Source organism: Anaerophaga thermohalophila DSM 12881, assembly GCF_000191885.1.
In the GTDB taxonomy this organism is placed as follows: domain Bacteria; phylum Bacteroidota; class Bacteroidia; order Bacteroidales; family Marinilabiliaceae; genus Anaerophaga; species Anaerophaga thermohalophila.
This window is the reverse complement of record NZ_AEWI01000046.1, coordinates 1-40,529: the sequence shown is the minus strand read 5'-3', so window position 1 is coordinate 40,529 and position 40,529 is coordinate 1. Positions and strand designations below refer to the sequence as shown.

34 protein-coding genes are annotated in these 40,529 nt (G+C 42.4%); 10 read left to right on the top strand and 24 right to left on the bottom strand.

From position 1 onward, the window contains the following. Window positions 1–208: 208 nt before the first annotated feature. The 4 genes from ATH1_RS0112950 to ATH1_RS0112935 form a co-directional block, all read right to left on the bottom strand. Entirely contained in the window at window positions 209–1,084 is an 876-nt protein-coding gene (locus ATH1_RS0112950; protein WP_010422527.1) for an aminotransferase class IV, read from the bottom strand. Window positions 1,085–1,090: 6 nt separating this feature from the next. Next, window positions 1,091–1,720 (bottom strand): rhomboid family intramembrane serine protease, encoded by a 630-nt coding sequence (locus tag ATH1_RS0112945; protein ID WP_010422526.1) that lies wholly within the window; start codon window positions 1,718–1,720, stop codon window positions 1,091–1,093. Between the two features lie 107 nt (window positions 1,721–1,827). Further along, window positions 1,828–2,835 (bottom strand): DNA polymerase III subunit delta, encoded by a 1,008-nt coding sequence (holA, locus tag ATH1_RS0112940; protein WP_010422525.1) that lies wholly within the window; start codon window positions 2,833–2,835, stop codon window positions 1,828–1,830. A 30-nt stretch (window positions 2,836–2,865) separates the two neighbouring features. Beyond that, window positions 2,866–3,642, bottom strand: a complete 777-nt coding sequence (locus ATH1_RS0112935; protein ID WP_010422524.1) for an AMP nucleosidase — start codon at window positions 3,640–3,642, stop codon at window positions 2,866–2,868. A gap of 69 nt (window positions 3,643–3,711) precedes the next feature. Between ATH1_RS0112935 and ATH1_RS0112930 the strand changes: the two genes are divergently transcribed. Next, window positions 3,712–4,164, top strand: a complete 453-nt coding sequence (locus ATH1_RS0112930; protein WP_010422523.1) for a type I restriction enzyme HsdR N-terminal domain-containing protein — start codon at window positions 3,712–3,714, stop codon at window positions 4,162–4,164. 3 nt (window positions 4,165–4,167) lie between these two features. Here the strand turns inward: ATH1_RS0112930 and ATH1_RS0112925 are convergent, their stop codons facing one another. The 6 genes from ATH1_RS0112925 to recR form a co-directional block, all read right to left on the bottom strand. Further along, entirely contained in the window at window positions 4,168–4,707 is a 540-nt protein-coding gene (locus tag ATH1_RS0112925) for a GNAT family N-acetyltransferase (RefSeq protein ID WP_010422522.1), read from the bottom strand. 116 nt (window positions 4,708–4,823) lie between these two features. Further along, window positions 4,824–6,416, bottom strand: a complete 1,593-nt coding sequence (locus tag ATH1_RS0112920) for a PD40 domain-containing protein (RefSeq protein ID WP_010422521.1) — start codon at window positions 6,414–6,416, stop codon at window positions 4,824–4,826. Between the two features lie 429 nt (window positions 6,417–6,845). Next, a complete protein-coding gene (locus ATH1_RS0112910) occupies window positions 6,846–8,006 on the bottom strand; it encodes a glycosyltransferase family 2 protein (protein WP_010422519.1) in 1,161 nt (386 codons plus the stop codon). A gap of 11 nt (window positions 8,007–8,017) precedes the next feature. After that, entirely contained in the window at window positions 8,018–8,455 is a 438-nt protein-coding gene (locus ATH1_RS0112905; RefSeq protein WP_010422518.1) for a BT0820 family HAD-type phosphatase, read from the bottom strand. Between the two features lie 5 nt (window positions 8,456–8,460). Further along, complete coding sequence (locus ATH1_RS0112900; RefSeq protein WP_044115274.1) at window positions 8,461–8,928, bottom strand: hypothetical protein; 468 nt, start codon at window positions 8,926–8,928, stop codon at window positions 8,461–8,463. A 10-nt stretch (window positions 8,929–8,938) separates the two neighbouring features. After that, window positions 8,939–9,562 (bottom strand): recombination mediator RecR, encoded by a 624-nt coding sequence (gene recR, locus ATH1_RS0112895; RefSeq protein WP_010422516.1) that lies wholly within the window; start codon window positions 9,560–9,562, stop codon window positions 8,939–8,941. Between the two features lie 584 nt (window positions 9,563–10,146). On the opposite strand from recR, the gene ATH1_RS0112890 reads away from it, so the two are divergent. The 4 genes from ATH1_RS0112890 to ATH1_RS0112875 all read left to right on the top strand — a co-directional run bounded on the left by ATH1_RS0112890 (window position 10,147) and on the right by ATH1_RS0112875 (window position 14,045). Beyond that, complete coding sequence (locus tag ATH1_RS0112890) at window positions 10,147–11,592, top strand: sodium:solute symporter (RefSeq protein ID WP_010422515.1); 1,446 nt, start codon at window positions 10,147–10,149, stop codon at window positions 11,590–11,592. A 163-nt stretch (window positions 11,593–11,755) separates the two neighbouring features. Further along, on the top strand, window positions 11,756–12,334 hold the full coding sequence (locus ATH1_RS0112885) for a LemA family protein (RefSeq protein WP_010422514.1): 579 nt from the start codon (window positions 11,756–11,758) through the stop codon (window positions 12,332–12,334). Window positions 12,335–12,393: 59 nt separating this feature from the next. Then, complete coding sequence (locus ATH1_RS0112880) at window positions 12,394–12,837, top strand: TPM domain-containing protein (protein ID WP_010422513.1); 444 nt, start codon at window positions 12,394–12,396, stop codon at window positions 12,835–12,837. A gap of 401 nt (window positions 12,838–13,238) precedes the next feature. Next, entirely contained in the window at window positions 13,239–14,045 is an 807-nt protein-coding gene (locus ATH1_RS0112875; RefSeq protein ID WP_010422512.1) for a TPM domain-containing protein, read from the top strand. 99 nt (window positions 14,046–14,144) lie between these two features. Here the strand turns inward: ATH1_RS0112875 and ATH1_RS0112870 are convergent, their stop codons facing one another. The 4 genes from ATH1_RS0112870 to ATH1_RS0112855 form a co-directional block, all read right to left on the bottom strand. Continuing rightward, complete coding sequence (locus ATH1_RS0112870; RefSeq protein ID WP_245531794.1) at window positions 14,145–14,888, bottom strand: zinc ribbon domain-containing protein; 744 nt, start codon at window positions 14,886–14,888, stop codon at window positions 14,145–14,147. 13 nt (window positions 14,889–14,901) lie between these two features. Then, window positions 14,902–15,999 carry a Nif3-like dinuclear metal center hexameric protein gene (locus tag ATH1_RS0112865; RefSeq protein ID WP_010422510.1) on the bottom strand — a complete coding sequence of 366 codons (1,098 nt, stop codon included), beginning with the start codon at window positions 15,997–15,999 and terminating at the stop codon, window positions 14,902–14,904. 13 nt (window positions 16,000–16,012) lie between these two features. After that, window positions 16,013–16,348, bottom strand: a complete 336-nt coding sequence (locus ATH1_RS0112860) for a MerR family transcriptional regulator (RefSeq protein ID WP_029164116.1) — start codon at window positions 16,346–16,348, stop codon at window positions 16,013–16,015. A 139-nt stretch (window positions 16,349–16,487) separates the two neighbouring features. After that, window positions 16,488–17,459, bottom strand: coding sequence for a M23 family metallopeptidase (locus ATH1_RS0112855; protein ID WP_010422508.1), 972 nt, complete (start codon window positions 17,457–17,459; stop codon window positions 16,488–16,490). A 296-nt stretch (window positions 17,460–17,755) separates the two neighbouring features. Here ATH1_RS0112855 and alaS point away from each other — a divergent pair, with 296 nt between their 5' ends. The 3 genes from alaS to ATH1_RS0112840 all read left to right on the top strand — a co-directional run bounded on the left by alaS (window position 17,756) and on the right by ATH1_RS0112840 (window position 22,587). Further along, window positions 17,756–20,398 carry an alanine--tRNA ligase gene (alaS, locus tag ATH1_RS0112850; protein WP_010422507.1) on the top strand — a complete coding sequence of 881 codons (2,643 nt, stop codon included), beginning with the start codon at window positions 17,756–17,758 and terminating at the stop codon, window positions 20,396–20,398. Window positions 20,399–20,534: 136 nt separating this feature from the next. Further along, window positions 20,535–20,912: a putative signal transducing protein gene (locus ATH1_RS0112845; protein ID WP_010422506.1), complete on the top strand. Its 378-nt coding sequence runs from the start codon at window positions 20,535–20,537 to the stop codon at window positions 20,910–20,912. Window positions 20,913–21,357: 445 nt separating this feature from the next. Further along, entirely contained in the window at window positions 21,358–22,587 is a 1,230-nt protein-coding gene (locus ATH1_RS0112840; RefSeq protein WP_010422505.1) for a urocanate hydratase, read from the top strand. Here ATH1_RS0112840 and ATH1_RS0112835 read toward each other — a convergent pair. From ATH1_RS0112835 to ATH1_RS22880, 5 genes are all read right to left on the bottom strand, one after another. Further along, window positions 22,584–22,916 carry a thioredoxin family protein gene (locus ATH1_RS0112835; protein ID WP_010422504.1) on the bottom strand — a complete coding sequence of 111 codons (333 nt, stop codon included), beginning with the start codon at window positions 22,914–22,916 and terminating at the stop codon, window positions 22,584–22,586. The genes ATH1_RS0112840 and ATH1_RS0112835 overlap by 4 nt on opposite strands. A gap of 92 nt (window positions 22,917–23,008) precedes the next feature. Beyond that, the gene (ispF, locus tag ATH1_RS0112830) at window positions 23,009–23,491 is read right to left on the bottom strand and encodes a 2-C-methyl-D-erythritol 2,4-cyclodiphosphate synthase (RefSeq protein ID WP_010422503.1); all 483 of its coding nucleotides are present in this window, start codon (window positions 23,489–23,491) and stop codon (window positions 23,009–23,011) included. Window positions 23,492–23,944: 453 nt separating this feature from the next. After that, a complete protein-coding gene (gene porV / locus ATH1_RS0112825; RefSeq protein ID WP_010422501.1) occupies window positions 23,945–25,123 on the bottom strand; it encodes a type IX secretion system outer membrane channel protein PorV in 1,179 nt (392 codons plus the stop codon). 170 nt (window positions 25,124–25,293) lie between these two features. Next, window positions 25,294–28,320 carry a type IX secretion system sortase PorU gene (porU, locus tag ATH1_RS19495; RefSeq protein ID WP_245531793.1) on the bottom strand — a complete coding sequence of 1,009 codons (3,027 nt, stop codon included), beginning with the start codon at window positions 28,318–28,320 and terminating at the stop codon, window positions 25,294–25,296. Further along, on the bottom strand, window positions 28,239–29,090 hold the full coding sequence (locus ATH1_RS22880; RefSeq protein WP_245531792.1) for a hypothetical protein: 852 nt from the start codon (window positions 29,088–29,090) through the stop codon (window positions 28,239–28,241). Before ATH1_RS22880 ends, porU begins: the two co-directional genes overlap by 82 nt. A 1,396-nt stretch (window positions 29,091–30,486) precedes the next feature. Between ATH1_RS22880 and ATH1_RS0112815 the strand changes: the two genes are divergently transcribed. Further along, window positions 30,487–31,980, top strand: a complete 1,494-nt coding sequence (locus tag ATH1_RS0112815; protein ID WP_010422498.1) for an SUMF1/EgtB/PvdO family nonheme iron enzyme — start codon at window positions 30,487–30,489, stop codon at window positions 31,978–31,980. A 321-nt stretch (window positions 31,981–32,301) separates the two neighbouring features. After that, window positions 32,302–33,600 (top strand): UDP-N-acetylmuramoyl-tripeptide--D-alanyl-D-alanine ligase, encoded by a 1,299-nt coding sequence (locus ATH1_RS0112810; RefSeq protein WP_010422496.1) that lies wholly within the window; start codon window positions 32,302–32,304, stop codon window positions 33,598–33,600. A 155-nt stretch (window positions 33,601–33,755) separates the two neighbouring features. On the opposite strand, the gene ATH1_RS0112800 is transcribed toward ATH1_RS0112810, so the two are convergent. From ATH1_RS0112800 to ATH1_RS0112780, 5 genes are all read right to left on the bottom strand, one after another. Then, on the bottom strand, window positions 33,756–34,802 hold the full coding sequence (locus ATH1_RS0112800; protein ID WP_010422494.1) for a glycosyltransferase family 2 protein: 1,047 nt from the start codon (window positions 34,800–34,802) through the stop codon (window positions 33,756–33,758). Window positions 34,803–35,221: 419 nt separating this feature from the next. Next, complete coding sequence (locus tag ATH1_RS0112795) at window positions 35,222–36,103, bottom strand: lysophospholipid acyltransferase family protein (RefSeq protein WP_010422492.1); 882 nt, start codon at window positions 36,101–36,103, stop codon at window positions 35,222–35,224. 354 nt (window positions 36,104–36,457) lie between these two features. Then, window positions 36,458–37,252: an inositol monophosphatase family protein gene (locus tag ATH1_RS0112790; protein WP_010422490.1), complete on the bottom strand. Its 795-nt coding sequence runs from the start codon at window positions 37,250–37,252 to the stop codon at window positions 36,458–36,460. A 69-nt stretch (window positions 37,253–37,321) separates the two neighbouring features. Further along, window positions 37,322–38,683: a tRNA (N(6)-L-threonylcarbamoyladenosine(37)-C(2))-methylthiotransferase MtaB gene (mtaB, locus tag ATH1_RS0112785; protein WP_010422485.1), complete on the bottom strand. Its 1,362-nt coding sequence runs from the start codon at window positions 38,681–38,683 to the stop codon at window positions 37,322–37,324. Window positions 38,684–38,993: 310 nt separating this feature from the next. After that, window positions 38,994–40,334, bottom strand: a complete 1,341-nt coding sequence (locus ATH1_RS0112780; protein WP_010422483.1) for a PhoH family protein — start codon at window positions 40,332–40,334, stop codon at window positions 38,994–38,996. Window positions 40,335–40,529: the final 195 nt, after the last annotated feature.

Genomic DNA, 40,529 nt, shown 5'->3' with positions numbered 1-40,529 from the left:
CAATTTTAAGAATTTTTTGTTTATGGACAGAGTTTACTTTACAGTCTCCCATTTTCAGATAACATTAGAACTTTTTTACCAAAAAAACGCAAATATTATGAGTCTAACACACTAACACACTGACAGTCTAACACACTAACATCTAACATCTAACATCTAACATCTAACATCTAACATCTAATTATCTAACATCTAATTATCTAATCATCTAACCTCCAGCCTCTATCCTGTCCAACCCTTCATTAAGCCAGTGTGCAATTGCTTTGGGCATCCGGTTATAATAACGTTTGGTTTCAAATGCTACAACCCATTTTACACCACTTACTGAATTGCTCAGAAATATTTCATCGGCTTCAAGGAGTTCTTTTGTTGTGGCTCCGATGGTTTCTTTTACCGGAACATCGTTTAAATTAGCAAATTTCAGAATTTGTTTTCGCATAATGCCGTTTATGCATCCGGCAGAGATTGCAGGCGTGAACAATACGTTATCTTTTGTCCAGAAAAGGTTGGAGCTTATGCTTTCTATCCACTTTTTATTCTGGTTCATTATCAGACAATCGTCGTAGTGGTTCTCCTTGTTGTATATGCCTGCAAGGATATAGGGGGTTGATGACAGCGTTTTAAAAGGGGCGGTCAGATTCCATACTTTAGGAAATCCGTCAAACGTGCCTATTTTAAGTCCTTCTTCATTCAATCTAAAGCCTTTATTTTCAAGGGGTGTGGCTTCTATGAGCCAGGCCGGGCTATTTGTTTCGGGTGTATACAGGCCACCGTCGCGTCGGAAAACAGTCAACCGAACCCTGGCATCGTTAAAAATACGATTACGCACAATAAGCTTCTCTATGTGTTCTTTGAGGATTTCGGGAGTAGGTAGTCCTGCAACCGTTATTTTCATAATCGACATTCCCTGTATCAAACGATTGTAATGGTCATCGAAAAAAAGTGGCTCGGTTTTGTGGCATCGAAAGGTTTCAAACAGTCCGTCGCCATATCTGAAAGCTCTGTTCTCTGAGGAAAAGAGAGCTCTTCCGCATTCGTACTGATGACCGTTCAGAACAAGATATTTTTTAGTTCCGGGAGGCATATCTCATTAAAAGTTAAAACTCAGTAACTGGTTGAAAAAATGAATCGCCAGTCTCGGCTCATACAGCAGCGGGAAAACAAGTCCGTACAAGGCGCCGTAATAGTGGGCGTCATGGCCGATGTTGTCAATGTTTTTGCCGGCCATATATTTGGAATAAATAATATACAAAACACCAAAAATAATTCCGGGAATAGGAATAATGCCAAACAATAATATGGGATTATAGGGGTCGAAAAGGATGGATGTAAAAACCACTGCCGAAACAGCTCCCGATGCACCCACCGCATTGTAATGCGGATTGTCCTTTTCTTTTCCGAGGGTAGCCAGCGTGGAGACTACAATGGCACTTAAAAACAGAATCAGATATCGAATGGTGGTTCCCCCGTCGAAAGCGGCTTCGAAATAGTACAAAACCACTCTGCCAAAGGAGTAAAGAACAAACATATTGATCAGCAGATGTATCCAGTTTCCGTGCACAAAACCATAGGAAAGAACGCGGTAATATTCCTTGCGGTGCACAATTTGCCAGGCATTAAACTGAAGTTTGCCCATCACATCGGGACGACTAAAGGCAAAAATACTGATGACAGAAATAACTATGATGATAATAAGATTAATATCCAGTCCTAAGCTCATAAGATATTGATTTTGTTTATATTAGCTGATGTATAAATGTGCTCAACTCCAAACCTCCAAAACTCTGAACCCCGAACTCCGAACTCTGAACCCCGAACTCCGAACCCCTAATGCATAATCTTAAACACCAGTTCCTGAAGCAGCTCTCCATCAGAGGCAGAATTGTTGTTGAAACCTTTCGATCGCATATCGTACTCTCGTAGCAGGGAGATCACCTGACGGCTCTTTTGCCAGTTGAAGCGTCTTGCCGCTGCCTTATAATCTTTTACAAAGAAGGGAGGTATTCCTAATACCGAAGCAATGTTCCGTTCACTCTTGTCCGAAGTTACTATGTAAACCAAAAGTTTTCTGAAAAAATTGAACAACACACCAATGGTAAGAACCATCGGATATTCGTTGGGGTTTTGTCCGAAAATCCGAACAATCTGATTGGCTTTAACCACATCGCCCCTGATGATGGCATTCTGAAGTTCAAAGTTGTTGAAATCCTTGCTGATACCGATGTAATCTTCTACGTGTTTGGGCGTGATGATTTTTACATCTTTCCCCACAGCCACTTTCAGTTTGTCGAGGGCTTTGACGATATTGCCGAGCTTTGTCCCCAGGTGGTCGACCAGCATAACATTGGCTTTCGGTTCGATGCTGAGCCCCAGTCTTTTCAGATATTCGTTAATCCATGGGCCCACCTGGTTGTCGTACAGTTTTTTTGTTTTAAGAATGATAAATTCTTTTTTGTTGAGAGCCTTCCAGGTCTTTGTACGCTGATCGAATTTATCGCGGTAGTTGATGACAAGTATGGTGGTGGGAGCCGGTGCTTCAAGATAGGTGGCAAGTGGATCAAAGTCTTTGATGTTTTGGGCTTCTTTAACGATGACCACCTGGCGGGGAGCCATCATAGGATAGCGCCGTGCTGCATGGACAATGTCCATGGCAGTTACGTCGCGCCCGTATAATATGGTCTGATTAAAAGCCTTCTCTTCTTCTTTTATGGCATGTTTGGCAATGTAATCCGTAATATAATCCGCAAACCAGGGCTCTTCACCCGTCATAAAATACACCTGGGCGAAATTTCCTTGTTTGAGTTGTGAATCTATGTCCTCAAATTTAAGCTCCATAAATTGGTCTTTGAAACGACAAAGTTATAATTAACTGTCAAATTTAAGATGTTTCACCGATTTTCCGTTGTTGATGATCTCCTTGAGTGAGTCGATGCCAATCTGCAAATGTTGTTCAACGAATTCGCGCGTGACTTTCTGGTCACTTTCGGCGGTTTTAATACCGGTTGAGATCATTGGCTGATCAGATACAAGATGGAGCGCACCGGAAGGGATGGAGTTGGCAAAACCCACTGTAAATATGGTCGCCGATTCCATATCGATGGCCATAGCTCTTGTTTTGGCAAGATATTTTTTAAACCGGTCGTCGTATTCCCACACCCTTTTGTTGGTGGTGAACACTGTTCCTGTGTAATAGTCTCTTCCATAATCTCTTATGGTTGTTGAGACTGCACGCTGAAGGCTGAAGGCCGGCAGGGCTGGTATTTCGGGTGGAAGGTAATCGTTGGAAGTACCGTCGCTGCGAATGGCGGCTATGGGAAGTATTAAATCTCCCAGTGTGTTTTTTTTCTTTAGTCCGCCGCACTTGCCCAGAAATAAAACTGCCTTTGGATTTATGGCACTTAGAAGGTCCATGATGGTAGCTGCGTTCGGACTTCCCATCCCAAAATTGATGATGGTGATACCTTCGGCACTGCAGTTGGGCATATTGTGGTTCACACCCAATATGGGCTGGTTGTGCCATTTGGAAAAGAGTTCAACATAATGTTGAAAATTGGTCAAAAGAATGTGTTTGGTAAAATCTTTCAGTGGGCGACCGGTATAACGCGGAAGCCAGTTTTCTACAATTTCCTGTTTGGTCTTCATCTTTTCGGTTTTTTACGAATATAGTTTAATTTTTGTATGCGCAAAGTGTAATGTTCTTAATTTTGCGATATGCAACAGTTGAATTTGCCCGTGTATTCATTCCGGTATAAGGAAGAAAACGGCAAAAAGTTTATTTTTGATGAGGTTCGCAAAAAATTTGTGGCGCTTACACCCGAAGAATGGGTGCGTCAGAACTTTTTACAATTCATGAACTGGCATTTAAAATATCCACAAAATCTGACCGGCGTGGAGAAAACGATCAAAGTTCACGGATTGTCGCAGCGGTGTGATATTGTTTTATACAACCGTTGGGGGGAACCTGCAATGATAGTGGAGTGTAAGGCACCTTCGGTTAAAGTTGATGAATCCACACTATCCCAGGCCGCCCGGTACAATACGGCTCTTAAGGTGCCTTATCTGGTGTTGACCAATGGTTTAAAGCACTATTGTGTTTATATTGATTTAAAGGACGGAAATCATTCCGTGAAAAACCGGTTTCCTGCTTTTGAAGAGCTTCAGTAGTCATCAGACCGAGCGGTGCGATGCCGCAATTTTTTGATACATTAATTCATCTTTATACCCGGTTGGCGTTTTGAGCCATTCTTTTTTCCGGCCTGCAAATTCAAAGCCGAGGCTTTCGAAGAGCCTGATGCTGGCCTCGTTATCTGCCGAAATATCACAAAAAACCTGATGGAGTCCCAGATGGTTGAAGGCATATTCGGTAAACAGGGCCACAGCTTCTTTTGCATGCCCTTTTCCACGCTCGGGTTTATAAATCATCACACCAATGCCGCCACGGTTGTGGTAGGGGTCAAAGTCGAAAAGGTCAATCATACCTATGCTTTCCTGCTTTCCCTTGCCGGGGACATCTATCATTAACCGCAATTGTTTGGTTTGATAAATATCAAGAGAGATTTGATTGATGTAAGTAAGTATCTGATGTCTGCTGAAGGGTGTAAGGGTATTGCTTACCTGCCACAGTTCCATCTGGTTTTCCCACTGGTATAGCAGGTCGGCATCTGCCGGTTCAAGGGCCCTGAGAACTATCTTGTTGTTTTTGATCATGTGCGAATTTTTTCCCGGGCAAAAATAATTCATGCTTACAAGACCTCAAAAGTTGCCGGCAGCGTTCTTCTGAAAAAATCAGGTTTTTTGAGATGTAGCTGTGTTACAGGGCAATCTCATTCCTGACCGGTTCCTTTTTCTTCCGGTTCCAGTGTGACAGGAGGCAAATATATGGCTCTTTCTTTTGATTTGTAGTCGTCTTTCAACCCCAGTTCAAAGGTTTGTGAATAAGGCTTATACCCTTTACATTTGATGGTTAACTCATATTTCTCGTAGGCCGGAATAATGGCCACAAACTTACCGGTGGCAGGATTAACTCTGTATGTTCCAGTTATTTCTTTTGTTGTTTTATTGGTCACAGAGATGGTCGCATTCCCGGCAGGTTGATTTTCACTGTTAAAAACATGCGAGGCGACAACAGCCAGGGATTGTTGGCTGTTTTTGGGGAAATGGATGAGGAATAGGTCCGACTGTCCCAGCGTTTCTTCCTTGCGGGATGAAAAATAAACCCTTTGGCCGTTGGGCGTGGGAACATAGAATACGTCATCGGCCGCCGAGTTAACCGGGTAACCGATGTTTTCGGCTTTTGTCCAGCCATCTTCTGTTTTGGTACTTTTAAAGATGTCGTATCCTCCCATTGAGTTATGTCCTGATGACGAAAAGTAGAGCGTTTTGTTATCGGGATGAATAAACGGGCCTTCTTCGTCCCATTCGGTGTTAATGTTTTTCCCGGCGTTAATTGGTTCCCCCCATGTTCCGTCAGGTAAACGGTTTGCATAATAAATGTCTTTGCCGCCATAGCCACCCGGTCGTTCGCTGGAGAAATAGATGGTATTCTCATCGGGAGCGAAAGAAGCATGTGTTTCATTATACCCTGAGTTGACAGGTGCCGGTAATGGTTGCGGCTCGCTCCATCCGTCAAATGTTTTGCTGGAGATGAAGAGAGAACCGGTCAGTCGGTCATTCTGATAAAATATGAGGCTCCGGCCGTCGGGAGTAAGGCCAACTGTAGCTCTGTTTACCCCTTTGTAGCCGGGGATTTCAAGAAGGGTTGGTTCGGTCCATTTGTTATCTCTCCAATGGCTGACGTAAATATTTTCGAAATAGGGACCTTCACTATCTATACTGTCTACCGGTCTTGTTGAGGTAAAATATATAGTGGATTCATCGTACAGAGTAACGGGACTATGGTCTTCGTATTTGCTGTTAAGGGTTGCACCCAGATGTTCAATTTCAATAGCTATCGGGTTAGCCATTAGTTCTTTCATGTTTTTACAGAACTGAATTTCCCTTTCGATATCGGCTAATAATTCTTCATCTTTTACATGGGGTTTCAGATTGTTGAATACCTCAAGCGAATTATCGGGTTTCTCATTGAGTCTGTAACTACGGGCAAGGTAGTAATGTGCTTCGATGGCCTCTTCGTTGTTCCGTTTGTCCAGAGGATAATGCGAAGCGGCTGTTTTGAGTACTTCGACGGCCTGCGGATAGTTTTCCTGTGCCATTAACGCAAAACCTTTAAGAAGCAAGGCTTCCGGATGTTCTTCCCGGGTAAGGGGATTAAGCATCGAAACGGCGTCATCGTATAATTCCAGATCGATGAGCCTTTCGGCTTCCCGGATTATTTTTCGTGGAGATTGAGCGGTTAGTGACTGCGAAAACGAAACAGTCAATGCAACTATTAATGAAAGAAGTGTAAAAGTTCTCATTGCAAATGGAAATTATTTGTGACCGGTAACGGTTGTTCTTAATTATTACAAAAATGTTAGTCTTAATTTATGAGCCCGGTCTAAAAAGCATCTTTGTTGCCAAACTCGTTGTTGTTTTAAATTTTTGCATCCTCATTAACAATGAGGTAACTCCGGTACAAAAATTTAAAGCGCCTGGATTTTGACAAAAATATGCTTTTTATACTGCGCTCATTTGTTGATTTGTAGTTAGTCATCCGTATAAAATTAGTCTAAGTTATTGGTCTGATGGAACTCGCTTGGTTGAGTTTTATACATGGTCTTTTGTGACAAAACTTTGCCATGCTCGTTTCATTGAACCGTACAAGTTACAAAAAAATAGTTAAAGGATTTGTTATTGAAAGTCGTGGTTTTTTTGAATGGCTCAATTTTGGTGTTGAAGCTGCTGTTTTACTTGATTTTTGTATTTATAACAGGGCTTGATTTCCCGTTTTTTCCGTCGAAATGGAAAAGCCATCCGCTGGATTTGTGCCAGAATAAAATTCTGGTTTTTTTGTTGTTAACTTGTTTGATCAGCTCATCCGGATTGGTTTCGACCTCGGAGAGCAACAGATGAGTCGGTTCGATCTTTTTGTGATTGTTAGTAGTGCTGATAAATTTGTATTTTCCAAGAGTTTGCAGTTCATAAATTGCACTGGTGGTGCAGTACTTCGAATCGATATAAAAGGTAGAGGGCAGACGGGGGTGAATTTGTCTTTTAAAAAAATGCCGGAGTGAAGAAAGAAAGGCCATTGTCCGGATAAAGGTTGTGATGGTCCATTTTTGAAAACAGGTGTGCGATTGTTCAAAATATTTCAGATAAAAGAGTTTCATTGAATCGTAAAAATAGGAGGCATATTTTTTCGATTGTCTGGTTGAATGACCTTTAAAGTGAATGATTTCGATGTCGGGATTGTACCAGAGTTGGCAGCCTGCTTTTGATATCCGGATAGAAATATCAATATCTTCGGCAAAAAGAAAAAAACGTGGATCGAATCCACCGGTTTTTTCCATGGCTTCTCTTGTAACAACCAGGAACGCACCCGAGAGAACATCCACTTTTGCTGTTGCGTCATCAGCAACGTGTCTGGCATAATAGTTAAGTTTTAAATTTTGGGGAGAAATGAGCTTTTGAAGGCCCGAAATTTTGAGAAATGAGGCAAGCGGATACGGGAAATTTCTTTTCGATTCCGGCAAAAAACAGCCTGTGCCATCTGTCATTCTTACCCCCATGGCCCCTGTTCCCGGGTGATCTTTGAAAAATGAAAATATTTTTTTTTCTATATTTAGGGGGACAATAGTATCCGGATTCAGAAACAGTATGTATTCACCTTGTGCAATATTGTATCCTTTGTTACAGGCTCTGCCGAAGCCTTCGTTAAAGTTGTTTCTGATTATTTTTACAAAGGGATAGGTTTGAGCCAGCTGTTCGAGATAAAGATCGTGACCGGTGTTGTCAACAATAATTACTTCCGACTCTTTAAGATTGTTTTGTTCCAACGCCCATAAACATAAAATATTGAGAGGAGTGGCATGGTAAGAAACGATAATGACAGATAATTTGGGCGTCATATATGATGATTTCAAAAGTCTTTGCAGAAAAGTGATTTAATAAAACCACAGAAAGTGCTTTTTTCAGCTTTTTTGTATTGTGAAAGAAACAGTTCTCTTTCGTTTCCGGGAACATCCTGGCTAAGCATCTGATAAATCTCTCCCCATCCCGGAAAACCGCCGATGTTTCTGTCATCAATATATACATCTGCATTTATCTTGCGGCTGACTGTTTCGTCAAATTCTTCTTCAGGAAAATTTTTGTTGACAGCATAAAATTCTATCCCGTGTTTGGCGCAGAATTCGACGGCTTCGTCAAGTTCTTTTCCGGTCCTGAATGTCCAAAGAATTAAGAGATGTCCCTGCTTTTGCAAGGCCTTCAAAGTTTCGAATGCAAACAGCTTTTCTTTCCCGATTTTTGGATACCTGTGCTCTACAATAGTGCCGTCGAAATCAACTGCTATAACCATTTGTTTTATTCTGAATTATCGGTTTCATCGAAATTTTCCGGTTCAATTTCGTTGCTGATATTATGGAGGGTTGGGCGGTTGATCAGATAGGCTAAAAATAATAACGCAAAAACATAAATAAAAGTGTTGTCAGCGGTAAGCATATACCCGATTAATCCCAGAACCGCCAGAGCTTCAAGCGTTACGATTTTAATGAAAAAGCTGCTTTTAAATTGCATCAGCTTTTCGTCGAATGAAAGTTCCTGATTTAGATGTTTTATTTTTTTTGTATGGAAAAAATAACTGGCAGGAATACCGCCCAATGATAATATCAGTATCATAGCTTTGAAGTTTTCTTTTTGGGATATTGTCCACTCAACAACGGGCCCCATCTGCCTTACCACCAGCAGGGCAATTATCATCATTACCAGCATGGCGGCAAGGATGGTCCAAAAAAGAAGCTTGATCTGTCTTAAAATTTTGTTTGTGTTCATCAAAAACGTTTTAAAGTGCATTTTTATCAAAGGGAAGGCGGTCTATCAGTGATCGTCCCAGGGTCACCTCGTCGGCATATTCCAGTTCGTCGCCAATAGCAACCCCACGTGCTATCGTAGTGAATTTTACAGGATAGGATTGAAATTTTCTATAGAGATAGAAGTTGGTTGTATCACCTTCCATTGTAGTACTTAAGGCAAAAATGATTTCTTTGATCTCACCTTTTCTGAGCTTTTCTTCCAGGGGAGCAATGGTAAGGTCGTCAGGGCCCGTTCCGTCCATCGGGGAAATTAATCCCCCCAAAACATGATAAATGCCCTGGTACTGGTGTGTGTTTTCTATGGCCATCACATCCCTTACATTCTCTACTAAACACACCAATGAATGGTCTCGCCTGGGATTAGAGCAAATAGAACAGGTATCGCTATCGGAAAGGTTGTAACAATTCTTACAATATTTTATTTCTTCGCGAAGTGTGGTAATGGCATTGGCAAAGCTATCGACCGACTCTTTGTCCTGTTTCAGAATATGAAGTGCCAGCCTCAGGGCGGTTTTTCTTCCTATACCCGGTAGCCTTGAGAATTCATTAACAGCGTTTTCAAGTATCTTGGAGGGGAATTGTAATTCTGACATCGACTTTGTTTTTACGAGTCAAAGTTAATAAAAAAACGGGGCAGGAGAGAAAGCCGCCCGCTCTGCTTTCCATTGGACAATTTTAGGTTATTACGTTAAAAAAAACCTAAATGCAGAGACGCAAACACGCAAAATTTTTGTTATGAGAGAGTTGTGGTTAATTCGTTGTTCCTCCTCAGAATGACACGCGGCTATCTGTCATTCTGAGCGAAGCGAAGAATCTAACCTCAGCCTCAGCCTCAACCTCAACCTCAGCCTTAATAGGTGTCTGAAAAGATTCTTCGTCGTACCTCCTCAGAATGACACTTAGCTGTTTGTCATTCTGAACGAAGTGAAGAATCTAAACTTATCCTCAACCTCAATCTCTAATTGGTTCACTCGTCCGAATAATTCTCTTTGTTTGCAGAAATTGATAAACTACCATAAATTAAAATCAGTGTAAATCTGTGATATCTGTGGTAAATTCTCAACCTCAACCTCAACCTCAACCTCAACCTCAACCTTAACCTCAACCTCTGCTCTTTTCTCAGATAAAATTGTTTTTTTTGTAGCGCCTTTGTAGAATCGGATTTTTTAGGAATTATATGGAGCCTTTGTTAATACTTTCACTTCTGGGAATTTATTTTGTTATCCTCATCACCATTTCGGTTATTACAGCCCGGAAGGCTGATAATGAGAGCTTTTTTCTGGGTAATCGCCGGTCGCCCTGGGTAGTTGTTGCCATTGGAATGGTGGGCGCTTCCCTGTCCGGCGTGACCTTTGTATCGGTTCCGGGCTATGTGACCTCTGTCGGATTTACTTATATGCAGATGGTTGCCGGCTTTTTTGTCGGTTATATCGTCATTTCGTATGTTTTACTACCATTGTATTACCGCTTACAACTGACATCAATATACACTTATCTGGGTGATCGTTTTGGGGGTAATTCATACCGGTCGGGCGCAATACTTTTCATGGCCAGCAAAATTGCCGGTGCTTCGGCACGTCTCTATTTAATGGCTGTCGTTCTGCAGATTGCCTTGTTTGATCAACTCGGGGTATCGTTTGCTTTAACCGTGGCCGTGATGATCCTTCTGATCTGGTTCTATACTTTCAGAGGGGGCATAAAAACCATAATATGGACAGATGCGTTGCAAACCATTCTTTTTGTAGTGGCGGTAATCGTCACTATATATCATATCGGAAACGAAATGGGAGCCGGGCCTTCAACGCTTTTCAAATATATCAGGGAAAGTGAATTTTTTGATGTGTTCGAGTTCGACGACTGGCGATCTCCTCAACATTTTGTCAAGCAGTTTTTGTCGGGTGTTTTTATTACAATAGTGATGACAGGTCTTGATCAGGACATGATGCAAAAAAACCTGAGCTGTCCGACACTAAAAGAAGCCCGCAAGAATATGCTCTCTTATGGGTTTGCATTCATTCCGGTAAATTTTTTGTTTCTTTCGCTGGGGGTTTTGCTGGTTATTTTTATGAGGTTCAGAGGGATTGAAATGCCGGCCCGCGCCGATGATATTTTTCCTCTTGTTGCTACAGGTGGTTATCTGCCGGTAAGTGTGGGGGTTTTTTTCTTTCTCGGATTGATGGGGGCGGCAATGTCGAGTGCCGACTCTGCTCTGACATCGCTGACTACCTCTTTCACTATTGATATTCTGCATATTAATAATTTTTCTCCATCCGCTGCAAAAAACACAAGAATACTTGTACATTTGGGATTTGCAGTTATTATTGGTGTTGTAATTTTGGTTTTCAGAGCCATCGGGCAGGACAGCATAATTGACGTGATTTACACTCTTGCCGGTTATACTTACGGCCCGCTTTTAGGGCTATATGCTTTTGGTTTGTTTACCCGAAGGACTGTGCGTGACCGGGTTGTACCCTGGATTGCTGTATTGGCGCCTGTTTGTACAGGCATCATAGACTTTAATTCTTTTGAATGGTTTGGATTTCATTTGGGGTATGAAAAGTTGATGCTTAACGGTGCGATGACATTTGTGGGACTATGGGTATTTTCTTCGGGGAATAAATGACAGATTGGCATTGAATTGTGAATTGGTTCTGTTTTTGTTGATTGCGGAATGTGTCTTTTCCCGTAAGAGGTTTCTCTGGGCAGACTCCGGAAAAACCTCACCTGGTTACAGGCAGGCATCCTGTTGCTGACCTTCAATGTCTAATCTCTAACATATATTTTATATGAGAAATTTAAAACTATTTTTTCTGGCAATAATTGCAGTTCCTTTTCTTACCGGTTGCGGATATAACCGGATGGTGGAACTGGAAGAGAATATCGATGCTCAGTGGTCGCAGGTTGAAAATGTTTATCAGCGAAGAGCCGATCTTATTCCTAACCTGGTGAATACGGTGAAAGGCTATGCCGAACACGAACAGGAAACGCTTCAGGCAGTAGTTGAGGCTCGTTCCAAAGCCACGGGTATTAATTTGTCTGCCGATCAGCTCAACGAGCAGACACTTCAGAATTTTCAGAAAGCCCAGGAAGGATTGTCATCTGCTCTGTCAAGACTGATGGTGGTGGTTGAACGTTATCCTGATTTGAAGGCTAATCAGAATTTTCGTGACCTTCAGGCCCAGCTCGAGGGAACGGAAAACAGGATTGCTGTTGAACGAAGAAAATTTAATGAGGCTACAAGAGCTTACAACACGTATATCCGGAAATTTCCCCGAAATATAATGGCAGGGATTTTTAATTTCGAGCCACGACCCTATTTCGAGGCTGAAGAAGGTGCAAGTGAGGTTCCTGAAGTGCAGTTTTAACAATGAGTTTGGTAACATAGACGCTTTTTGGACCGGGCTCAACAAAAAATATCACTATCATGGACATTAATATGATGTTTACAGAAGAACAAAAAGCCGAGATCGTTAATGCCATAAAAGAGGCTGAGTTGAACACATCGGGTGAAATTCGCGTGCACATTGAAAAGAATTGCCCGGAGGATGTGTTGGACCGGGCTGCTTTTATTTTCGAAAAGTTGAAAATGCACAAAACAAAACTGCGAAACGGGGTGCTTTTTTATCTTGCTGTTCAAGACCGGAAATTTGCCATCCTTGGTGATGCCGGGATTAATGCCAAAGTCCCCGAAGGCTTTTGGGACAATATAAAGGAGACCATGCTCAACCATTTTAAAAACGGAGAATTTACCCGTGGCCTTTCGGAAGGCATCAAAATGACCGGTGAACAATTAAAAAAGCATTTTCCCTGGAAAAGCGATGATGTCAATGAATTGTCGGATGAAATCTCTTTTGGGAATAAAATCTAATAATCTGAAAACCATAACATTCTAATATCCAGATTAAGGCTAAGGTTGAGGTTGAGGTTGAGGTTAAGGTTGAGAATTTACCACAGATATCACAGATTTACACAGATTTTTTAATGACCAGTTATCAATTTACAAATTGAACGATGAACGAATTAACCAATAACCAATAACCAGCAACCAGCAGGTTAAGGTTGAGGTTGTGCAAACAGTAACTCAGGCAGGCATCTCCTGAGCCCATAAAGGAAAAACGATAGGCACGCAGCACCCAAACACCCTGACACCCCAAACACCCCTGACAAACTAACAACCCTAACAAACTAACAACCCTAACAATCTAACAACCCTAACAGTCTAACAGTCTAACAGTCTAACAGTCTAACAGTCTAACAATCTAACAATATATGACACGTTTATCCGCTATATTTATTTTTCTGGTTTTGGTCATTTCAGGAACATCAGGACAGGGATTTCCGGAACGACCCGAACCACCACGCCTTGTAAACGATCTGGCAGGAGTTCTTGATCCTGCTGTAGAAAGTACTCTTGAACAGGAACTGGTAAGTTTTGCCAACCAGACAAGCACTCAAATTGCTGTAGTCACCATCAGTGACCCGGGTGGTTATGATGTCGCCGCTTATGCTTTTCAGTTGGCCGAACAATGGGGGATTGGTCAGAGTGACAAAGACAACGGTATCCTGGTACTGGTGCAACCGAAAACGTCTGAGCAGCGAGGTCAGGCATTTATAGCCACGGGCTACGGACTGGAAGGCGTTGTGCCGGATGCTGTGGCAAACAGAATAGTAGACCAGGAAATGATTCCCCGTTTTAAGAATAATGATTATGCCGGAGGTATTGCAGCGGGTGTTTCTGTTTTAATGGAACTTACCCGGGGTGAATATACGGCTGATAAATATATGGAAAGAACAGGTAGCTCCGGAGGACTCTTCGGCGGACTGGGTATAATTGTTATCTTTTTTATCATTCTTTTAACTTCAATTGGGCGACAAAAAGCCAGGCACAGTTCCCTCGGACACGATCTGCCTTTTTGGGTATTGTTGTCTATGCTTGGTTCCGGACATCGAAGCCATTCGGGAAGCTGGGGTAGTTTTTCCTCCGGGACAGGCTCCTTTGGCGGTGGTTCCGGAGGCGGCTTTGGCGGCTTTGGCGGTGGCAGTTTTGGCGGCGGCGGCGCCGGTGGAAGCTGGTAGTGAGCAAACAAAAAGCCCGCCGAAGCGGGCTTAACTTAATCTTAGGTAACCAATTTTATCACCATGCCGAAGCATTGTGCTTATAGTCATGATATTCTTTTACAATTCACTGTCAACAAGAATTCTTCCGCAATATTCGCAAACAATCACTTTTTTGCGCGACTGTATATCTAACTGACGCTGGGGCGGTATCTTATTGAAACAACCCCCGCAGGCATCCCGTTCAACTGTAACCACTGCCAGCCCGTTTCGTGCATTTTTTCTGATTCGTTTAAAAGCTGTCAACAATCGATCGTCGATGTCCTTTTCAATTTCTTTAGCTTTTTTCTTTAGCTTTTCTTCATCTTCTTTTGTGTCGGACACGATATTGTCGAGTTCCTTTTTCTTGCTTTCAAGGTCCGATTTGCGTTCTTCAAGGAAGGCCTGTGAGTTGGCAACCGCCTCCTGTTTGGCTTTCATCTCGATCTCGAACTCACTAATGCGTTTTTTGCACAGCTCTTTTTCGAGGTTCTGATATTCAATCTCTTTGTTGAGAGATTCAAACTCCCTGTTATTACGAACACTTGACTGTTGAGATTCATATTTCTTGATCAGAAGATCGGCTTCCTTAATACCGTTCTTTTTTTCCTGAATGGCATTGTTGAGGTTTTTGATTTCTGCATTAAGATTATGAATCCGGGTTTCCAGTCCTTCAACTTCATCTTCCAGATCCTGTACCTCCAGCGGAAGTTCCCCACGAAGCGTCCGTATTTTGTCAATCTCGGTCATTACTTTCTGGAGGTTATACAGGGCGCGCAATTTCTCTTCCACGCTTATCTCTCCGGTATTTGTCTTTGTATCCATTTTTGCCATGCTGCTAAAAATATTTAATGGGATTGGTTGAAACTTTCGTCAAACGGACTGCAAAATTAGGGAATTTTTTTGTAAGTAACTCAAAAAAAACTTCTTTAGTAAACTGTTCACTTTCATAATGCCCGATATCAGCAATTACAATTTTCTTGTCCGCTTCCTGAAACTGATGGTATTTAAAATCCGAACTCACATAGATATCTGCTCCTTTTCTAATGGCCTCTTTTAAAAGAAAACTGCCGGAACCTCCGCAAACGGCTATTCTTTTTACCGGTTTACCGGTAAGTGCCGTATGTCTGATGCATTCGGTGCGGGTATTTATCTTGATTTTCTTTAAGGCCTCTTCTTCTGTGTGCGGTTCTTTTAAATCTCCAATGGCACCGAAACCAACCTGTGGCCATTGATTTTCAAGTGGGTAAAGATCGTATGCAACTTCTTCGTATGGGTGACTCTCAAAAAGAGCCTTTAGAACTTTGTGCTTAAGATGCGCCGGTAGAATCGTTTCAATACGTACTTCCTTTTCATAATGTATGATGCCTTTGTCCCCGACAAACGGGTTTGTATCTTCTCCGGCCCTGAAAGAGCCTCTGCCTTCCAGATTATAGCTGCAACTATCGTAATTGCCAATAACACCTGCTCCGGCATCAAAAATCGATGCGCGTACTTTTTCGGCATAGTCTGCCGGGACAAAGGTAACCAACTTTATCAGTAATCCCGGGCGGGGAGATAATACTTCAACGTTGGAAAGCCCGATTTTTTTGGCCAGAATTCCGCTTACTCCCTGTTGTACACTGTCTATGCTTGTGTGTGCCGAATAGATGGCAATGTTTTTTCGCACCGCTTCCATAAATATTCGTTCGGGGTGCGTTTTGCCGGTAAAAGTCTTAATTCCTTTCAGGGTGACAGGGTGGTGGGCAATGATGAGGTTATCGCCATGGGCAACCGCATCTTCTATAACCTCTTCGGTGACATCGAGCGTGATGAGTACACCGTTTATTTCCATTTCGGGGTCTCCGGTCTGAAGACCGGAATTGTCATAATCTTCCTGAAAAGCAGGGGGAGCAAATTGTTCTATCCCGGAAATGATGTGTTTCAGCAATACCATAAATGTCCGCAGACTAAATATTTTCTTTGATTTCTACCAGCAATTGTCTGATATCCTGAAGTCTTTTTACCACTTCAAAATTATTCTCGGTGCCTTCCTTGTTTTCTTTCAACTTTTTTTGAGCACCTTTCAGCGTCATTCCCCTCTCTTTTACCAGATGATAGATCAGGTGTAAATTATCAATGTCTTTTTGGGTGAACAAGCGGTTACCCTTTTTGTTTTTGTGTGGTTTAATGATGTCAAATTCTTTTTCCCAAAAGCGAATAAGCGAAGTGTTAACATCAAAAATTTTTGCCACTTCCCCAATCGAATAGTACAACTTTTCTATTTTAGGCTCTTTGTAAGGCATTATCGCTGAATTTGAGGTATACCGAAAAACAAGAATTGCTGCCTGAAAAATTACGGGCAGCAATTGCAATTATAATTCATTTTTTTGTGGACTGCAAGTTTATTGATGAACTAATTTAGCCAGGTTAAAATATTAAGGATTAGTCAAAAGTCTGATTGCTGTTGCTGGCAATATGAATCATCTTTTCATATTGGTCGGGCGTCAGATCATGGAAATAATAATGAGCAGGATTCACCGGTCTGCCTTTTACACGTACTTCGTAATGAAGATGGGGTGCGGTTGATTTACCTGTATTTCCGACATATCCGATAACATCGCCACGTTTGACTTTTTGTCCGCGTTTAACATTAAATTCGTGCATGTGGGCATAAACGGTTGAATAACCAAATCCGTGATCAATCTCTATGTGGTTTCCATAACCGCCGTGCGATCGGACAACTCTTTTAACAACGCCATCGCCGGTAGAATAAATTTCAGTCCCGGTAGGGGCAGAGAAGTCCATCCCTTCATGAAATTTCTTTACTTTGTATATGGGGTCTATCCTCCAGCCAAATCCAGAGGCGGTTCGTCGCAGGTCTTTGTTGGAAACGGGTTGAATGGCAGGCGTACAACGTAACATTTCTTCTTTTCGCAGCGTAAGGTCTATTATTTCGTCGAATGATTTGCTCTGAACGTAGAGCTGTTTCATAATAACATCCAGTTTTTCCGAGGTATTGATAACCAGGTCTGCATTGTCAAGATTTTCGAGATGTTTATACCTGTTTATACCACCAAATCCTGCACGTCTTACGGAGTTGGGGATAGAATCGGTCTGGTATATTACCCGGTAGATGTTTTCGTCACGTTGTTGTATGTCGTCAAGTACAGTCTGGATTTGTTGAAGTTTTCTGTCCATTATTTCATATTGCGACTGGAGGCGGGAATTTTCTCTTTCCAGTCTTTTTTCTTGTGGACTGTCGAAAACATAAGAATAACCAAGGAAGTAAAAAACACCGATTACGGCAGCAGATAAGGTGAAGGTGAAGAATCTTCGGAGCTTGTACCGGAAGCCGCGTTCTATTGGTTCGTACGTTAACGTTTCCGGATTATATTTATACTTTACTTTTGACATACGGTAATATTTTGTTGTCCAAAAATAGAAAAAAAAGTTTTCAATACCTATTTGTTAGATGTTTAATCTATTTTTGTGGCGTGGTATTACATTGGTTTGTTGTAATTCCGCTTTTATCAGGTTTGAATCATTGCTCCTTCTGAGCAATTATATACATTTGTTTTTTAGGAAATTATGGCCCATGAAAAAATCTAAAACGGCAATTATAGACGTATATTTTACGAACAAAGACTAAAAAGGTTTAATTTTTTTGGTAAAAAGTTATTATTTCCGAATATTTTATTAATTGACAGTTTATGAGAGCAACGGAGGTACGAAGGAGATTTTTTGATTTTTTCAGATCCAAGCAGCACATAATTGTAGCATCTGCTCCTATGGTTGTGAAGAATGATCCGACTCTTATGTTTACAAATGCCGGGATGAACCAGTTTAAGGACATCTTTCTGGGGAACCGTAAACCTGAGCATCCAAGGGTTGCAAATGCGCAAAAATGTTTGCGGGTTTCGGGTAAACATAATGATTTAGAGGAGGTGGGACATGATACATACCACCATACCATGTTTGAAATGTTGGGAAACTGGTCTTTTGGCGATTACTTTAAAGAAGAAGCCATTGACTGGGCATGGGAATTTTTGACCAAAGAACTGGGAATTGATAAAAACAGACTGTATGCAACCGTTTTTGAAGGTGATGAAAATGATAATGTAAAGCGTGATGAAGAAGCAGCACTGGCCTGGCAAAAATATTTGCCGGAAAAGCATATCATCGACGGAAACAAGAAGGATAATTTCTGGGAAATGGGAGATACCGGACCATGTGGCCCCTGTTCGGAAATTCACATAGACCTTCGTGACATTCATCAGAGAAAGAGCAAACCGGGTTATGAACTGGTCAATAAAGACCATCCGGAAGTCATTGAGATATGGAACCTGGTATTTATTCAGTATAACCGGCGGGCCAGCGGTGAATTGGTAGCTCTGCCTCAAAAACATGTGGATACCGGCATGGGGTTCGAACGGTTGTGCCGTGTCCTTCAGGGGAAGAGTTCAAACTATGATACCGATATTTTTCAACCGATAATACGGCAGATTGCCGCGTTTACCGGTATCGAATACGGGGCTTCGGAGGAGACGGATATTGCCATGCGCGTGATTGCCGACCATTTGCGTACCATTGCCTTTTCAATTACCGATGGTCAGTTGCCTTCGAACAACAAAGCCGGCTATGTTATCCGGCGAATTTTGAGACGCGCCGTGAGGTATGGATATACTTTTCTGAACGTGCGTCGTCCTTTTATGAGCGGACTTATTCCTGCATTAATTGAGGTGATGGGAGATGCTTATCCCGAATTAAAAGCCCAACACGAACTCATCGATAAGGTCATTTACGAGGAAGAAGAATCTTTTTTGAAAACCCTCGAAACAGGCATTACACTTCTCGATAACATTATTGAGCGTACCTTAAGTGATAACTACAAAGTGGTGAGCGGCAAAGTCGCCTTTGAGCTTTATGATACCTACGGTTTCCCACTTGACCTTACCGAACTGATTCTCTCAGAAAAGGGCCTTGTTGTCAATCGTCAGGAGTTTGACAAGGAAATGGAAGCTCAGAAAGCCCGTGCCCGCAATGCCGCTTCGGTAGAGACGGGCGATTGGGTGGTTCTGAAAGACGACAATGAGGAGGAGTTCGTGGGATACGATTTTCAGGAAACTGAAGTTTATATTACCCGTTATCGAAAAGTAAAAGTAAAGAATAAAGATCAATATCAGCTTGTGTTTAACATTACGCCATTTTATGCCGAAAGTGGCGGACAGGTTGGTGATTCCGGATTTATTCAGAACAGTAATGAAAAAATTGCCATTCTTGACACAAAGAAGGAAAACGATCTCATCGTTCATATTAGCAATGAACTTCCTTCCGCCATTGAAGATACTTTTCGGGCGGTTGTGAACATGGACAGACGGCGATCAACAGCCCGTAATCATACTGCCACCCACCTCTTGCACAAGGCTTTAAGAAAAGTGCTGGGTAATCATGTTGAGCAGAAAGGTTCATTGGTACACCCCGATTATCTGAGATTTGATTTTTCTCATTTTCAAAAGGTTTCTCCGGAAGATATCCGTCAAATTGAAAAATTGGTCAATGCTGATATTCGGGCAAATATAAACAGGGAAGAGCACCGTGAAGTTCCCATTGATAAGGCCCGGGAGATGGGTGCTATTGCCCTGTTTGGCGAGAAATACGGCGATGTGGTTCGTACCATAGGCTTTGGTGAGTGTGTGGAACTTTGCGGTGGAACCCATGTGGATGCTACCGGCGAAATAGGGTTTTTCAGAATTATTGGCGAATCGTCCGTTTCAGCTGGTATTCGCAGGATTGAAGCGGTATCAGGTATTAAAGCTGAAGAACTGGCCTATGAACACAACGATTTGATCGGTGAGATTGCCGCAATGGTAAAAAGTAAAGGGCAGCTTCGTAAAAACATCGAAAACCTGATCAATCAGAATTCCAGTCTGTCGAAGCAGCTGGAAAACATGATGCAAAATTTCCTGAAGATTGAAAAACAGGGGATCATTGATGGTGCCCGTGATTTGAATGGTGTCAAAGTGATCACCCAAATTGTGAGACCCGAGCTTGGTAGCAATCTTAAAGACCTGGCCTTTCAATTGAAGAATGAAATCAGTGGAAATATGATTGCTGTTTTGGGGGCAGAAGTAAAGGGGAAACCTCAGCTTGTAATCATTATTTCGGATGAATTGGTTGATGCCGGCAAATTAAATGCCGTAGATTTGGTAAGGGATATTTCCGGTGAGATAAACGGGGGAGGAGGCGGACAGCCATTCTTTGCCAGTGCCGGAGGGAAAAATGCGCAGGGGCTCTCATCCGCTGTTGAAAAGGCAGGACACCTGATTGAAGAAGAACTTAACAGGAGAGGATAACTTCCCTGAAGAATAAATTTTGTTGCGATGAAGTTACCCGGAACATTTTATGCCGCGCTCATTATTAAATTTAATGACATGTGGTACAGGTTGATCATATCCCGTATTTTATCTACCTTCCGGTAAAAATTAAATTATGAAAGAAGATAAACTTGTCACCGTTGCTACTTTTAGTTATGCTCCCGAAATGGGACTGGTACGCAGCAAGCTCGAGTCGGAAGGGATAGAATGCTTTGTGAAAGATGAGCTTGCATCGCAAACATATATTTATAATGCCATAGGGGGTATTAAACTTCAGGTCAGGGAAAGTGATGCCGAACGTGCCGCAAAAATAGTGAATGAAATGGGCGTTTTTCAGGAACCTGCGACTAAGGAGTCCCGCCTTAATGCCTTCGACAGGATATCCCGACGGGTTCCATTACTCGGAAGTCTTAATCTGGCCGTTCGTTTTTTTGCATTTCTCATTCTTATTGCTGTGGTTCTTGTCCTGATTTATATACTGGCGGTGTTATAATCCGGTCGATGCTGTAATATATAGAACAGAGACATTAAAATCGCGGGAAATTATCGTCAGTACTGACGTGATACTCTCGTCAACATTAGCGTGACACTCTCGCCAATGTGGGCGTGACACTCTCGCCAATGTTGGAAAGATTTGTTTGGTTCTGGCTATGACAGATTAGGTTTTTAGAAGTGGACTCATTGAATTCAAAACCCATAAATTTACAGGATGGCTTTCTCGTCGTTTTCGTCTGATAATTAATCGTTTACACAGTTAATAGTATAAACCAAAACTCACTCATAATAAAAATTTTGTGTCATTGCGTCTCTGCGTTTTAGGCTTTTTTAAACGGGCTATTGAATAATGCCTTAATCTTTTTATGCCGGATTCATTTACTGAAATGCAGTATATCAATATGATATGGATCATCTTATATCTAAAAATCTAATATTCTGTTTTGTTTGCTTTTTCTTTTCAACAATCCATTCTTCAGGGGATACCGGACAAGCTTCCGGAACCGCAACCATTCGATCCTGATGTCAATCATGTGCCCCGGCGTAAAGACATTCTTTCAGAGGAAGAGAAGAAACTCGCAGTCAAAAATGCTTTGCGTTATTTTCCGGTAGAATTTCACAAGGTTTTGGCACCTGAGTTTCTGAATGAACTCAATAGCTACGGCCGGATTTATATGTACAGATTCCGCCCGCGTTACGAAATGAAAGCCCGTCCGATAGATGAGTATCCTCACAGGAGTCAACAGGCCGCAGCCATTATGCTGATGATCAGCAACAATCTTGATCCTGCTGTGGCTCAGCACCCACACGAGCTGATCACCTACGGCGGCAACGGAGCAGTCTTTCAAAACTGGGCTCAGTACCTGTTAACCATGCAATATCTGGCCACTATGTCTGATGATCAGACGTTGGTTTTATACTCCGGTCATCCTCTGGGGATTTTCCCTTCATCGACTGAAGCTCCCAGGGTGGTAGTTACCAACGGGATGGTGGTGCCCAATTATTCTTCCCCCGATCACTGGGAACGCTTTAATGCACTGGGTGTATCCCAGTACGGGCAGATGACAGCAGGCTCCTTTATGTATATCGGCCCCCAGGGTATTGTTCACGGGACTACCATAACCATTATGAATGCCCTCCGGAGATTGCAGGAGAAAAGCGGGTCTAAAGGCCGGTTGTTTGTTACTGCCGGTCTTGGCGGTATGTCGGGCGCACAGCCCAAAGCCGCCGGAATTGCCGGTTGTGTGAGCGTAACGGCCGAGGTAAACCCCAAAGCCATTCAAACCCGGTACTCACAAGGATGGGTAGATGAGGTAATGGATGATCTTGACTTTTTAAAAGAGAGAGTCTTAAAGGCTGTCAAATCTGAGGAAACCGTCTCCAGTGATGCTTTCAGGGGTGCCACGTGGGTGAGTTTGCATAATGGCGGCGGAGTAGGATGGGGCGAAGTCATTAACGGTGGTTTTGGTATGGTACTGGATGGAACAGAAGAGGCATCCCGGCGGGTAGCCAATATGCTTTTCTGGGATGTGAACAATGGCATATCGCGCCGCAGCTGGGCCCGTAATAAGGGTGCCTTATTTGCTGCTCAACGCGCCATGCACAAAGAGCCTCGCCTGAAAATTACCATGCCCAACCTGGCTGATGATGATTTAATTGAATCTTTGTTTTAATCTTCAAACATCATACTATATGGTCTGGAAATAGACTGTTCCAGTTCGTTCAGACCGATATTCCTGCTGAAACGGTATGTTTCCCTGCTGTCGAAGAAGACCAATACCGTTGGAACTACAAATATCCTGTTTTGAGCAGCTACTTCCGGTTGTAACATGGTGTCGCAATAGTACATGGACATAAGCGGAAATTTCTTTTCCAGCATTTGTTTGACTTTTGGCTTCAGCACTTTGCAAACATTGCATTGTTCGTGCGAGAAATAAATCAGGACGGCGGATTCTTTTTGAACGACTTCGTTGAAGTGTTGCGGTGACTGGATTATGTTCATGTTTTGTTTAAATTATTGGTAGAAGCGTAAAAGGGCAGGATGGTTGGATGGGCCTTTGATAATGTTTTATAGAGGCGCGCGACCGCGCGTCTCTATAAAACATTATCAACCAGCACCATCGCATAAGCTGAAATGCCTTTTCCTTCGCCTACAAAACCCATTTTTTCAGTCGTTGTTGCTTTGATGGATATTCTGGAAACATCGACGCTCATAACTTCGGCAAGTGTTTCCTGCATTTTCGGGATATGAGGATTCAGTTTGGGATACTGAAGACATACTGTTGAGTCCAGGTTCCCCAGTTCATATCCTTTTTCCCGGATTATTTGAATGGTCTTTTTCAGTAATATTTTACTATCTATGCCTTTGAGTTCCGGATCGGTGTCGGGGAAATGAAACCCGATATCCCTTAAATTGAGAGCACCGAAGAGGGCATCGCAAATGGCATGGATCAAAACATCACCATCCGAATGGCCTACGGAACCTTTCTCTGAAGGAATTTTTATTCCGCCAATCCAAAGTTCATAGTTCTCTGCAAGTTGGTGGACATCGTAGCCCATCCCGATACGTAATGACATGTCTCTGTTTTTAGATTGCAAAGATATATAAAAGAGGCAGAAGTTTGACAGGTAGAAGGCAGAAGGCAGAAGGCAGAAGGCAGAAGGCAGAAGGCAGAAAGGTGAGAAGGCTGAGAAGGGCATGATGGTTTTAGTGGGCATGGAGAAGGGAGCATAGAGCGAAAATTCCCCTTCCAGTGGTCGGTCTTTGACCCTGGAAGTGGAAAAAAAGATTGATAAAAGCAACCGACAGGCAGAAGTTTAAAAAGCATGAGCAGAAGTTTGACGCTGCCTGTCAGATGCTATATATTGGTTGTTTATTCATTATTGAGCCCGGTCTAAAAAGCATCTTTGTTGCCAACCTCAATGTTGTTTTAAATTTTTGAATCCTCATTAACAATGAGTTAACTCCGGTACAAAAATTTAAAACGCCTTGATTTTGACAAAAATATGCTTTTTATACCGCACTCATTATTAATTATTAAACATCTGGTCGAGGTCGACGCCCAGGGTAAATCTTATCGTGTTGGCCAGCGGGTTGTTTTGAACAACCGGGATGATGTACGATGCATCGATGTTCAGCATATTGAATTTGATGCCTACACCCGCGGTGAAAAATTTACGGTTTCCTTTGTTTTCGTGTTCATGAAAATAGCCGGCCCGAATGGCAAACTGATTGGCGTAAAGATATTCGGCGCCAACGCTGATGTTGATTTCCTGAAGTTCTTCTTTCAAGCCGCCCGGTGCATCGGAAAATGATTTAAACATTCCTGAAATAACCGATTGATCATCACTCAGAAACAGGGTTTCTGTTGTTTCTGTTGTATCGGGAGTGGGGACGAGCAGTTTATTCAAATCAAGTGTAAATGTTAACTTGTTATAATCGTCAAGCTCACTACTCAAAGCCGCACCCAGTCTTAGGTTTGTGGGGATGAACTGTTCGTGGTAATCGTCATAGGAAATTTTACTGCCAATATTGGAAATATTCAAACCTGCTGACAGTTTACTGTCTCTTCCGCCCAATTCTATATCATTCTGATAATAAAAAGCAAGGTCGGCTGCAAAAGAGTTTCCCGCCTGGTACGTTTCACTCCCTGAAAATCCACCAAGGCCGAGTTGCAAATCGGAGCGGATATACCTGAATGCAACGGCTCCCGAGAAGTGTTCTGAGAGAATACGACTGTAAGCGACATCAATGGCAAATTCATTTGGTTTAACAGGATATCCCATTTCAGGATTGCTCTCCTGGGTAAAAATAACTTCTCCCATTGAAAAATATCTCAGAGAAGCACTGACGGTCTGCATGTTATCAAGCTTTTTGAAGGCGGCTAAATAATAGAGATTGATGTCGTTTACCAGTTTACGCAGCCATGGTGTATAAGAAATGGCAACTCCCATTTCCTTGTTAATAAAGGCATATTTTGCAGGGTTCCAGTGTTGTGAGTTTACATCGGGAGAGGTGGCCACTCCTGTATTCCCCATGCCGCCTCCTCTTGACTCTGGTGCAATATCCAGGAAGGGAACAGCTGTACTTATGATATTTTGGCGTCCACTTATATTACCGGGATCAATAACTTCCTGTGCTCGTGTTGTCATTCCCAAGCTTACCAAAGCAACTGCAAAGATGACTTTTTTCAGAATTTGATTTCTCATTATTGTTAATTAATAGTTTCAAAATTTTTATTACAATAGTCAGTGAAAACTTTTACCAAAGGTTTAAAATAAATTTTTATAGTTTCTGGTTTCTTCGGTTTAGAATCAGGATTCCGGGCATTATAGGATACAGCTAAAGTCTAATATCAAAAAATCTGACCATCTGATTTTTATAAGGCCGGCAACAGCTTGCCTGTTACCTGTGTTTCATCACCCCTCTGGGATTTTAAAATCAGTCTTACGAAACAAATGCCGGTATGGTTCCACCCCGATTGCCCGAGTGGTAATCTGTATGGCCCTATAAAGTTACCGGATGTGATCAGTTCGTCTTCTACTGTCCCTGTTACCTGACCAGCGGAGTTGATAAACTGTATGGTTACATCGAGCAGAATATTCGGTATATCTGTTGTCAAAGTAACATATACATCGTCTCCCGGCTTGACAGGATTGGGAAAGAGTCTTAAGTTCCGTATGTTAATCCCGTGATTTTGCGCAATCTTGAAATCTAACGTACTTGTGGATGAATTATTGTAATTATCCCATACTTTCAGGGTAAGCGTGTGTTTGCCTTCTTCCAGTTGCGGTAATTGATACTGTATTGTCCCGCTCTGAAAATCATCCATTTCGGCAGTATATGCGTCGTTCAATATGCGTGGGTTTGAGGTATCCTGGTCTATAATAAGGGTAATATTGTGTCCGATTCCTGTGCCTGATGTGTTTATCCCCGATTCGTCGAACAAATGGGCATAAAGCATCGGTCGGGGACCGGTTTCCCCTCCATTCCTGAATTCAGGATGATTCAGGTACATCTCAATTTCAGGGCCTTTGGTGTCGTTAAGTGTTTCGTCGCTGATTCCGCCTATAACAAGATCGCTGAAGGCTCCGAAAGCTTCACGGCCGTCGTCTGACAATGCATAATAACTGATTCTGCCATTGTCGAAATTGTAACGGATGTCCTGCGGAACGACAAAAGAAATTTCAAATTCCCCATTTTCCACCGTGGCTCTGCCGCTGAACAGGATGTTGGCAAACTCACTGTATGTAAAGGGTACACTGCCGTCATTACCTAAAGTCCGGAGGTCAACCGCTTTATCGTACACCGTAATATATGCAGTACCGTTAAAATCCCGAATGGTGTTGCCATCGGGATCAATTACCTGTGCTTTAAGCGTATTCCGTGACATGGCATTTATGGTATCCGTATTATTTTCCACCCCGATGCCGTTTAGTTCAAGTGTGTTTATCCGGTTGCGGGGAAATAGCAGTTGCAGGGCAGGGTCTCCCAATAATGTAAAATTCAGTTTATTGGTATTCGAACCCGATTCAAGTTTGGTACGACGCATCATTTCTCCCAGCCGAAGCGGGTTACCGTTCTCGTCATATTCGAAAGCGTGGTTGTAAAATGCGTTATTAAGCGTAAAATTGAGGCTGGAGTAAACAATTCTGGTGGTGGATAAAAGCGCTATTCCGCCTCCGTTTGTGCTCAGAAAAACTTCTTCTCCGGCTGATGTGTGGTTATGATTATCAAACCGGCTGAATTCACATGTGGCGGTAATGAACAGTGGTAACTTTCGCTTATTGGTCCAGCTGTTGATGTCATTTTTTGTCACGATGCGTTCGTGAGCAAGGTTGTTTTCGCTGCCATGCCCGGAGTAATTAAATATTAAAGTTCCTTCGGAAACGGCTTTCTGAACATCTGCTTTGGCTTCGGGAAATTCACGGCCTACAGCACCTGTGGTTACTTCATAAGCGTCGAAATAGATTTTATCGATCTCAAATTGGGGATTACTGACGGCAATTTTTTGGGTAAGCCTGTCGGCATCACGCATGTGTATATTACCGTCCCCATCGTCTCCGATAAATGTCAGTCTTGTTTTCCATCGGCCGTTTTCCTGATTTTTGAGATAGAGTTCTGTTTTATCAACGGCGTTAACGGCTTCTTCCGGTGTTGAGACAGGGAATCGTCCGATACCGATGTCCAGACGGTCGTTTTGAAGTCTGTCACCTTCCTCATCATCCAGAAACCCGAAAAAATCATCGGTCACGAACGAATTGGTTATATGGAAAGATATGTCGGACTGATAAGTTGGAAGCGGAGCTTTGGGATTTTTATCTAAATCGCGGTTATCGTAGCTGCCGTCTCCAAAAAGAAGCAGCAGTTTTGGTGCATTTTCGCTATTCGCTCCTACTCTGTCGTACAGCATTTTTACAAAACTCCTGAAGGCACCGGGGTCGGGATGTCCCCATGAAAATTCATTGTATATCTTATCCCTTTCTGCGACAACCACTGACAGTCCGGAATAAGAGGTATGAATATCGGCCAGCCGGTTGGCCTGACCAATGAATTCTTCAGGAGCGACAATTATCATATCGGCAGGAGGCGTTGCATGCAGATTTTGATTTGGGATTTCCCCGATAAATTCCGGTTCTGGGAAGCTCATCGATGGTGCAAAAGCCACGTATTCTTTCACAATAGCAGTGCTGTCCTTAAAACTTAAAGTACTTTCTGCAATGTTTGTGTCCATTTGTCTGACTTCAAGGGGATTGGTCACATCCCACACGACAGTTCCCGAAGGTACATCCGATATCTGAAAGGATGAGACTCTTCCCGGTTCGGCCGAGAGGTGGTCACGAAATACTATCGGTCCGTTTTCTAATGTTAACCTGCTTCTTGCCTGCAATATCAGATAATCAAGCCACCCTATAGCAGATGAGGAAGCGTTGGAATATTGATATGAAATATCGATAGTGGAACCTGTGGCAGGGAATGTGATTTTATCTTCGGCGGTTCTGGCAAAGTAAGTATAATCAAAACTTGATAATGATACAGTGGCTACCGGAATTGATTTAGAGGTGTTATCATTGATGTTAATGTAAAAAGCCTGTGTTGAATTTGATCTGGCTGCTACTCTTGTGTACAGATGAGCCTGAGTGTTGGGAACAACTGCGGGGATTTCAAAAGAGAAAGTTCTTTGAAGCGTTAAGAGGGAATTGAATTTTTCTCCCAACCATTGATTTCCTGATTTCAGAAGGTTTTCGTTTTCTTCTTCATGGAAAAGAACATGATCATAGGTGGAGGTGGAGTAGATAGCTTCTCCTTCCGGCTTTTGCTGAATTACAGGCGATTCTGGTGAATCTTCGGTAGACAGGAAGAAGTACGCCATTGATGAATGGGCATGTCTTTTGTACTCAAACATCTCTTTTTGCTCATTCCATCTCCATTGCCAGGGACCTGAGCTAGTAAAAAAAACAGGCTGTTGTCTTTGTGCCAGCAGGGGATCACCGGTAAATCGTCCGGCCTGCTTTCACTGTTGTTCATGGGCACCATTATTCCTCCGTTACCATAAACCTGAACTTTTTGCGGCTCACTAAAACCATGGTTTTGAAGGGTTGAATAGGAGATTCTGTGAATCCCCTGTTGCGTCGTTCCGATTTTCACCCACTTACCGGATGCGAGCTTCGATGCCTGGACGTATTTTAAAGCGGCTGATTTCAGCTCGGATTTTTTTTTCGGGGCGGATATTTTCACAGAAAATTCCGTTAGTTTGTCCCATTTGTATCCCTCTTTTTCACTTATCCTGAAAGGGATGATCTCTAATTCAATGTATGGTGTCTTTCTGATAAAGACAATGCGGTGTCTGAATATTTCAGGAATATCGCTTTCTGAAATATCAGTTAATAGCTTGTCGTCTTGCAGGGGAGACCATTTTTCACCTTTGGCTTCAATATCTGCGTGATGATAATCCATCCCTGAAGGCAAAGGAATCAGACTAACAAATACCGGTAAGCCGGTAAAATCTTCATAGTATCCTTTCCCGTTGAAAGGGAGTTCCGGGTAACTAACGGATTCCTTCCATTCAATAGTTTTGACAATATGAGCGGAGTTGTCATATTCAGCACTTGCCGGGGCAATGAAACCCCACAATAAGAAGGAAATAAGTATTATGAATACTGAATTATTTGTCATAGTTTGTAAATGATGCTTCAAAATGAAGACCATGAGACTTTTTGGTCATTTCAGGCTGCCAAAAATAATCAAAAGGTTTTTATCCGTATAAAATTAGTCTAAGTTATTGGTCGAATGGAACTCGCATGTTTGATTATAATACATCAACTTTTGTGACAAACCTTGCCATACTCGTTTCATCTTACATTTAATAAATTGTTACGGCTGTTAGAATTGTTAAAGTTGTTAATATTGCTGCGATTGCTGCGATTGTTAGGATTGTTAATATTGTTAAAGTGTTAGTTGTTGAAATGTTATAAGTTTTATTACATTAGCTAACAATCTAACAATCTAATAATCTAATAATCTAACAATCTATTATGGTCATGCTCGTTTCATTATCAACAAAACCCTCCTCAACGACCGGGGAAACAGGTTTTACTATATAACGTTAAAACGCAAAATTAATTTAAAGGTTGTGATTATTTTATTTTTATCATTGAGTGCAGTATAAAAAGCATATCCTTTTCAAAATCAAGGCGTTTTAAATTTTTGTGTCGCTGTTAACCCGTTGCTAATGAGTGCCCGTCTATAAAGTCGGAAAAAGTTGTATCAAATTTTGTTTTGCCGAATAAAACGAGTATGACAAAAATTGTCACAAAAGAACATGTATAAGTTCTTGCATGCGAGTTCCATCCGACCTTAAAAATAAATTTTATACGGATGAAACAGGCATGGCAAAAGATTGCCACAACAAGAATATGTATACATTATAGCGTTGTAATCAATAAAGAAACAAAAACAGGGAACAGATTCTTCGTCGTTACCTCCTCAGAATGACATTAGGCAGTCTTTTATTCTGAACGGAGCGAAGGATCTAACCTTTAATCATCTGACATCAATTAAAGTATGATAAGATGAGACCGGATAAGTCGGGACGAGTTGCTATATACTAACGAATATACAATGCAATCGGCCAATAAAAAAAATAACTAAAGTTGGCCTTGCGGTATAACCTTTTTTTATTTTTGCAGTATAAAAACAATGAATTCGTGTGGATTTCGTTATACATGAAATGCGAATGGCAAAGATGGCCTTAATAAATCGTTAGATTTTTAGATATAAGATGTAAGATTGAAACGAGCATGGGAAGGTTTATCACTACTCCCGACTTAACCGGGCTCATGAATAAATGCTTTCATGTGAGTTCCCCGATGAATCGGTACAGGCTTTTTAGATCGGGTTCAATAATAAAATTAACATCAGGTAATAAATCATTTACCTGTTTTGGCTGATTGATAGTCAATTTTAGTATGAACCTAATCAGTTTTATGAAGATAATTCTTGCGAAAGGTGCAGGTTTTTTATCTTTGAAAGACATTATGTAGTAATTAAAAGAATTACAAGAAGATAAGTTATGAGATTGAAATCCAGACTTTTTATTCCCACATTAATGTTGGGATTGATGGTTTTAGCATCATGTGGTGGTGGCGCTAAGAAGAGTGCATCATCAACAACCGGTTGGACATACAATGACCCGGAAACCGGTGGATTTGAGTATCAGGCCGGCTTTGAGCAGGAAACAGGGCCTGGTCTTGTATTTATAGAAGGAGGTACCTTTATTATGGGGAATGTGGAAGAAGATGTAATGAAACATTGGAACAACAGTCCCCGCAGGGTTACCATTCGTTCGTTTTATATGGATGAAACGGAGGTTCGGAATGTTGATTATCGTGAATATCTTTACTGGATCAACCGTGTATTCATCGATATGCCACAGGTTTACAGGGATGCCCTTCCCGATACCCTGGTATGGCGCCGGCCTCTTGCCTACAACGAGCCCATGGTTGAAAATTATTTCCGTCATCCGGCTTACAGCGAATATCCCGTTGTGGGCGTTAACTGGTTGCAGGCCAACGATTATGCTGCATGGCGTACGGATCGTGTGAACGAAATGATTCTTGTGGAAAGAGGAATTCTTGAGCTGGATTTGCAGCAGTCGGGGCAAAACAATTTTGATACTGAAGCCTATCTTTTGGGAAAATATGAAGGCCTTCCGGGTGATAAACCACTTCAGGACCTTAATCCGGAAAGCGATACCCGAAGGGTGCGTGCCAGCGATGGTATTCTGCTTCCCCGTTATCGTCTTCCAACTGAGGCCGAATGGGAATATGCCGCTTTCGGTCTTGTAGGGAATTCTTATGAAGAAAGACTCACAGACCGACGCATTTATCCATGGGACGGACATGTTCTTCGAAATCCCTCGAAAAAGGAAAGAGGACGCTTTATGGCCAACTTTGTTCGTGATGGAGGAGATTACATGGGTATGGCCGGTGATCTGAACGATGCGGGCGATATAACAGTTCCCGTGGATTCCTATTATCCCAATGATTTTGGCCTTTATTGTATGGCCGGTAATGTGAATGAGTGGGTGGCCGATGTTTACAGACCTCAGTCACACCAGGATGTCCATGAATTCAGTCCATATCGTGGTAATATTTTCAGGCAAAAAGTGCTTGATGAAGAAGGATATGTGGTAGAACCCGACGAACAGGGTAATATCCGGTACAGGGAAGAAACCGCCGAGGATATACAGGATCGGAATAATTACCGGACAGCTGATAATCGTAATTACAAAGATGGTGATGCCCAATCCAATATATCTACCGGAGGAAACTGGTCGGCCAGCGAGTTAACAACCGACGACATGTATGAAGGTAGTACCGGCACTCTTAGTAGTACTATATCCGATCGTGCAAGGGTTTACAAAGGGGGGTCATGGAGAGACCGTGCTTATTGGTTGAGCCCAAGCACACGACGCTTTCTTGATGAGCGCGAAGCCAGGGATGATATTGGTTTCCGTTGTGCAATGACACGTGTTGGAGCACCTTCTAAAAATGGTAAAAAATAATTAAAGGGTGCACTCATTTGATAAACCGTAATAGATATTTCTGAGGCCGGGGGTAATCATTTCCCGGCCTTTTTTAGTTAGATAGTGCCCTGCCATAACGAATTAAATTGCCCTTTATGGACGGACACTGAAAATAGTGCTTGTTTATAAACTCGTAAAAGTTCTCACAATATGTGTGTCTGTTCAGAAAGCCCCAGTTGCAAGGCTTGCGAAGCCGTCAAAAACGGAGTTTACTTTTCGTAAATGAGTATTTTGGCGGCAAGCGTAACGCAGCAAATGGTATTTTATGGATAGACACTGAATAGAAGAACTGTATAAGCCATGAACAATATTGCCCGTTTGTACGAATTTTTTCTTGAAAGTGGGAAAGTATCTACCGATACCAGGAACATCATCCCCGGAAGCCTTTTTTTTGCATTGAAGGGCAAGCGTTTCGATGGAAATTCCTTTGCAAAGGATGCCCTGAATGCCGGCTGTCGGCTGGCAGTGGTGGATGATAAGAATCTTAAAGGCGAGAAGGATTGTTTTTGGGTTCCCGATGTTCTGAAAGCTTTGCAGGAGCTGGCCCGGCTTCACCGTCGAAAGATGAATATTCCGGTAATTGGTATAACGGGCAGCAACGGCAAAACCACGACAAAGGAGCTTATCGCTGCAGTTCTGGCAAAAAAGTATAACGTGTGGTATACGCAGGGCAATTTGAACAATCATATAGGTGTCCCCCTTACTTTATTATCCATGCCGCCTGCTACCCGTATTGCCGTAATAGAAATGGGTGCGAATCATGTGGGCGAAATAGCCGGCTTATGTGAAATAGCCCTTCCCGATCATGGTCTGATCACCAATGTAGGGAAAGCTCATCTCGAGGGGTTTGGTTCCTTCGAAGGTGTTAAAAAGGCGAAGGGAGAACTCTATGACTTCTTGAAAAAGAACGGAGGTGAGATATTTATTAATGTTGATAACCCTGATCTTTTGAAAATGGCGGGTCATTACCCGTGGATTGGTTATGGATCCGGCAAGGATGCCGTTGTAAAAGCTGAGAATGTGTCGGCAGACCCTATGCTTTCGTTTGAACTTACTACATCGCGGGTGAGCAGGATGACTATAACTACCCGGTTGACAGGCCTCTACAATAAAGACAATGTGCTGGCAGCTGCATCGGTTGCTCATTATTTTGGCGTGGAAGAAGAACTGGTTAAGGAAGCTCTTGAGCGTTATGAACCGAAAAATAACCGGTCGCAGTTATTTCATACCAAACGCAATCAAATCTTATTGGATGCCTATAATGCGAATCCGATGAGCATGAAGGCAGCACTCGATAATTTCAGGGCTATGAACCATCACCGGAAAGTGCTCATAATAGGTGGAATGAAGGAACTGGGAAATGATAGCCTGGCCGAACACAGAAATCTGATTGCTGAAATATCTGAGCTCGATTTTACCATTTGCTTTCTGACCGGACCGGAATTCAAAGATGTTGTACCTGCCGGGGATCGTTTTGTTTGGTACGATAATACGGCATCATTGAAAGACGCCTTACGGAAAGCTGAAATTTCCGGTGCATTGATTCTGATTAAAGGAAGCAGAGCCAACAGTCTCGAGGATGTTGTTGAAGTGCTTTAATGTTTGAGTACGGTCTAAAAAGCATCTTTGTTGCCAAACTCGTTGTTGTTTTAAATTTTTGCATCCACATTAACAACAAGTTAACTTCGGTAGAAAAATTTAAAACGCCTTGATTTTGACAAAAATATGCTTTTTATACCGCACTCATGTTTGCTTCAGGGGTTTTCCGGCAGCCGAAAATGCAGGTCTGAAAAACTGCGCTTCTTCCGGAGAAAGAAGTCAAATACTACGCTTCTGTGATAAATTTCCGGATGATTGTAGCATTTGACATTTTTCTGTAAATACTGTCTTTCCCGTGTCAAACTTCCGGCCTTTTTGAAATAGTCGCGACTGGCTTTGATTACCGCCCGAAAATTCCCAAACTCCCCCGAAAAAAGGAATTTTATGGCCGCAACTCCGTCAAGGAGTAAACGTATCGTCATTACTTTTTTGAAATTTTCGGGGGAGATATTCCGGTGAAGCATGAATAAATTGTTCCTGAAATTGAGGTAAGTTTTATGTGTCGACATGGCATTTAAAGTTCCTCCGCCAAGGTGGTAAACTTCGCTTTCCGCACAATATCTGATTTTAAGTCCCTTGTTTTTCATACGCCAGCACCAGTCAATCTCTTCCATGTGGGCAAAGAATTCTTCATCGAGACCACCCGACTGATTAAAAAGTGCGGTTCGGACCATCAGTGCGGCACCGCTGCCCCAGAATATTTCTCCCGACTGATCGTACTGTCCGTTGTCATGCTCCAGAACATTGAATATTCTTCCCCTGCAAAAGGTATATCCCCACTTATCGATGAAACCACCTGCTGCACCTGCATACTCAAACCATTCCGGCTTATTCATGTCTTTTATTTTAGGGACACAAGCGGCAGTATCAGGGTTTTCTTCCATGCATTTAATGAGCGGCTCCAGCCAGTTATCCCCGGGAATAACATCGGAGTTGAGCAATACCGAAAAGGGGCTTTCAGTTTGCTTTAACACACGGTTGTAGCCTCCGGCAAAACCATAATTTCGGTTAAGTCTGATGAGCTTAACTTCGGGGAACCTCTCTTCGATTAGCCCGGGAGAACCGTCGGTGGAACCATTGTCGGCCACGACGACCTTCACGCCGGGGTAAGCGCTTTTTTCTATGACCCCGGGCAGGAATCGTTCGAGCATATCCCTGGTATTCCAGTTTAGGATAATAACAGCAACTTTTGAATCCGGCATTGTGTTTCTATTTTGTGTCTGTCTCTCCATTAAACCGCGAAGATATCATTGTTTGGCCCATGCTTTCTGCTCCATGCCCTGTACTTCTGCATTCTGCCTTTTAAATTTCTGTCTTTTAGCTTCCTTGCGTTTGACAAACCTAACATAAAGCCCTTTAACTGGTGTTTGTCCCTAAAGTACCATTTGCTTTGTTACGCTTGCCGCCAAAAAACTCATTTACGAAACGAGCATGACAAAGTTTGTCACAAAAGAACATGTATAAACTCAATCATGCGAGTTCCATTCGACCAATAACTTCGACCAATTTTATACGAATGAAAAGTAAACTCCGTTTTTGGCGGCCTCGCAAGCCTTGCAACCGGCACTTTCTGAACAGACACCCGATTTGATACAACTTTCCCCGACTTTATAGATGATCACTAACTACTTTTATACTGATACTGATACTTCCACCGTCTGTGCGACCACAGCCATAGTTCAGGTCTTTCCGTTATGCACTTTTCCAGCAGGCGTACATGCCATTCGGTAATTTCAAATTCCTTGGCATTTTCAATGTCTCCATTCCATGGAACCACGTCGATGTGATAATGTCCTCTTTTGGGTTTTGAAACTTTGAAAAAGACCACCGCTCCTTTGACCATTTTTGACATTTTTTCGGGTCCAAGCAGAATGGGAGTTGGTTGGGTGAGGAAATTGGTCCAATATTGAATTTCGGTTCTGGCCGGACTTTGGTCGGCTATAAGGCCCAGTACGAAACGTTTGTTCTGTTTTTTTAACCCGGCTACCAGTCTCAGGGTTTTTTTCATGGGTACGTTTTTCGAGCCGAAGCGCGAACGCAACATTATCATGTATTTGTCAAAAGCTTTGTTTTTCAAGGGTCTGTAAACGCTGTAGCCCTGAGCCCTGATGTGTAAATTGATGGCAGGAACCCATTCCCAGTTTCCGTAATGACCAAGTACTGCAATGACATCTTTGCCTTCTTCTGCTGCTTCGTCAAGAAATTTTGTATTTGAAAAAGTGATGCGCTTATATATTTCTTTGTCAGAAATATGTTGCAGCTTTAGGGTTTCGATAAAGAGGTCGCAAAAGTGACGGTAAAATTTTTTGAGAATATTTTTTCGCCATTCATCTGATTGCTGAGGGAAGGCACGTCGCAGGTTGTCGAGGATAACTTTTTTACGATAACCGGCCAGAGAGACCGGGTAATAAAGCAGATCGGAAATCCTGTACAAAAAAGAGAGTGGCAGCAACGAAATGAGCCATATCAGCGGATACCAAATGTAATAGAGTAGTTTGTTCATTCAATACATTCTTAGATTTAAGAGGCTATCTAAAAACTCTTCCGAAGAAGGTCGGGACAGATTGTGATACTCTTTGTTCATTCTTTGTGTCGATCTGTATAAATTTTTTGTTTCACAACTTTTTCCGATTTTTCGGGAGAGATTCACGGAGCAGATACAAAGCCTGCGGAGTAAAGATTAGTCTTTGCGGACAACCTCATAAGATTTATGAGCCCGGTCTAAAAAGCATCTTTGTTGTCAAACTTATTGTTGGTTTAATTTTTATATCCTCATTAACAATAAGTTAACTCCAGTACCAAAATTCAAAACGCCTCGATTTTGACAAAAATATGCTTTTTATGCCACACTCATTTATTATTTCGTCATTATCTGTTCAATCACCTTCTGCATTTCTTCAAACATTTTACTGTTGGCGCAAACAATCTCTTTACCGAAAAGGTAGTTGTCGCCACCTTTGAAATCACTTACCCTTCCGCCTGCCTGTTGGACCAGAAAAGCCCCTGCAGCCACATCCCATGGTTTCAGATTGTATTCATAAAAAGCATCGAAGCGGCCACATGCCACATAAGCCAAATCGACAGCTGCAGAACCCATACGACGGAGACCATGGCTGTTTTTCATGAAAAAGTCGAGCGTATCCATGAAGTTGTTGATCAGACTGTAGTTGGAGTAGGGGAATCCGGTAGCAATCAGGCTGTCGGCTACTTTTGATGTTTCCGATACGTGTATTTCCTTGCCGTTAAGAAGAGCCGGCCCGCCTGTCCATGAGTAGAAACATTCGTCCATTACCGGTTCATAGATCACACCGGCAACAATTCTGTCCTTTTCCTGCAATGCGATACTAATGGCATAGGGAAACACCCCGTGGATGAAATTGGTGGTACCATCAATGGGATCAATGATCCAGTTGTAGGTTTCACCTTGTTTATCAGATGTGTTTTCTTCCGCAATAAAACCGGCTTCGGGCAGGAGCCGTCCCAATGCTTCGACCAGTTTCTTTTCCGAGGCTTTATCAATTTGGGTCACGAAGTCGTTTCGTCCTTTAGATTCAACATCCGGCTTGTTTTGCATTCGGTAATTTTTGACAAACAGGCCTGTTTCCCTTGCTATATCTACAGTTCTTTCACAAATTTCCTTGTAATCTGTCATTTTTTGCTGTTTTTTATTTGGTTCAAAGTTTCAAATTTTTGAAACATGATGAAACGGTTATGAGAAAGTTTATCGAAAAGCGTTTGCATGGAATACCTGACTTTGAACGAGCGAGCCCGGTAGTTGTATGGTCATATTCCCCGAAAGGGGTGATATGTTTTTGAGTTCCACATCAACAATGCTGTTTACCAGTTCAGGATTAAACGGGCATTCGACACGCAAATAGTTTTCACTATACCCGTGCATCAGTCTGTCTGATGAACGTTCTTCAAATAAAACCTTTGCCTTTGTTCCCTCGAAACGCTTATAGAATTTCCGCAGCTTGTATTCCGACAGTTCATGCAAAATGACACTTCTTCGTTTTCTTTCCTGATGCGGTACGGAATGTTCAATTTTCAGGGCTTGCGTGTTGGGTCTTTCGGAATAGGTGAAAACATGCAATTGCGAAATGTTCAGCCGATTGAGGAAATGACGTGTTTTTTCGAACTCTTCAACCGTCTCGCCCCGCACACCGGTAATTACATCGACACCGATAAAGGCATCGGGGAGATAGGTATTGATGGTTTCAATTCGCTCTCTGAAGAGGGAGGTGTCATATTTCCTTCTCATTAATTTAAGAATAGGATCGCTTCCCGACTGTAACGGGATATGAAAGTGAGGCATAAATTTGGATGAGCCTGCCACGAACTGTATTATTTCTTCCGTCAGCAGATTTGGCTCTATGGACGATATACGGAACCGTTCCACCTCGTCGACTTTTTCGAGGGCTTTTATCAGGCCGGCAAATGTTTCACCGGTGGGTTTTCCAAAATCACCAATGTTTACGCCGGTAAGAATAATTTCTTTGGCACCGGCTTTCCCGGCTTGTTTTGCCTGTTCAACGGTTGCTTCGATCGAGGCATTTCGCGATCGTCCCCTCGCCAGGGGAATGGTGCAATAGGAGCAAAAATAATCGCATCCGTCCTGTACTTTCAGGAAAGTTCTGGTTCGGTCACCCGACGACCACGATGGCATGAAGCTTTTGTCTTTGGCAATATTGCCGGCATGAATTTCAGCATTTTTGCGTTTTTCAAGCGTTCCACGGTAAAATGACATATCGAGCTTTTCGTTGCTTCCCAGCACCAGGTCGACGCCTTCAATCCGGGCAATTTTTTCGGGGTGAAGCTGGGCAAAGCAACCTGTTACAACGATAAATGCCGATGGATTTGTACGTAGAGCTCTGTGTATGGTATAACGACACTTTTTTTCGGCTGTTTCGGTTACCGAGCAGGTGTTGATGACATAGACATCTGCTCCTTCCCTGAAATCTACCCGCGTAAATCCTTCTTCCTCCAAATGACGTGCTATCGTTGATGTTTCGCTGAAATTGAGCTTACATCCAAGGGTATAAAACGCCACCGTTCGCTGCTGAAATTGTGTGTGATCTATCATAAAACAGATTGTTAGGTAAATCCGGTCTAAAAAGCATCTTTGTTGCCAAACTCGTTGTTGTTTTAAATTTTTGCATCCTCATTAACAACAAGTTATCTTCGGCACAAAAATTTAAAACGCCTTGATTTTGAAAAAGATATGCTTTTTAGACCGCACTCCTGGATTATTCGTTCTTAGTCGATCGTTTTTAAACCGGCTCATAAATTTTATACAAACCAATCTGCAAAGATAGGCAATGATTTTAAAGTGACGGTACCCTTGAGACCTTCATCCGCTTTTTTTACGAACGGTTGTGATAGTCTTTTCTACCCTAAAGCAGGTCCGATGCCAGTTCAGCCAGGAAGCTCCTCTCACCTTTTATCAGGTTGACATGGGCAAAAATATTCTGTCCCTTCATTTTGTCGGTGAGATAAGCCAGCCCGTTGCTTTGCATGTCGAGATAAGGGGAGTCAATCTGGTGAATATCGCCTGTAAATACCATTTTAGTTCCTTCTCCGGCGCGGGTAATGATGGTTTTTACCTCGTGAGGAGTCAGGTTCTGGGCTTCGTCAATAATAAAGAAAACATCGGAAAGACTACGACCGCGGATATAGGCCAGGGGCGTAATGACAAGCTCGTCGCGTTTTTGCATTTCTTCAATGATGTTTAGCTCCTTGCTTTGCTGGGGGAACCGGTTTTTTATGACTCCCAGATTGTCGAAAAGCGGCTGCATGTAAGGACCTATTTTTTCATTGATATCGCCCGGCAAAAAGCCAAGGTCGCGATTGGCGAGCGGCATGATTGGGCGGGCCAGCAGTATCTGGTTATATTGTTTATGTTGCTGAAGTGCAGCAGCCAGGGCAAGTAATGTTTTTCCGGTACCGGCTTTTCCTGTTAGTGACACCAGTGTAACATCGGGATTCATGAGCGCATGCAGAGAAAAGGTTTGCTCAGCATTTCGGGGTTCAATGCCAAAGGCGGAATGTTTTTCTACTCTTCTGACAGATTGTGTGTTGGGGTCGAACCAGGCCAACACGCTTTGGTTGTCATTTTTCAGAATCATGTACTGGTTGGCAGGCAACTGCTCATCAGTCATTGGGAATTCCGAACGCGCTACCTGACCATCTTTGTAAAGCGCTTCAATGATGGCTTTGTCGAAACCGTCGAACGTTTCCACTCCATGGTGGAGAATCTCTATATTTTTAACTTTGTCCGATTCGTAGTCCTCCGACTTCAGACCAAGCGATTTGGCCTTCATCCTCAGATTGATGTCTTTGGTGATAAGAATAGTCTGCCGTTCCGGGTTCTTTTCTTTTACATACAAAGTGATGGCCAGTATCCGGTGGTCAGGTGTATTTTCCGAGAATGAATCCTGCATTTCGGGGGGAAGTGGTTTCCCGGTTTCTATAAACAATCTTCCATGACCTTTACCCAGTGAAATACCATCGGTGAAGAGTTGTTCGCCCGAAAGCCGGTCCAGTTCACGTACAAATTCGCGTGCCTGGAAATTGATCTGATCATTTCCTTTCTTAAATTTATCAAGCTCCTCAAGTACCACAATCGGAATAATAATGTCGTTTTCTTCGAAGTTATACAGACATTTATGATCATGTAACAAAACATTGGTATCCAGAACGAATATCTTTCCTGATTTTTTCTTTTTGGCTGTCATTGCAAAAGGTTTTAAAGATTTGTTGTTTTTCTAAACAGAGCCTGTTGAATAAGTCAGCAGCCCTAATTTTATACTGATGAAACGAGCATGGCAACGTTTTGCCTTAATAGGTCATTAGGTCATTAGGTCATTAGATTATTAGGTCATTAGATTGTTAGATTGTTAGCTAATGTGATAAAACTTATAACATTCTAA

What these genes read in the sequence shown, in the direction of transcription:
- ATH1_RS0112950 (WP_010422527.1), bottom strand. Translation starts at nt 1,084, where the DNA reads ATGCCTCCCGGAACTAAAAAATATCTTGTTCTGAACGGTCATCAGTAC.
- ATH1_RS0112945 (WP_010422526.1), bottom strand. Translation starts at nt 1,720, where the DNA reads ATGAGCTTAGGACTGGATATTAATCTTATTATCATCATAGTTATTTCT.
- holA (WP_010422525.1), bottom strand. Translation starts at nt 2,835, where the DNA reads ATGGAGCTTAAATTTGAGGACATAGATTCACAACTCAAACAAGGAAAT.
- ATH1_RS0112935 (WP_010422524.1), bottom strand. Translation starts at nt 3,642, where the DNA reads ATGAAGACCAAACAGGAAATTGTAGAAAACTGGCTTCCGCGTTATACC.
- ATH1_RS0112930 (WP_010422523.1), top strand. Translation starts at nt 3,712, where the DNA reads ATGCAACAGTTGAATTTGCCCGTGTATTCATTCCGGTATAAGGAAGAA.
- ATH1_RS0112925 (WP_010422522.1), bottom strand. Translation starts at nt 4,707, where the DNA reads ATGATCAAAAACAACAAGATAGTTCTCAGGGCCCTTGAACCGGCAGAT.
- ATH1_RS0112920 (WP_010422521.1), bottom strand. Translation starts at nt 6,416, where the DNA reads ATGAGAACTTTTACACTTCTTTCATTAATAGTTGCATTGACTGTTTCG.
- ATH1_RS0112910 (WP_010422519.1), bottom strand. Translation starts at nt 8,006, where the DNA reads ATGACGCCCAAATTATCTGTCATTATCGTTTCTTACCATGCCACTCCT.
- ATH1_RS0112905 (WP_010422518.1), bottom strand. Translation starts at nt 8,455, where the DNA reads ATGGTTATAGCAGTTGATTTCGACGGCACTATTGTAGAGCACAGGTAT.
- ATH1_RS0112900 (WP_044115274.1), bottom strand. Translation starts at nt 8,928, where the DNA reads ATGAACACAAACAAAATTTTAAGACAGATCAAGCTTCTTTTTTGGACC.
- recR (WP_010422516.1), bottom strand. Translation starts at nt 9,562, where the DNA reads ATGTCAGAATTACAATTCCCCTCCAAGATACTTGAAAACGCTGTTAAT.
- ATH1_RS0112890 (WP_010422515.1), top strand. Translation starts at nt 10,147, where the DNA reads ATGGAGCCTTTGTTAATACTTTCACTTCTGGGAATTTATTTTGTTATC.
- ATH1_RS0112885 (WP_010422514.1), top strand. Translation starts at nt 11,756, where the DNA reads ATGAGAAATTTAAAACTATTTTTTCTGGCAATAATTGCAGTTCCTTTT.
- ATH1_RS0112880 (WP_010422513.1), top strand. Translation starts at nt 12,394, where the DNA reads ATGGACATTAATATGATGTTTACAGAAGAACAAAAAGCCGAGATCGTT.
- ATH1_RS0112875 (WP_010422512.1), top strand. Translation starts at nt 13,239, where the DNA reads ATGACACGTTTATCCGCTATATTTATTTTTCTGGTTTTGGTCATTTCA.
- ATH1_RS0112870 (WP_245531794.1), bottom strand. Translation starts at nt 14,888, where the DNA reads ATGGATACAAAGACAAATACCGGAGAGATAAGCGTGGAAGAGAAATTG.
- ATH1_RS0112865 (WP_010422510.1), bottom strand. Translation starts at nt 15,999, where the DNA reads ATGGTATTGCTGAAACACATCATTTCCGGGATAGAACAATTTGCTCCC.
- ATH1_RS0112860 (WP_029164116.1), bottom strand. Translation starts at nt 16,348, where the DNA reads ATGCCTTACAAAGAGCCTAAAATAGAAAAGTTGTACTATTCGATTGGG.
- ATH1_RS0112855 (WP_010422508.1), bottom strand. Translation starts at nt 17,459, where the DNA reads ATGTCAAAAGTAAAGTATAAATATAATCCGGAAACGTTAACGTACGAA.
- alaS (WP_010422507.1), top strand. Translation starts at nt 17,756, where the DNA reads ATGAGAGCAACGGAGGTACGAAGGAGATTTTTTGATTTTTTCAGATCC.
- ATH1_RS0112845 (WP_010422506.1), top strand. Translation starts at nt 20,535, where the DNA reads ATGAAAGAAGATAAACTTGTCACCGTTGCTACTTTTAGTTATGCTCCC.
- ATH1_RS0112835 (WP_010422504.1), bottom strand. Translation starts at nt 22,916, where the DNA reads ATGAACATAATCCAGTCACCGCAACACTTCAACGAAGTCGTTCAAAAA.
- ispF (WP_010422503.1), bottom strand. Translation starts at nt 23,491, where the DNA reads ATGTCATTACGTATCGGGATGGGCTACGATGTCCACCAACTTGCAGAG.
- porV (WP_010422501.1), bottom strand. Translation starts at nt 25,123, where the DNA reads ATGAGAAATCAAATTCTGAAAAAAGTCATCTTTGCAGTTGCTTTGGTA.
- porU (WP_245531793.1), bottom strand. Translation starts at nt 28,320, where the DNA reads ATGTTTGAGTACAAAAGACATGCCCATTCATCAATGGCGTACTTCTTC.
- ATH1_RS22880 (WP_245531792.1), bottom strand. Translation starts at nt 29,090, where the DNA reads ATGACAAATAATTCAGTATTCATAATACTTATTTCCTTCTTATTGTGG.
- ATH1_RS0112815 (WP_010422498.1), top strand. Translation starts at nt 30,487, where the DNA reads ATGAGATTGAAATCCAGACTTTTTATTCCCACATTAATGTTGGGATTG.
- ATH1_RS0112810 (WP_010422496.1), top strand. Translation starts at nt 32,302, where the DNA reads ATGAACAATATTGCCCGTTTGTACGAATTTTTTCTTGAAAGTGGGAAA.
- ATH1_RS0112800 (WP_010422494.1), bottom strand. Translation starts at nt 34,802, where the DNA reads ATGCCGGATTCAAAAGTTGCTGTTATTATCCTAAACTGGAATACCAGG.
- ATH1_RS0112795 (WP_010422492.1), bottom strand. Translation starts at nt 36,103, where the DNA reads ATGAACAAACTACTCTATTACATTTGGTATCCGCTGATATGGCTCATT.
- ATH1_RS0112790 (WP_010422490.1), bottom strand. Translation starts at nt 37,252, where the DNA reads ATGACAGATTACAAGGAAATTTGTGAAAGAACTGTAGATATAGCAAGG.
- mtaB (WP_010422485.1), bottom strand. Translation starts at nt 38,683, where the DNA reads ATGATAGATCACACACAATTTCAGCAGCGAACGGTGGCGTTTTATACC.
- ATH1_RS0112780 (WP_010422483.1), bottom strand. Translation starts at nt 40,334, where the DNA reads ATGACAGCCAAAAAGAAAAAATCAGGAAAGATATTCGTTCTGGATACC.